Source organism: Pseudomonas parasichuanensis, from assembly GCF_021601385.1.
In the GTDB taxonomy this organism is placed as follows: domain Bacteria; phylum Pseudomonadota; class Gammaproteobacteria; order Pseudomonadales; family Pseudomonadaceae; genus Aquipseudomonas; species Aquipseudomonas parasichuanensis.
In genome coordinates, this window is the sequence record NZ_BQHO01000036.1 from 1 (window position 1) to 55,293 (window position 55,293).

Annotated in this window: 48 protein-coding genes; 16 read left to right on the forward strand and 32 right to left on the reverse strand. The window is 67.6% G+C overall.

Annotated features, from left to right (window positions below):
* Window positions 1-290: anti-sigma factor family protein (locus tag L6D77_RS22795; RefSeq protein WP_373870626.1), on the reverse strand; the 290-nt coding region annotated here is incomplete at its 3' end.
* Complete coding sequence (locus L6D77_RS22800; protein WP_232884034.1) at window positions 287-805, reverse strand: sigma-70 family RNA polymerase sigma factor; 519 nt, start codon at window positions 803-805, stop codon at window positions 287-289. The genes L6D77_RS22800 and L6D77_RS22795, both read right to left, overlap by 4 nt.
* Window positions 806-937: 132 nt before the next feature.
* On the opposite strand from L6D77_RS22800, the gene L6D77_RS22805 reads away from it, so the two are divergent.
* The 5 genes from L6D77_RS22805 to L6D77_RS22825 all read left to right on the forward strand — a co-directional run bounded on the left by L6D77_RS22805 (window position 938) and on the right by L6D77_RS22825 (window position 4,720).
* Entirely contained in the window at window positions 938-1,984 is a 1,047-nt protein-coding gene (locus tag L6D77_RS22805; protein ID WP_232884035.1) for a catalase family peroxidase, read from the forward strand.
* Window positions 1,981-2,514, forward strand: a complete 534-nt coding sequence (locus L6D77_RS22810) for a cytochrome b (RefSeq protein WP_232884036.1) — start codon at window positions 1,981-1,983, stop codon at window positions 2,512-2,514. Before L6D77_RS22805 ends, L6D77_RS22810 begins: the two co-directional genes overlap by 4 nt.
* Window positions 2,515-2,599: 85 nt before the next feature.
* Window positions 2,600-3,805, forward strand: a complete 1,206-nt coding sequence (locus L6D77_RS22815) for an MFS transporter (protein WP_232884037.1) — start codon at window positions 2,600-2,602, stop codon at window positions 3,803-3,805.
* 80 nt (window positions 3,806-3,885) lie between these two features.
* Entirely contained in the window at window positions 3,886-4,431 is a 546-nt protein-coding gene (locus tag L6D77_RS22820; protein ID WP_110995475.1) for a cupin domain-containing protein, read from the forward strand.
* Window positions 4,432-4,438: 7 nt separating this feature from the next.
* Window positions 4,439-4,720 (forward strand): DUF7693 family protein, encoded by a 282-nt coding sequence (locus L6D77_RS22825; RefSeq protein WP_232884038.1) that lies wholly within the window; start codon window positions 4,439-4,441, stop codon window positions 4,718-4,720.
* Here the strand turns inward: L6D77_RS22825 and L6D77_RS22830 are convergent.
* Together L6D77_RS22830 and L6D77_RS22835 are read right to left on the reverse strand one after the other, a co-directional pair.
* Window positions 4,717-5,310, reverse strand: a complete 594-nt coding sequence (locus tag L6D77_RS22830; RefSeq protein WP_232884039.1) for a 2-hydroxychromene-2-carboxylate isomerase — start codon at window positions 5,308-5,310, stop codon at window positions 4,717-4,719. The genes L6D77_RS22825 and L6D77_RS22830 overlap by 4 nt on opposite strands.
* 27 nt (window positions 5,311-5,337) lie before the next feature.
* Window positions 5,338-6,069 (reverse strand): SDR family oxidoreductase, encoded by a 732-nt coding sequence (locus L6D77_RS22835; RefSeq protein ID WP_232884040.1) that lies wholly within the window; start codon window positions 6,067-6,069, stop codon window positions 5,338-5,340.
* Window positions 6,070-6,158: 89 nt separating this feature from the next.
* Here L6D77_RS22835 and L6D77_RS22840 point away from each other — a divergent pair, with 89 nt between their 5' ends.
* The gene (locus L6D77_RS22840) at window positions 6,159-6,722 is read left to right on the forward strand and encodes a TetR/AcrR family transcriptional regulator (protein WP_232884041.1); all 564 of its coding nucleotides are present in this window, start codon (window positions 6,159-6,161) and stop codon (window positions 6,720-6,722) included.
* Window positions 6,709-7,302 (forward strand): eCIS core domain-containing protein, encoded by a 594-nt coding sequence (locus tag L6D77_RS22845; RefSeq protein WP_232884042.1) that lies wholly within the window; start codon window positions 6,709-6,711, stop codon window positions 7,300-7,302. The genes L6D77_RS22840 and L6D77_RS22845 overlap by 14 nt, the downstream gene beginning before the upstream one ends.
* Before the next feature lie 41 nt (window positions 7,303-7,343).
* Here L6D77_RS22845 and L6D77_RS22850 read toward each other — a convergent pair whose 3' ends face one another.
* Entirely contained in the window at window positions 7,344-8,114 is a 771-nt protein-coding gene (locus L6D77_RS22850; protein WP_232884079.1) for a class I SAM-dependent methyltransferase, read from the reverse strand.
* Between the two features lie 155 nt (window positions 8,115-8,269).
* Window positions 8,270-9,244: a GlxA family transcriptional regulator gene (locus L6D77_RS22855; protein ID WP_232884043.1), complete on the reverse strand. Its 975-nt coding sequence runs from the start codon at window positions 9,242-9,244 to the stop codon at window positions 8,270-8,272.
* Window positions 9,245-9,345: 101 nt separating this feature from the next.
* On the opposite strand from L6D77_RS22855, the gene L6D77_RS22860 reads away from it, so the two are divergent.
* The gene (locus L6D77_RS22860) at window positions 9,346-9,957 is read left to right on the forward strand and encodes a LysE family translocator (protein ID WP_232884044.1); all 612 of its coding nucleotides are present in this window, start codon (window positions 9,346-9,348) and stop codon (window positions 9,955-9,957) included.
* 42 nt (window positions 9,958-9,999) lie between these two features.
* Here L6D77_RS22860 and L6D77_RS22865 read toward each other — a convergent pair whose 3' ends face one another.
* The 19 genes from L6D77_RS22865 to gspG form a co-directional block, all read right to left on the reverse strand.
* Window positions 10,000-10,938, reverse strand: a complete 939-nt coding sequence (locus L6D77_RS22865) for a LysR family transcriptional regulator (RefSeq protein WP_232884045.1) — start codon at window positions 10,936-10,938, stop codon at window positions 10,000-10,002.
* Between the two features lie 57 nt (window positions 10,939-10,995).
* The gene (locus L6D77_RS22870; RefSeq protein WP_232884046.1) at window positions 10,996-11,913 is read right to left on the reverse strand and encodes a peptidylprolyl isomerase; all 918 of its coding nucleotides are present in this window, start codon (window positions 11,911-11,913) and stop codon (window positions 10,996-10,998) included.
* A complete protein-coding gene (locus tag L6D77_RS22875) occupies window positions 11,910-12,371 on the reverse strand; it encodes a YbjN domain-containing protein (protein ID WP_232884047.1) in 462 nt (153 codons plus the stop codon). Before L6D77_RS22875 ends, L6D77_RS22870 begins: the two co-directional genes overlap by 4 nt.
* 27 nt (window positions 12,372-12,398) lie before the next feature.
* Window positions 12,399-13,037: a DNA repair protein gene (locus tag L6D77_RS22880; RefSeq protein WP_232884048.1), complete on the reverse strand. Its 639-nt coding sequence runs from the start codon at window positions 13,035-13,037 to the stop codon at window positions 12,399-12,401.
* A 24-nt stretch (window positions 13,038-13,061) separates the two neighbouring features.
* Complete coding sequence (locus L6D77_RS22885; RefSeq protein ID WP_232884049.1) at window positions 13,062-14,744, reverse strand: putative porin; 1,683 nt, start codon at window positions 14,742-14,744, stop codon at window positions 13,062-13,064.
* Window positions 14,745-14,785: 41 nt separating this feature from the next.
* Window positions 14,786-15,457 carry an energy transducer TonB gene (locus L6D77_RS22890; protein ID WP_373870627.1) on the reverse strand — a complete coding sequence of 224 codons (672 nt, stop codon included), beginning with the start codon at window positions 15,455-15,457 and terminating at the stop codon, window positions 14,786-14,788.
* Between the two features lie 8 nt (window positions 15,458-15,465).
* Window positions 15,466-15,891, reverse strand: a complete 426-nt coding sequence (locus tag L6D77_RS22895; RefSeq protein ID WP_232884050.1) for an ExbD/TolR family protein — start codon at window positions 15,889-15,891, stop codon at window positions 15,466-15,468.
* 10 nt (window positions 15,892-15,901) lie between these two features.
* Complete coding sequence (locus L6D77_RS22900; protein WP_232884051.1) at window positions 15,902-17,704, reverse strand: DUF2341 domain-containing protein; 1,803 nt, start codon at window positions 17,702-17,704, stop codon at window positions 15,902-15,904.
* A 30-nt stretch (window positions 17,705-17,734) separates the two neighbouring features.
* A complete protein-coding gene (locus L6D77_RS22905; RefSeq protein ID WP_373870628.1) occupies window positions 17,735-19,327 on the reverse strand; it encodes a ShlB/FhaC/HecB family hemolysin secretion/activation protein in 1,593 nt (530 codons plus the stop codon).
* Between the two features lie 44 nt (window positions 19,328-19,371).
* Window positions 19,372-19,983 carry a transposase gene (locus L6D77_RS27610; RefSeq protein ID WP_373870629.1) on the reverse strand — a complete coding sequence of 204 codons (612 nt, stop codon included), beginning with the start codon at window positions 19,981-19,983 and terminating at the stop codon, window positions 19,372-19,374.
* Between the two features lie 365 nt (window positions 19,984-20,348).
* Window positions 20,349-32,819 (reverse strand): filamentous haemagglutinin family protein, encoded by a 12,471-nt coding sequence (locus tag L6D77_RS22915; RefSeq protein WP_232884052.1) that lies wholly within the window; start codon window positions 32,817-32,819, stop codon window positions 20,349-20,351.
* A 208-nt stretch (window positions 32,820-33,027) separates the two neighbouring features.
* On the reverse strand, window positions 33,028-34,167 hold the full coding sequence (locus tag L6D77_RS22920) for a substrate-binding domain-containing protein (protein WP_232884053.1): 1,140 nt from the start codon (window positions 34,165-34,167) through the stop codon (window positions 33,028-33,030).
* 372 nt (window positions 34,168-34,539) lie between these two features.
* Window positions 34,540-35,742, reverse strand: a complete 1,203-nt coding sequence (gene gspF / locus L6D77_RS22925) for a type II secretion system inner membrane protein GspF (RefSeq protein WP_232884054.1) — start codon at window positions 35,740-35,742, stop codon at window positions 34,540-34,542.
* Window positions 35,742-37,166: a type II secretion system ATPase GspE gene (gspE, locus tag L6D77_RS22930; protein ID WP_232884055.1), complete on the reverse strand. Its 1,425-nt coding sequence runs from the start codon at window positions 37,164-37,166 to the stop codon at window positions 35,742-35,744. The genes gspF and gspE overlap by 1 nt, the downstream gene beginning before the upstream one ends.
* Complete coding sequence (gene gspD, locus L6D77_RS22935; protein ID WP_232884056.1) at window positions 37,163-39,538, reverse strand: type II secretion system secretin GspD; 2,376 nt, start codon at window positions 39,536-39,538, stop codon at window positions 37,163-37,165. The genes gspE and gspD overlap by 4 nt, the downstream gene beginning before the upstream one ends.
* Window positions 39,535-40,059, reverse strand: a complete 525-nt coding sequence (gene gspM, locus L6D77_RS22940; RefSeq protein ID WP_232884057.1) for a type II secretion system protein GspM — start codon at window positions 40,057-40,059, stop codon at window positions 39,535-39,537. The genes gspD and gspM overlap by 4 nt, the downstream gene beginning before the upstream one ends.
* Window positions 40,049-41,011: a type II secretion system protein GspL gene (gene gspL, locus L6D77_RS22945; RefSeq protein WP_232884058.1), complete on the reverse strand. Its 963-nt coding sequence runs from the start codon at window positions 41,009-41,011 to the stop codon at window positions 40,049-40,051. Before gspL ends, gspM begins: the two co-directional genes overlap by 11 nt.
* On the reverse strand, window positions 41,008-41,976 hold the full coding sequence (gspK, locus tag L6D77_RS22950) for a type II secretion system minor pseudopilin GspK (RefSeq protein WP_232884059.1): 969 nt from the start codon (window positions 41,974-41,976) through the stop codon (window positions 41,008-41,010). The genes gspL and gspK overlap by 4 nt, the downstream gene beginning before the upstream one ends.
* Window positions 41,977-41,979: 3 nt before the next feature.
* Window positions 41,980-42,426, reverse strand: a complete 447-nt coding sequence (gene gspG, locus L6D77_RS22955) for a type II secretion system major pseudopilin GspG (protein ID WP_232884060.1) — start codon at window positions 42,424-42,426, stop codon at window positions 41,980-41,982.
* A 148-nt stretch (window positions 42,427-42,574) separates the two neighbouring features.
* Between gspG and gspI the strand changes: the two genes are divergently transcribed.
* The gene (gspI, locus tag L6D77_RS22960) at window positions 42,575-42,961 is read left to right on the forward strand and encodes a type II secretion system minor pseudopilin GspI (RefSeq protein WP_232884061.1); all 387 of its coding nucleotides are present in this window, start codon (window positions 42,575-42,577) and stop codon (window positions 42,959-42,961) included.
* Window positions 42,962-42,963: 2 nt separating this feature from the next.
* On the opposite strand, the gene L6D77_RS22965 is transcribed toward gspI, so the two are convergent.
* A complete protein-coding gene (locus L6D77_RS22965) occupies window positions 42,964-43,395 on the reverse strand; it encodes a general secretion pathway protein GspC (RefSeq protein WP_232884062.1) in 432 nt (143 codons plus the stop codon).
* 118 nt (window positions 43,396-43,513) lie between these two features.
* Here L6D77_RS22965 and L6D77_RS22970 point away from each other — a divergent pair, with 118 nt between their 5' ends.
* Both L6D77_RS22970 and L6D77_RS22975 read left to right on the forward strand, forming a co-directional pair.
* Window positions 43,514-43,957 (forward strand): prepilin-type N-terminal cleavage/methylation domain-containing protein, encoded by a 444-nt coding sequence (locus tag L6D77_RS22970; RefSeq protein ID WP_232884063.1) that lies wholly within the window; start codon window positions 43,514-43,516, stop codon window positions 43,955-43,957.
* Window positions 43,954-44,577 carry a PulJ/GspJ family protein gene (locus tag L6D77_RS22975; protein ID WP_232884064.1) on the forward strand — a complete coding sequence of 208 codons (624 nt, stop codon included), beginning with the start codon at window positions 43,954-43,956 and terminating at the stop codon, window positions 44,575-44,577. Before L6D77_RS22970 ends, L6D77_RS22975 begins: the two co-directional genes overlap by 4 nt.
* A gap of 93 nt (window positions 44,578-44,670) precedes the next feature.
* Here L6D77_RS22975 and L6D77_RS22980 read toward each other — a convergent pair whose 3' ends face one another.
* From L6D77_RS22980 to L6D77_RS22990, 3 genes are read right to left on the reverse strand one after another with little or no spacing between them, the layout of a single operon-like run.
* Window positions 44,671-45,579, reverse strand: coding sequence for a FecR family protein (locus tag L6D77_RS22980; RefSeq protein ID WP_232884065.1), 909 nt, complete (start codon window positions 45,577-45,579; stop codon window positions 44,671-44,673).
* Between the two features lie 40 nt (window positions 45,580-45,619).
* A complete protein-coding gene (locus L6D77_RS22985; protein ID WP_232884066.1) occupies window positions 45,620-46,162 on the reverse strand; it encodes an RNA polymerase sigma factor in 543 nt (180 codons plus the stop codon).
* Window positions 46,159-46,818 carry an STN domain-containing protein gene (locus tag L6D77_RS22990; RefSeq protein WP_232884067.1) on the reverse strand — a complete coding sequence of 220 codons (660 nt, stop codon included), beginning with the start codon at window positions 46,816-46,818 and terminating at the stop codon, window positions 46,159-46,161. The genes L6D77_RS22985 and L6D77_RS22990 overlap by 4 nt, the downstream gene beginning before the upstream one ends.
* Window positions 46,819-46,953: 135 nt before the next feature.
* On the opposite strand from L6D77_RS22990, the gene L6D77_RS22995 reads away from it, so the two are divergent.
* From L6D77_RS22995 to L6D77_RS23015, 5 genes are all read left to right on the forward strand, one after another.
* Entirely contained in the window at window positions 46,954-47,256 is a 303-nt protein-coding gene (locus L6D77_RS22995; RefSeq protein ID WP_232884068.1) for a hypothetical protein, read from the forward strand.
* Window positions 47,257-47,516: 260 nt separating this feature from the next.
* Window positions 47,517-49,016 (forward strand): glycolate oxidase subunit GlcD, encoded by a 1,500-nt coding sequence (glcD, locus tag L6D77_RS23000; protein ID WP_236170173.1) that lies wholly within the window; start codon window positions 47,517-47,519, stop codon window positions 49,014-49,016.
* The gene (gene glcE, locus L6D77_RS23005) at window positions 49,016-50,062 is read left to right on the forward strand and encodes a glycolate oxidase subunit GlcE (protein WP_232884070.1); all 1,047 of its coding nucleotides are present in this window, start codon (window positions 49,016-49,018) and stop codon (window positions 50,060-50,062) included. The genes glcD and glcE overlap by 1 nt, the downstream gene beginning before the upstream one ends.
* Before the next feature lie 9 nt (window positions 50,063-50,071).
* Complete coding sequence (gene glcF / locus L6D77_RS23010; RefSeq protein ID WP_232884071.1) at window positions 50,072-51,301, forward strand: glycolate oxidase subunit GlcF; 1,230 nt, start codon at window positions 50,072-50,074, stop codon at window positions 51,299-51,301.
* Window positions 51,294-51,692 (forward strand): heme-binding protein, encoded by a 399-nt coding sequence (locus L6D77_RS23015; RefSeq protein ID WP_232884072.1) that lies wholly within the window; start codon window positions 51,294-51,296, stop codon window positions 51,690-51,692. The genes glcF and L6D77_RS23015 overlap by 8 nt, the downstream gene beginning before the upstream one ends.
* 24 nt (window positions 51,693-51,716) lie before the next feature.
* Here the strand turns inward: L6D77_RS23015 and L6D77_RS23020 are convergent, their stop codons facing one another.
* Genes L6D77_RS23020 through L6D77_RS23030 form a run of 3 tightly spaced genes read right to left on the reverse strand, consistent with a single transcriptional unit; the run spans window position 51,717 to window position 54,946 of the window.
* Window positions 51,717-53,252 carry a DHA2 family efflux MFS transporter permease subunit gene (locus L6D77_RS23020; RefSeq protein ID WP_232884073.1) on the reverse strand — a complete coding sequence of 512 codons (1,536 nt, stop codon included), beginning with the start codon at window positions 53,250-53,252 and terminating at the stop codon, window positions 51,717-51,719.
* Window positions 53,249-54,442 (reverse strand): HlyD/EmrA/EmrK family protein, encoded by a 1,194-nt coding sequence (locus tag L6D77_RS23025; RefSeq protein ID WP_232884074.1) that lies wholly within the window; start codon window positions 54,440-54,442, stop codon window positions 53,249-53,251. Before L6D77_RS23025 ends, L6D77_RS23020 begins: the two co-directional genes overlap by 4 nt.
* 30 nt (window positions 54,443-54,472) lie before the next feature.
* Window positions 54,473-54,946: a MarR family winged helix-turn-helix transcriptional regulator gene (locus L6D77_RS23030; protein WP_232884075.1), complete on the reverse strand. Its 474-nt coding sequence runs from the start codon at window positions 54,944-54,946 to the stop codon at window positions 54,473-54,475.
* Between the last annotated feature and the right edge of the window lie 347 nt (window positions 54,947-55,293).

Consider the following 55,293-nt stretch of genomic DNA (forward strand, 5'->3'; position numbering starts at 1 on the left):
CCCAACCCCACCGCCAGCACCAGCAACGCCGCCGAGGCCAGCCGCCGCTGCCGACGCTGGCGCAAGCGACGGCGCAGCGGGGCAAGGTCCAGTTCGGGGTCAACAGGCCGCTCGGCAAACCCCGCCAGAGCCGCCCGCAGGCGCCGGGCATCACTGCGCCACGCCTCGATCCGCGCCGCTTCCTGCGGGTTGGCTGCCAGCCAGGCCTCAACCTCCGCCCGGCGCTCTGGCGTCAGGCGCTCGTCGATGTAGGCATGCAGTTCATGCTCGGTGGGGATAAGACGGGTCATTTGAGTCTCCGCAGGGACGTTGGCGCCGGGTTGCCCTCGGTCAATTCACGCAGGGCGGCACGGGCGCGCGACAGGCGCGACATCACCGTGCCAATGGGGATAGCCAGGGTTTCGGCGGCCTCCTTGTAGCTCAAACCTTCGACGCTGACCAGCAACAGCAACGCCCGTTGCTCGGCCGACAGCCGCGCGAACGCCTGCAGGTCGGCCTGGGCCAGCACAATGGCTTCGGTATCGCCGCCCAGCGGTTCCTCGGCCTGGGTGCGGCCGAACCAGGCCAGCCAGCGCGTGTGCAGGCGTTCGCGGCGTTTGCCGTCGAGAAACAGCCGGTAAAGGATGGTGAACAGCCAGGGCCGCAGGCTGTCCATCTCACGCTGCTGGCCGCGCCGGCTGAGGGCGCGCTCGACCGTGGCCTGGACCAGGTCGTCGGCGCTGCCGGCTTCGCGGGTCAGCCACAGGGCGAAGCGGCGCAGCCGCTGCAGCAGTTCGCGCCATTGATGATCATCCAGGTCGTGCATGGTCGGGTTCCAGGCCCCAATGGGCAGTCAGTGTAAGTGGCAGACGGCGCAAGCGAAAATCTATTCCCTGATCGGGAATAAAAGTGCGCACCGCCCGTCGTACCGGCTCATTCACCGCCACCGGACCGCCCCATGAACACACCCCTGCACGGCCCCGCCAAAGCCCTGCGCCTGGCCGCCATCGGCGTCACGCTGGCCGCCCTCGGCGCGGGCTTCGCCTATGCCGCTGGCTGGATCGGCGCCGCCAAGCTCACGCCCCAGCGCATCATCGACACCTTTGAAGCCCAGGCCGGCCATCACCCCGGCTACCGGAAAAACCACGCCAAGGGCCTGTGCGTCAGCGGTTACTTCCAGAGCAGCGGCCAGGCTGCGCCGTTTTCCACGGCCCGGGTGTTCAGCCAACAGAAGGTGCCGGTGATCGGCCGCTTCGCCATCGGCGGCGCCAACCCCTTCGCCCCAGACACCGCAGTACCGGTGCGCAGCCTGGCCATCGAGCTGAGCAGCGATGACGGCCAGGTCTGGCGTACTGGCATGAACAACCCAACGGTGCTGGCGGTCAGCACACCCGAAGCCTTCTATGAACAGGTGCTGGCCGGCACCCCGGATCCGGCCACCGGCAAGCCGGACCCTGCAAAAATGCAGGCATTCTTCGCCGCCCACCCGGAAAGCGCGGCGTTCCGCCAGTGGGCGGCGGGCTACAAGCCCAGCGACAGCTTTGCCAGTACCGCCTACAACAGCATCAACGCCTTCCGCTTGATCGACGCCCACGGCAACAAACACCCGGTGCGCTGGTCGCTGGAGCCACAGACGCCGTTCGCCGCCCTGCCCGCCCAGGTCGATGACAAGCAGTTCCTCCAGCACGACCTCGCCCAGCGCCTGGCACAAGGCCCGTTGCGCTGGACCCTGCGCCTGACCCTGGCCGAGCCCGGCGACCCGGTGGACGACCCCGCCCGCCCCTGGCCCAGCGCGCGGCGCAGCGTCGACGCCGGCACCCTGGTGCTGGAGCAGGTGGACGGCCCCGAACAGGGTGCCTGCCGCGACCTCAACTTCGACCCACTGATCCTGCCCCACGGCATCGAACCGTCCGACGACCCGATCCTCGCCGCCCGCTCGGCGGCCTACTCGGTGTCGTTCAACCGCCGCAGCCATGAAGCCCTGAGTGAAGGAGCCCACCCATGACCCCCGCCGCTTTCCACCCCCTGGCCCGCCTGGTGCACTGGCTGATGGCGGTGCTGATCCTGGCCATGCTGTTCATTGGGGTGAGCATGGTCAGCGACCTGTCCACCCACCATCCCTTGATGGTCGAACTGCACAAGGCCACCGGCCTGGCGCTGCTGGTGCTGGTGATCCTGCGCATCACCCTGCGCCTGAGCCTGCCCCACCCGCCACTGCCGCGCGACCTGCCCGCCCTCCAGCGCCTGGCCGCCGGCGCCTCGCACCTGCTGCTGTACGCCCTGATGCTGGCCATGCCGCTGCTGGGCTGGGCGATGCTTTCGGCAGGCGGCTATCCGCGCCCGCTGCAGTTGCCGGCCATCGCCCCCCACGACCTGCAGCTGTACGCCGGGCTGCGCCAGGCACACGGCTGGGCCGGCTACCTGCTGTTCGCCACCGTGCTGGTGCACCTGGGCGCGGCGCTGATGCATGCCCTGGTGCGCCGCGACGGCGTGTTGCGTAGCATGTGGCCAGGCCCGCTGCGCCGGGGTGAATGAGCACCGGCAACGGCGCGGGGTCGACAGCTGTAAATAATGATTACTAACATCGGCGCTCATTTCGCCGATCTGCCCCGGACTGCCCATGAACGTCGCAAAGGACCCTGCCACCCTCACCCCGGCCAGCACCCTCGACCTGCGCCCGCTGCTGCTGGTCAACATGGCCTGCACCCTGTCGATGATGGCCTTCGTTGCCCTGATCGGCCCGATCGCCCGCCTGCTGGGCATGGCCACCTGGCAGGCCGGCGCGGCGGTCACCGTGGCCGGCGTGGTCTGGGTGCTGCTGGCCCGGCCTTGGGGCCGCGCCGCCGATCGCCTTGGCCGGCGCCGCGTGCTGTTGCTGGGCAGCGCCGGGTTCACCCTGGCCTACTGGCTGCTGTGCCTGTTCATCGACGGTGCTTTGCGCTGGCTGCCCGGCGCCACCCTGGCGTTCATCGGCCTGATGCTGACCCGCGGCCTGATCGGCGCCTTCTATGCGGCGCTGCCCGTCGCCGGCAACGCGCTGATCGCCGACCATGTCGAACCGCAGCGCCGGGCCCGGGCCATGGCCTCGCTGGGCGCTGCCAACGCCGTCGGCCTGGTGCTCGGCCCGGCCCTGGCGGCGCTTCTGTCACGCTACAGCCTGAGCCTGCCGTTCTACGTGCTGTCGGTGCTGCCGGCCACGGCGTTCGTGGTGCTGCTGTTCAAGCTCAAGCCACAGCCACTGCCCCAGCGCCATGCGCCAAGCCCGGTGCGGCTGTCCGACCCACGCCTGCGCCGGCCGCTGCTGGTGGCCTTCAGCGCCATGCTCAGCGTGACCGTGTCGCAGATCACCGTTGGTTTCTTCGCCCTTGACCGCCTGCACCTGGCGTCGGGCGAGGCCGCCCAGGCGGCCGGGGTGGCGCTGACCAGCGTGGGCGTGGCGCTGATGCTGGCGCAGGTGTTGCTGCGCCAGCTCGAATGGCCACCGCTGAAGATGATCCGCGTGGGCGCCAGTGTTTCAGGGCTGGGCTTCGCCGCCGCATCCTTTGCCGTCAGCGCCCCCTGGCTATGGGCGGCGTTCTTCATTGCCGCATTCGGCATGGGCTTCGTCTTCCCGGCCTTCTCGGCCATGGCGGCCAATGCCATGCACGCCTCGGAACAGGGGGCTACCGCCGGTTCCGTCGGCGCCGCACAGGGCATGGGTGCGGTGATCGGGCCCTTGGCCGGCACGCTGGTGTATGCCGTCGATCCGCGCTTGCCGTTCCTGGCCGTGGCCGCCTTGCTGTTGCTGGTCGGGCTATGGCCCACACCGGCCGACAAACGCCACTGATACGCACAGCGCGCAAGGCAGCCAGAGTGTGTTTTAATGCGTCGCCCATTATTTTTTACACCTCTGCAAACAAGGCGGCTATGGACACGGGGACACGACTCAAACTGGTGCGTGAACGCAACAACCTCTCGCAACGGGAACTGGCCCGTCGCAGCGGCCTGACCAACTCGACGATCTCGCAGATCGAACAGAACCGCGTCAGCCCCTCGGTCAGCTCCCTGAAGAAACTGCTCGAAGGCATCCCCATGTCCCTGGCGGAATTTTTCAGTTTCGACGAGCCGGTGCGCGAAGAGCGCTTTGTGTTCCGCGGCGGCGAACAGCCCGACCTGGGCCGCAACGGCCTGCGCATGCTGCTGGTCGGCGCCAGTGTCGAAGGCCGGCAGATGCGCATGCTGCGTGAGCTGTATGCCCCCGGCGCCGACTCCGGCGAGCCGATCGTGCACGCAGAGGGCGAAGAGTGCGGCCTGGTCACCCGCGGCACCATGGAACTGTGGGTCGACGGCCAGGTGAGCATCCTCAACGCTGGCGACGGCTACTACATCCCCACCACCCTCGCCCACAGCTTCAAGAATATCGGCCCGGACGAGGCCGAGATCATCAGCGCCAACACCCCGGCGAACTTCTGATTCCGCGATGGCCCTGGTCAGCAGCCGTGAAGCCTACCAGTGCCTGCGCGACGCCGCCCTTGGCGTTGCGCCGCTGGAGATCATCGCCCGGGCCACAGAGGTGGCCGTGTGCATCGATGGCTGGCGCTTGAGCCTGGCCCTGGACGACGAAGGCCTGGCCCATTGCAGCCAATGCGCAAGCCCCGACGGCCGCCAGGGCAAGCTCGAGGATTGGCACCGTTACGGCACCAACCCCGTCGATCACCTGAGCCTGTGGGAACGCCAGCGCATCGAACAGCTGCTGGCCTAGCGCGCCAAAGCCTCCTCGACGAAGTCCAGGCGATCCTGGCCGAAGAACATCTGCTCACCGACAAAGCAGGTCGGCGCACCAAACACACCGCGTGCCACGGCCTGCCCGGTGGCGTCCTTCAAGGCCTGCTTGACCTCATCCTGCCCGGCCAGCCCCAGCAGCGCCTCGGGGTCAAAACCACCCTCCCTCAGCGTTGCTTCGAGCACTGCAGCATCCGACAGGTTGCGCTGCAGCACCCACATTCCCTCGAACAACACCTTCAACAGCGCCTCGAAACGCTCCGGCGCCCGCAGTTGCGTGCCCATGACCCCGCGCATCAGGTTCAGGGTATTGGCCGGAAACCCAGGCGGCAGCCCAAACGGCACGCCATAGCGATCAGCGAATCGCGCAAGGTCGGTGAACATGTAGCGCCCCTTGGCCGGCACCATCACCGGTGAAGCATTGCCGGTGGCCTGGAACACCCCGCCCAGCAGCATCGGCCGGTACAGCAACTGCGCATCGTGGCGTGCACACAGTGCGGGGAGCTGGGTCCAGGCCAGGTAACTGGCCGGGCTGCCCAGGTCGAAATAGAACTCAACGGTCTTGCTCATTCGGCAGTCCTTTCATGAGGGAGGGGGTTACCAGCGTTCGATCCACGGCCGCAGGTCCAGCTCGAAGGTCCAGGCATCCCGCGGTTGTGCGTGGAGGAACCAGTAGCTGTCGGCGATATGCGCAGGATCGAGGATGCCGTCCTGGTCCTTCAACGCGTATCGCTCTGGGAAGCTGTCACGGATGAAAGCAGTGTCGATGGCGCCATCGACCACCACATGGGCGACATGGATATTCCGTGGGCCCAGCTCCCGCGCCATGCTCTGGGCCAGGGCGCGCAAACCATGCTTGGCCCCGGCGAAGGCCGCGAAACCAGCGGCGCCGCGGGTGCCGGCAGTGGCGCCGGTGAACAGGATCGTGCCCCGCTCGCGCTGGGCCATGCGCCGCGCCACCGCTTGCGCCGTAAGGAAGCCGGCGAAGCAGGCCATCTCCCAGATCTTGAAGTACTTGCGCGGCGTCTCGTCGAGGATGCTGCAAGGCACATTGGCGCCGATATTGAAGACAAACGCCTCGATCGGGCCGATATCGCGCTCGATGGTCTCGACCAGCTCGGCCACCTCCTCTTCCTTGCGCGCATCCGAGCCAAAGCCATGGGCCTGGCCGCCTGCGGCACGAATCTCGTCCAGCAACGGCTGCAGCTTCTCGGCCTGGCGCCGGGTCACGCAGGCGGTGTAGCCCTCGCGGGCGAAGCGCTTGGCGATCTCGCCGCCAGTGGCATCCCCCGCACCGATCACCAGCACGACTTTTTGTTGTTCTGCCATGGACCTCTCCATTGATGAATGATCGTTTAGTAAACGAACGCTATGCTACGATCACGCCACCGTCAAGCCAGCGCAACGAGGTCCTGTGCATGCGCTACTCCACCGAACACAAGCAACAGACCCGCGAGAAACTGCTGGCCAGCAGCGGCGCGCTGGCCAAACGCGGCGGCTTCGCCAGCACCGGCGTGGCCGGGTTGATGAAGGCCATCGGCCTGACCGGCGGCGCGTTCTACAACCACTTCCCGTCCAAGGACGACCTGTTCACCGAGGTGGTCCGCCGCGAGCTGTGCAACAGCCCGCTGGCGCGCCAGGCCAACCGCGGCACCGACCGCGCGCGGCTCAAGCGCCTGCTCGAGCAGTACCTGAGCCTCGCCCACCTGCACAACGCCGAAGGGGGCTGCCCGCTGCCACCACTGGGCGTGGAGATCGCCCGTGCCGAACGCCCGGTGCGCGAGGAGGCCGAGCACTGGCTGGTGGAGCTGCACCGGGCCTGGAGCGACACCCTGCAGGACCCGCAACTGGCCTGGGCGCTGCTCAGCCAGTGCGTCGGCGCGCTGGTGGTCGGGCGTATGCTTGCCAGCGAGCCGGTGCAGGAACAGCTGCTGGAGGCCAGCCGCGCGCTGGTCGGCAAGGTGCTCGATGAAGATCGCTAGTGCCCTGTTCGGTCTACTGCTTGCGCTCCCCGCCTTCGCCCAGCGGAGCTGCCCGAGCGGCGAATACCAGGTGTGCCTGGTGGTATGCTTCTGCGCCCCGCTCGACCCCAACCAGGGCGGCCAGGTGCTGCAGGATGTGGAGCGCATGGCCACCGCCAGCCTGGTGTTCGCCCTGCGCCAGGCCCGCGATGACGCCACCAACAGAGGCACCCAGCCGATCCCGCTGCATATCCGTGCCCAGCTTGAAACCTGGTACGACTTCGCCGTGCTCGACAGCGTGCGCTATCAAGTGGGTGACGAGCAGCAGGTCAGCGCCGCCAATGCCATGCTGCAAAACCCCGATGTAAACGCCGTGACCCTGATCGATACGGTGATCTTCCGCCGCGCAGCCGATGCCGAGGACAACGTGGCGCTGTGGGCCCACGAGCTCAAGCATGTGCAGCAGTACCAGGAGCTGGGGGTAGAGGAATTCGCCCGGCGCTATACCCGCAACTACGAAGATCTCGAGGGCCCGGCCTACGCCATCGAGGCGCAAGTGGCCAAGGCATTGCACGAGCGCAGCGCGGGTGGCGCACGTTGATTCGGTCATGAATGGGGGCTTTTAAGTTGAAACGGTCTGATTCAATCCAGACGGCGACATAAATAAGCGTGGGTCTGATAAGGGAACTCAATGGTCTTGCGCCCGCGCAGAGCCGGATGGGTCTGAATCAAATCCATCAGTTGATCAGCCACCCCCTGCTTCTCTTTGGACGGTAGCGCCGCGATGAAGCTCACTGACAGGAAGCGATCCAGGATGACAGACTTGGCGCTGCCTGAATGGATGTAATCAAAACAGGTCAATTCGGGCTCCGAGAAGTAGCCGCTCTTGAACGGTAGTCGCCAGTCTCCGGTGTGAAAGCGTGGGGTATCGCCTTCGTAGGGAGTGATGATCTTAGTGATGGCAGCCACCCAGTCCACTGACTCATCACGCACATTCCAGATCAGTCCGAGCCGGCCGCCCGGTTTGAGCACTCGGTGAATCTCACCGAGTGCTGTTTCATTCGCGAACCAGTGGAAGGCCTGGGCGCATATGAGCGCCTGCGCCGCTCCAGCCTCGAGGGGAATAGATTCGGCCGTACCCTGCAGAATCTTGGCGTCCGGTAGATGCTTGGCAAACTCGATGCGCATAGCCTTTACCGGCTCGACGGCAATGACATCAATGTCCATTGAATCCAGGAGTCGAGTGAGCTTGCCGGTACCGGCGCCTAAATCAATAACCGTCGATCCGGGGCTGATGGCCAACGCATCCCTGAACCATGTACGTATTTCGCTTGGATAGTCCGGGCGCCCCTGCGTATAGGTACTGGCTTCTGTTGAGAAACCTACCTGAGCAGCCTTATGAACAATTGTCATGTCCAGCGACCCTCTGCGTGAATGAGCGATAAACACATCATGCGGCGTGTTTGGATCATCATCCATATAGGTCGTCACTGTCAGCAATCACACTGCATGTCGTTATCAGGCAAGACGTGATTGCCGGACGCTTATGTAGGAGCGACTCTCATCTGTTAATCCGCAGCCCGACTGCTGCGCAAGGCAGACGCCGTACAACCAAACCGCCGCCGCACGCACTTGCCCAGGTAACTCCCATCCCCCAACCCCACTTCCTCGGCAATCTGCGCCAGGCTGTGGCTGCCATTGACCAGCCGCCAGCGCGCCTGCTGCAAGCGCAGCTCCAGCCACCAGGCCTTGGCGCTCATGCCGTGGCTGGCCTGGAACTGGCGGTCGAGCTGGCGCCGGCTGATGCCCAGCTGCGCCGCCAGTTGCTCGATCGATAACCCCGATGCCAGATGATGGCGCATCAGCGCAGTGGCCCGCTGCACCTGACGCCCGTGCCCCGCCCCTGCTTCCAGTGAGCGCAGGGCATGACGGCTGTCGCGGCTCTCGTCCACCAGCATGTCAGCCAGACCCTTGAGCGCCCGGGCCCGGCCACTGGCGCGGGCGATCAGTTCCACTGCCAGGTCGATGGCTGCAGTGCCTCCCGCGCAGGTGATACGGCTACCGTCCATGCAATACAGCTGTTCGGTCAGCACCTGCACCCTGGGGAATGCCGCACGAAACTCGGCCTCGTGGCGCCAGTGCACCACCACCTTGTGCCCGTCCAGCACACCGCAGGCGGCCAGCAGGAACACCCCATTGTCAACGCCCACCAGCTTCACCCCGGCCTTGGCCGCCTGTTTCAACAGGGCCCGGTAACGCGGGGCAAGCGCAACCGTGGCCCCCGCACTGCGCCCGCCAAACAGCACCAGGTAGTCGTAATCGCGCCAAACCACCTGTTCGACACTGGCTTCGACCTGCACCACCGCGCCACTGCTGGACACCACCGGTGCCGCGTCCAGCCCGAGCACGGTCCAGCTGCAATAGCGCTGGCGGCTGTAGTCCTCGTCGTCGGCGGAGAAGCGCAGCTTGTCGAGGAAGGCACCGAACGGCAGCAGGGCGAACTCCGGCACGGGCAGGATCAGCAGGCGCAAGTCAGGGGTCATGCAGCATGTCCAGGTATTACCGTCAGATGTCCAGATCATACCCCTAAACGCCAGCCACCCTGCCCTACACTGGCGCCCTGCAAACCTATAAGGAATACCCCATGGCACTCGACACCTGGCTCATCTACCTGCTCGCCAGCATCGGCCTGTCGCTGACACCCGGCCCCAACAGCCTGCTGGCGCTGACCCACGGCGCGTTGTATGGCGCACGGCGCACGCTGTTCACCATCGTCGGCGGGGTATTCGGTTTCAGCGCCCTGATCGCCCTGGCCATGTTCGGCCTGAGCGCCCTGCTGCAAGCGTCTGCCTCGGTGCTGACGGTGCTCAAGTGGGTCGGCGGCGCCTACCTGGTGTGGCTGGGCATCCAGCTGTGGCGTACCCCGGCGCTGCACCTGGAACTGAACGCGGGCAACACCCGGCTGGGCAATGCCGGGCTGTTTCGCCAGGGCTTCCTGTCGGCCATGGCCAACCCCAAGGTGCTGCTGTTCTATGGCGCCTTCCTGCCGCAGTTCATCGACCCGCAACGCGGCCTGGCCATGCAGTTCGTGGTGATGGCGGCGACATTCGCCAGCGTGGAGTTCTTCGTCGAGTACCTGCTGGCCCGCCTGGCCTATCGCATCCGGCCTTGGTTGAGCAAGGGTGGAAAAGGTTTCAACCGCTGCTGCGGCGGGCTGTTCGCACTGATTGGCCTGGCATTGCCGCTGGGGCGATGAGGCCAGCACAGCCAGTGAACATCATTGGCACGGGTCGGCCACTCAAAACCAGTCCCGACGCTCGTCGAAGGTAGCCTTGATCGACTCCGCCAGGCGTAACACCAACGGGTCTTTGGCCGATTGCCGGTTGAGCATCAGCCACACCCCCCGCTGCATCGGCTGCGCCACCACCCCTGGCAAGGGCATCAGGCTGCGGTCGCTCTTGGCGGCATAGTGCGGCAGCAGGCCGATGGAGGCACTGCAGCGGATCAGCTGGACGAACATCTCGTAACCCTCCAGCTGCGTGACACCGCCCTCGTGCGCCGCCAACACGCGGTGCCAGGGCTCCAGGGCCGGTACGTGCCGATCGGCCTGCCACTGCAGCAGCATGTAGTCCTGCAGGGCCTGGGCATTGGTTGGCCGATTGGCCTCTCGGCAGTACCGCTTGGCGATGTGCGGCAGGTAATCGAGCACGGCCAGGCGCTGCGCCTGGCCGTCGTCGAACGGCGCTGGCGGCGGTTGCAGGGCATCGTCGCTCAGGCACAGCAACACGTCGGTGTCGCTGCCGGGCTGGCTGACCAGTTCCAGTCGTACCCCCGCCAACTGGCGGATGAAGGTCACCAGGTTGCGCCCGAGAAAATCCCGCAACAGCGGCTCACACACGGCAAGACGCAGCTGGCGGACCGCCGAGGCATCGGCCAGCCGCTCCTGGCGCGCCTCCAGCATGTTTTTCAATTGCCTGCCCTGGCGGGTCAGGACCACGGTGTGGTCGCGGTTGACGAACAGCACCACGCCCAACTGGGTTTCCAGCCGGGCGAGTTTCTTGCGCAGTACCGGGGCCGTCAGGTTGAGGCTGCGGGCCGCCTGCATGAAGCAGCCACAGCGGGCGCTGGCAAGAAAACACGCCAGCATCGTTTCGTCATAGGGTGTCGGCGGCGTCGAGCCGTCGCCATAGGTGAGTCGTTCGATCGGGGAATGCCCCTGCACCTCTAACATCGGCATCCTTGCCTCCTTGTCCGGGCCTGCTCGCGCGGCCCGGCGGTCCTTGTCTGAAAGGTCTCAGTGTGGGTTGTCACCCAGTTGCTGCAGCGCCGCACCATCGATGCTCAGGGTCGCCATGTTGAACAGGCCATCGACATAGGCCTTGGCCGTCTGCTCCTGACGCTGGGCGCGCAACACCTGGCGCAGGCGCGGTGCGACCTCCTCGAGGGTGGCCAGGCGCGGCGCTTGCCGCTCGATCAGCTTGACCACATGGAACCCGGCCTCGCTCTGCACCGGCTCACTGACCGCGCCCACCGCCAAGCCGCGCACCACCTCGCGTACCGCAGGCAACAGCTGGGCCAGCGGCTGCAAACCGGTGTCACCGGCGCCTGCGTCCTGGGATTGTGCCTTGGCCAGGGCGGCGAAGTCGGCATTGGCGGCCTGCGCACGCTTGCTCAGTGCCTGGGCCTGCTTGCGTACCTCCTCGCTGCCGCCGGCAAGGAAAATCTGCTGCAACCGGTAACGCTCCGGCAACTGCAGTTCGGCCTTGCTGGCGTCGTACGCCTGCTGCAACTCCTCGGCCGATGGGTATGCCTCGGGCACCTGGCTGACCGAAGCCAGGTAGTCACGCAGCACGATCTGCTCGGTGGCGGTGCGGGTCTGGCGCACCACCTCCGGGCGCTCGCGCCAGCCCTGGGCCTCGGCCTGCTGATACAGGGCCTTCTCGGCCAGGCGCGAGCGCACCCAGCCCTCCAACGCCTGGCGATCGCCACGCAGCTGATTGGCCGTGGCGTCGGGCAGTTGCGCGAGCATGGCCCGTACTTCCTCGATGCTGACCTGTTGGTCCCCCAGCCGGGCCAGGGCAGTGCCCTGGCTGGCCGCTACCTCAGGCGTACGGCTGGCGGCCACGGGTTCCACCCCGGGGCGCAGTGCCAACCCTACGGCGATGCCCAGCACGGCCAGCGCGCCAGCGCCGGCCCACAGCCGACGATTCAAGACGCGCGCTCCGTTTCAGCCTCGACGGTTTGTGCGGCGTGGCGGCTGAAGTCGCGCAGGTAGGTGATGAATTCCTGCAGCAGGCGGTCCCACAGCTGCAGGTGGTTGAGCAGGTGCCTGGCACTGACGCCGTCGCTGACCAGCACGTCCAGCTCCATCACCAGGAACTCGCCCTGGCGGTACAGGCGGGCGAAGCGCCGCGATGTGCTCCAGTGCTCCACCACGCCCTCGGGCAGTTCCCCCTGGATGCGCAATGCGCAGCTGAAGGTGAAATCGAGGTACTGCCCCTCGCTTGGCGCCGGGTTGCCCAGGCGCACGGCAAAGCCGATGCCTTGGCTGGCGCTGAGCAGTTGCACCAGGCCGTTCTGCTCGCTGCGGTTGACCCGCAGTCCGGCGTCCTGCAGCAGGCTGGTGAGGGTCTCGACGTTCACGCTTTCGATCAGGGCTTGTTCAGTCATGGTCTTGCTCCTTGTGTTGTCGATAAGTCATTGCGTAGCGCGTGCTTGCGCCGCATCGAACTGTGTCTGGTATAGACGATCCCCGAAGGTTTGCGCCATTTCTTCGAACTTGACCCGTGCGCTGCCGGCGAAGGGTTGGCGCATTTTCATCACATCGGCGATGTCGATTTTTTCATAGGCCTGGAGGATTTCCTGGGCCACGCCATACATCTGCTGGTTCTTCTGCGCGCACTGCTGCACCTCGCTGTCACGCGCCCCCAGCTGGCCGGCCAGGGTGGTGCGCTCGGCCTCCTTGGCCCGGGCCATCACCAGCAGCTCGTCATAGGCCTGCTTGTACTTGCCCAACTGCTCGTTGCTGCTGGCCACCAGCGCCTGGGCCTGGCTGTGCAGCGCCTGCTGCTGGCCAGCCAGTTGCTCGGCCTGGCCGCGCGCGCGGGCAAGCTCGGCGGCCAATTGCTTGACCTGGGCCTGGGCCGCATCGCGTTGCTGCTCGGCGCTCTGGCGCGCCGCGCTGGCCTGGGCCTGCTCGCTCTGCAGCGCCTGCAGCTGTTGCGCGGTGCTGCGCAACTGGGCCCGCAAGCGCTCTTCCAGGGTCTGCGCCGAGGCGCTGGCGGCCAGGCACAGGCCGAGCGACAGCAGCAGCGCCCGGTAGGCTCGCTTGTTCATGGTCGGTCTCCTGATCGGCGCCCGTTAGAAGCGCGTGTTGATTTCAAGTTGCAGCACATCGATGTCGAACGGCGCGCCATACACCGCCTCGGAGCTCAGCCAGCGGGCCGTGGCGACGATGTTCTTCTCCAGGCCATAGTTGGCCCCCAGCACGTAGCCCTTGGCGTTGGTGCCGCCGAGGTGGAACGACGAGTCGTTGAAGCCGTCCGGCATGGCATCGGGCTCGATGTAGCGGTAGCCGGCGAACAGGTTCCAGTCGCCGCGCTTGCTCAGCTCCAGGGCGTTGCCCAGGGTGAACTGCAGCAACCAGGCATCGCCACCGCTGTCCAGGTTGCCGTTGCTGTCGCGGTTGTTGGCGAACTGGCCGGCCGAGCGTTTGCGCATGTCACCTTCGTCGTAGGCCAGGTTATGCACGTAGTTGCCGTGGCTGCGCAGCTTGAGGTCGCCCGGCAAGTCGGTGTCCCAGATCAGGTTCAGGTCGAGCAGGTCGAACTCCGAAGCCAGGCCCACGAACTGCGGCTGCGGGGTGTTTTCCGGGTTGGCCGGGTTGAGGCTGATATCGCGCAGCTGGAACAGGGTGTTGCCCTTCTGCATGAAGGTCGGGCGGCTGCCGTCGGTGTCGCAGCCAGGCTCCCCCGCCCATGGCGCACAGGGTGACGACCGTTGCCCGGCGATGTCGTCGAAGCGGTAGTAGGCCAGCGCGCCGGTCAGGCGGTTGCTGTCGTTGAGCTGCCACTTGCTGCCCACCTGCACCCCGTACAACCACTTGTTATCGCTTTCTTCCTTGTCGAAGCCGTTGCTGCTGGAGGTGTCCTGGGTGTACTCCACCGGGAACGCGCCAAGGGTGCCAAACAGGTTCAGGCCGTCGTTCAACGGCTGGTCGAAGATCGCCGCGACGCCGTCGAAGTTCAGGTCGCGCGAGTACAGCATGTCGGTGGACAGGAACGGGTTGGCAATGCGCCCACCGGTCAGGGTCAGGCGCGGGTCGGGTTGCCAGGACAGGTAGCCACGGTCCAGCCACAGGTCTTTCTTGCCAAAGCCACCGCCCAGGGTCTGGGTGGTCGACACCGGGTTGTCGTCGCTGCCGGTGCCGATGCGAATGCCTGCAGTCCAGGTTGGCGACAGCACCGCGGTGAGGCCGAAGCGCGCACGCAGGCGCAGCAGGTTGTCGCGGTCTTCGCGGGTGTTGAGCAACGGCGGCAGGCTGCGGCTGGTGTTGGGGTTGACGTCGTACGGGCCCTTGTCGTTGAGCTTGGCGAAGTCGACGATCTCGTTGCTGTTGCCGTCGGCGTAGTAGCGCGATTCGCTGCGCAGGCGTACATCACCGTCGAAGCTGATGCGCGAGGCCCAGTCCGGGAAGGTATTGGGCGCGGCCCAGTTTTCCTGCTTGGCGGTGCTCATCACCTCGGCCTTGATCTCGTCGCGGATCTGCTCGCGGACAATGGCCGGCACGTACTGCACGCGCACCTCACCGTTGGCTGCCGGCACCGCGGCAACGCTGGCACGGGCCTGCTGGGCCTCGGTCTCGGCCTGCTGGATCAGGGCGTTGGCATGGTCCTGCTTGATCACCCCTTGCTCCACCAGCAGGCGGATCAGGTTGACCGTGGCGTTCTGCGACGGTGCCGGGGCTTGCGCCATGGCCGGGCCGACCGTCGCCAGCAGCGTCAGGCCGATCGCGGCGGTCAGTCGGTTAACTGTGCACATCATGGGTGTACCGCTCCTAAAAGTCTGTCGTGCAGTGGCTGTGTTCATGGTCGGCGCCCGCTCAAGTTGACCCGCAACGGCATCGGCAGGTCGGCGGGCGGGCGTTGCTGCATGGGCGGCGAGCCGAGCAAGGTGGCGACGATCCGCGCATCGTTCTGCGCATTGCCGCTGGAGCGCTGCAGCTCCACGCGGGTGATCTCGCCGATTTCGCTCAGCCACACCTCGGCTTGCAGATTGAAGGTCTGGTTGCGCAGCTCAGGGTCTTCGCGCAGCAGTTTCTGCATGGCGTAGGCCATGAACTGGTTGTAACCGCCGTTGCCCATGCCCCCGCCGCCGCCGGCCATGCCGCCGCCCTTGCCGGCGCCAACGTTGAAGGCGTCGTTGCCAGCCTGCGCATCGCCATCCATCTGCATCGGGTTGGCCATGTCTTCGGCCGGGTTGGGCGGCGCCTCCTCGGCGGGCTTGACCTCTTCGGCCTCGGGCACCGGCTGCGGCTCGACGATCTTCTCCTCCACCGGCTCCGGCTCCTTGGGCGGTTCCGGAGGGGGCGGCGGTGGCGGTGGTGGCAAGGGGATGATCGCCGGGATCTTCGGCGCCTCGCGGCGCACGCCGCTCATGTCGTTGGCCCACTGCCACAGCAGCCAGGCGCCCAGCACGCCAAGCACGGCCAGGCCTGCGATCACCAGCAACCGGCGGCTATCGAATGTCTGCTTCATCGCGCGCCTCAGCCCTGGTTCGGCTTGCCGGTGACCAGCCCGACCTGGGCCAGTTCCAGTCGCCGCAACAGGTCGAGCACCTCGACCACCTTCTGGTACTGCACCCCGGCGTCACCGCGCACGATCAGCGGGAAGTCCGGGTTGCGCGCCTTCTCGCTGCGCAGGCGGTCCTCGAGCTCGGCCAGGGTCACCGGGTAGGCATCGAGGAACACCTGGCCGGCGTCGTTGATCGAGATCGCCTTGGTCTTGGGCTGGGCCAGCGACACCGTGGCGCTGGCCTTGGGCAGTTGCACCTGGATGCCAGACACCTGGGCGGTGGCGGTGAGGATGAACATCACCAGCACCACCATCAGCACATCCACCAGCGGGGTGATGTTGATGCTGTCGACGGCGACATCATCGTCGTCGTCATGGGAAGCGTTCACGGCTGCCATGCTCTGCTCCTCAGGCCGGGACGGTCGGGTTGACGGCGTGGCCCACTCGGCGCGGGCCGGCTTCACTGGCCTCGCCCTGGCCATGCAGCTCGGCCAGGCGGGTAATGAACTCGTCGACGAACACCCGCATGTCGGCGCTGACTTCCTTGTTGCGCGTGACCAGGCGGTTGTAGCCGAACAGCGCCGGGATGGCGACGAACAGGCCCATGGCGGTGGCCAGCAAGGCGGCCGCCATGCCCGGGGCGATGGCGTTGATGTTGACGTCACCGGCCATCGCGGTGCCGAGGAACACCACCATGATCCCCAGCACGGTGCCCAGAAGGCCGATGTAGGGGCCGCCGGCAATGGCATTGGACAAGGTCGAAAGCTTGGCGCCCAGGGCCTGGTTTTCGCGGGTGCGCACGCCGTCCATCGAGCAGCGGATCGCCTCGATGGTGGCCGCCGACACCGTCGAGGTGTCGGCGCCCTGGGCACGACGGGTGCGGATTTCCTTCACCGCCACCTGGTACAGGCGCCACAGCGGCGAGTGCACAAGGCGCTGAGCCAGCGCCTGGTCGTCGGCGAACATCTCAAGGTCGGTGCCAACGTCGCCGAAGGCCTCGCGGAACTCGCCGTTGGCCTGGCTGATGCGGTTGAGGGCGCGGTTCTTGCGCAGCATGATCAGCCACGACTGGAACATCATCAGCACCAGCACGGCGATGATCACCCAGGCATCCACCGGCACGGCCTTGAGCAAAAAGCCCAGGCTGCCGAAACCAAAGCCCGACTGCTCCTCGTCCACGCCATACACCACCAGGCGCGACTCGGCGCCCTGGGTCATCACGTCGCCCTGCAGGGCCTGCACGCTGCGGGCCACGCGGGACAGGCGCAATTCGTCCAGGGCGCCGACGAAGGGTACGAACGCAGGGGCCGCGCCCTCGCCCGCCGGCAGCTCGCCGCCAATCACGATCCCACCGGCGAAGGCCGGCAGGCTGGCGGCCAGGCTGGCCACTTCTCGGCCTTCGAGCAGCACGCTGAGCTTGCCACTGTCGGCGATCAGCGCCAGGTGTTGCCACTGGCCCGGGGCCATGGCCTGGTTGGCCACCGCGCGCTGGCCATCGAGCTCCACGAACGGCACGCCCTGGCCCAGGCCGAGAAGCAGGCGGTGTTCGCCCTCGTGGCGGGCCAGCAACAGCTGTTCGCCCGCCGCCTGGTCCTGGCGCAGCCAGGTGCTGAAGGTCATCGCCGCGCCCGCAGGCCACTGCAACGACGGGTTGGCTGCCAGTTGCAGCGCTTGGCCGGTCAGCTGGATGGCCTGGCCAATCACCCCGTCGATGCTCGCCGTATTGCCCTGCAGGGTGTTGCCGTAGGGGCTGGCATCCCGGACGGCGCCGCCGTCGAAGTGGAACAGCGCGGTGAAGTCGGCGTCGAACACGGGCTGGGCATTGGCCGGCTGGGCCTTGGCGTTGCCGTAGTACATCCACAGGTCCTGGCGTTGGCCGGCCTCGATACGCGGTACGTCCACCCAAATCTGCGCGATGCCCATCAGCGGGTCGAAGCTTTCGATGCGGTGGTTGAGCACGGTCTTGTCATCGGCGGCGACAAAGCGGATATCGGCACCGTTCTCACTGACGCCGTCGAAGCTGAAATTGCCGGTGTGCAGGCGCACCAGCAGCGGCGTGCGGCCCAGCGCCTGGGTCAGCGCCGCGCCCTGCGGGGTGGTGTCCACGGCGATCTGTTTGCGGTACTGCCAGTCGTCCTGCCACCAGGCACTGGCGCTGCCCGGCAGGGCGAAGCCCAGGCAGATGAGCAAGGTCAAGATGAGGCGTTGCATGGAAAGTCTCCAGGATCGATGCCGATCGGGTCAGAAGGTCGCCTGCACGCTGAAGTGCAGGCGCGAGTCGTTTTTCTCGGTGTTGGGGCCATCCTTGAGTGGCAAGCCCCAGTCCAGGCTGCCGGACAACCAGTCATTGAGCGTGGCGCGGGTGCCGATGCCGACGCTGAGCAGGTCGAAACGATCGTGCTGGTCAGGCAGCGGGTCCTTGAGGGTCAGGTGCGCGCCCTCGGTGAACAGGTAGAGGCGCCAGTCGCTGATGGCACTGCTCAGGTAAGGCCCGATCGACGGGGTACGCAGTTCCTGGGAGAACAGCACGCCGTCGTCGCCGGTACGCTCGGCGGCCAGGTAGCCGCGCACCGAGGTGGCACCGCCAGCGGCGAACTGCTCGTTGGACACCAGCGGCCCGGAGGCCAGCTGGAACCCCAGCTTGGAGGCGCTCTGCCAGTTGCCGATCAGGTTGAAGGTGAAGCTGGTGTCGCCCCTGAACGCCAGGAAGCTCGAGTCGGCCTGGTAGCGCTTGTAGTCGAATGCGCGGTCGTCGCTGCCATAGCCGAACAGGCTGCGGGTACCGGCCACCAGGCTCAGGCCCAGGCTCCATTGCGACGCCTCGGTGTAGCGCATGCCGTTGTAGCCCAGGGTGATCGGCGCGTACTTGAGCGGCACGGTGTCGTGCTCGCCACCAAAGCTCAGGCGCTCGTCGAAGTCCTTGAAGTCGATGCCGGCCGACAGCGAATGGGCCCAGTTGCCACTGCCGGGCACCGTGTAGATCGCCGCGATGCCGTAGGAATGGCCCTTGCCCAGCACGTTGCTGCCGCCGACCGTGGCAACGTTGCTGTCGGATTTGAACGCGCTCAGTTGCAGGCTCCAGCGCTCGCTCAAGGGCGCACTGTACGAGCCGGACCAGACTTCGGCGTTGTCCTTGTCCTCGGGGGCGGTGAACCAGGTCAGGGAAATCGCATGGCCCAGTTGCCACAGGTTGTTGTAGCCGACGGTGGCGACCGTGCGCAGCTTCTCGGTGTCGGCGCTGTAGTCGTTGTTCAGGCCCAGGCTCACGCGCCACGGCTGCTGGTCCTCGACCTGCAGGTCGACGTCCATGGTGCCGGGCCGCTGACCTTCGCGCACCAGCGGCATGACCTGGCGGTTGGGCGTGCGGTTGAGTTCGGCGAGCTCGGCCTGCACCTGGGTGAAGTCTGGCACCTGGCCCTCGCTGAGCGCCGGTACCTGCTCGCGGATTTCGACCGGCGAGTAATGCTTGGCGCCCACCACCCGCACCCGGCCGACCTTGGTCTCGCTGACCTGCAGGTAAACGACCCCGCCTTCGACCTTCTGCTCGGGCAGCTCGACGAACACCGACTGGTAGCCCAGCGCCTGGTAACGCTGCTGCAATGCCTCGCGGGCCGCCTCGAGGTCGCTCAGGCTTTTCTGCGGACCCAGGAACGGGTAGACCGCCTCCTCGATGGCCCGGGCATCGAGCACCGTATTGCCACGCACCACATACTCGTTGATATCGACGCGGCGCTCGGCGCCTGCAGTCGACGGGTCGGCCAGCGCGCAGCTGCTGGCCAGTGCCAGCCACCACGCCGCGCGCGCACCGTACCGTTTGAAGAACAAATGCTCCACACCGCCCCCTCGTTCAGGATTGCGTTCGGCCCGCGGGCCGTGATTCACGCTTGATTGTCTGGCGAGCCGCCCGGGCTCGAATGCTTGGCCAGCCAGCTGTGCAGCAGGGCCAGGTTGAGGCTGAATTCCGGCATCTGCGCCAGGGCGCCGTTGCACACCTCGTTGACGATGCGCTGCAGCAGGCGCACCGCCGGCTCGCTGCCCAGCAGCACGCCGAGGTCGTGGCTGAACTGGCCGAACGGCCAGATCCGCGACTTGAGTTCAAGGCCCACGAACCAGCGGAACAGCAGGTTGTAGTTGAGCTGTTCGTGCAGCTGTTTTTCGCTGGGCACCGCGTACAACAGTTGCAGCAACAGCAACTGCATCATGGCTTCGGGGGCGATGTGCATGCCGTGGTCCTCGGCCAGCGCGCCGAGCAGGGCCTGCTCGGCTTGCAACATGCTCTCGACCCGGGGTTTGAGCAGGGCCAGGGAATGGCCGGGCGGGATGCAGCTGTCGACCTCCTTGAGGGCGCTCTGCCAGTCGTCCTGGGAGACGATCCAGACCCAGGGCGCACCGTAGCGGTAGACCGACACCGGGCGCCTGCGCGCCGCCTCGACGATCTTCGCCAGGCGCTGGTCCAGCTCCTGCATGCCCACCTTCGCGTAGCGTTCCATAGTGCCCATTGCTCCACTCCTCTCGGTCCTTGAGCCGCTGCTCAACGACAGCACATTCCCAAGACGGAGATGGCGCATTGCTACCGAACTATTGTCACGAAAGCTTCATGGGGTAAGCAGAATCGGCGACCTACAAACGCCATCGCCAATGAACTTGCGCGTCCACTGTAGGAGCGGCCTTGTGCCGCGAAAGGGCCGCAACGCGGCCCCGGTTTTTTGCGTTACCACATGGACTGCCGGGGCTGCTGTGCAGCCCTTTCGCGGCACAAGGCCGCTCCTACAGAAATGCAACACAAGGCCGTTGCTCCCACAGGTTCGACGCGATCCTGTGGGAGCCGGCTTGCCGGCGATTGGGCCAGGCGCGTTTACATCAGGTTGCCGCGCTCCTCCTCGGTCAGCTGCGCCCTGGCCTGCTCGTCCAGTGTGCCTGCGCCCAGCACCTGCACCGGGCTCTGGCCGTTGTAGCGCGGCGTGACGCTGGCGCCCTTCCTGGCTGGCACCAGGCGCTCGTTGCCATTGCCCACCACCTGCACGGTGATGATCGACGGCTGCCGGTCGCGCGCCGCGGCCTGCTGCTGGCGCGTGGCGTCAGCGGCGGCCTGGGTCGCCGAGTTGGCCGCAGCGCTGGCCGACGTGATCGCACCGGTGTTCACCGAGGCCACCACCGGCACGCCCTTGGCTTCGCCCTGCACCTGGATGTTCGCCGCGTTGACCACCTGCAGGGCGGCGATGTTGACGTTGCCCGACACACGGATCCCGGCCTCGCCGGCATCGATGGTGCCCAGCGGCGCGATCAGGTCGATATCGCCCGGCGGCACCTCCACCACCGGAGCCAGGGTAGCGATACCGGCCCCGGTGCTCGGCACGCTCGGCGACAGGCTGCTGTTGCCCCAGTTGTCGTAGAGCCTGCGCGGCGGCGTGTACAGCACGGTGGTCTTCGAACCGCGGCCGGCGTTGATGTCGCCTTCGGCCGACCAGCCCATGATCGAGCCACCGAAGGTGGTCATGATGCGGCTCTGGCCGAGCAGGATGCTGCCCTTGGCGTACAGCTGGATATCACCGCTGCCCTGGGTGATCACCCCGGCCGAGGACGGCGGTGCCAGGCCTTCGACGCCGAACACCTGCTGCCCGCCCGGGGTCAGCACCTGGATCCCGCCGCCGACCTGGGTGCGAATCCCGGCGCCGCCGAACATGAGGATATCGCCGTCATAACGGATGGCGTTCCCGGCCACATCGCGCTCGGGGAACAGCGCGGCAATCGCGTTGCGCCCGCGCAGGTAACTGCCCTGGCGTACCCCGCCGGCCTGGTTGTACTCGCGCCCGCCTTCGCGCAGCTCGGCGAAGTACACCGCGCGGGCGAACACCCCCTGCTCGGTGGCCGGCAGGCCGGCAAAGCGTTCGCGGGCCTGTTCGGCAGTGCCCTCGAAGCCGTAGCGCTCGGCCAGCCACAGGCGCAACTCCTCGGCGTAGGTCTTGGCCACCTTGCCCGGCTGGCTAGCCAGGCTCGCGCTGCTGTCGGCCAGGTTGGCCGGGTTCAGGTACTGGGCGGCGAAGCGGCTGTAGTCCGGCCCGCTGCTGCCGACCCCGGCCTGCAGCACCAGGCTGGCACCCGGGCGGTTGTCGCCGGTAACGATGGCGCCCAGGCTGGTGATGGCGGCGCGGTCCTCCAGGCGCAGGTTGCGCCCGGCGCTCACGGTCAGGGTGCCGGGGCCGGCGACGTTGAAGCTGCTGAACAGGATGTCGCGCCCGGCCATGACCTGCGAGTGGTCAGTGGCGGCGTTGTGCACGAACAGGTTGCCGGTGGAGGTGACAACGGCGCTGAGCACATCGGACAGGTCGCTGGGCACTTGGGTACGTTCACCCAGTGCCGTGCCGCTGTTGACGATGTCCCGCCCAGCCATCATCCAAACCGGGGCCGCCCCTTCATACCAGAGGGCGCCATTGCGCGCGTTGCCGAAGTCCAGCATCTCGCCGCTGCGCACACCGACCAGGTCGCCGGTGGCGGCATAGATGCGCGCCGGTTGCAATTGACCATAGGCGTTCGCGGCACCGGTACCGGCGAAGGCGAACAGTGGGAACCGCTGTTGTTCCACATTGGCCAGGATGCCATCCGCTCGCTGGTTGGTGACGCTGACGCCGTTGTAAGCACCGATGAATGCAGGATTGAAGGGTGTCGCCAGCGCTGATTGGGCAGCGCCGCTCTGGCTGATCACGTAACCCCCAGCGTAGATCGAGCCCTGGGCCACCAGCTGCAACTCGGCATTGGCCGAGGGTGCCAGCAGCAGTGAGTAGGGTTCGACAGGGCTGTCATATCGCGCACGCTGCGCGTTGGCGAAATTGCCGTAGTAGAGGTTGCCGCTGGCAGCGACCGCTCTGAAGATCGACGGGTAGACGAAACGGCCATCCGTCGGTGAAGTGTCCAGCCCCCTCAACGGCCCTCCATCCTTCACATCCATCACTTGAGTGCTGGGCGTCAGGTCACCCCCCGCCGAGAACAGGTCGATGGCGGTATTGGCCGTCCACAGGCTGAACCAACTGCGACCGCCACCGTCCAGGCCGGCAAACGGGGTGGTGTTGAACGCAGGTACCCGCCCCGGGTCCGCAGCGCCCCCAAGAACCAGATCCCCACGGGTGCTGAGTTGTACTGTCGCATCCCCCGGAATCACGACCAAACCGCCGTAGGCGGACGCCAAGGTGGAGTGGAACGGGTCGTAGGCACGGCTTTCGTGGTCGTCTTGTTGCACACCCATGGCGCCATAAATGCGACTGATGCCGCCCAGCGCCGCCGCCGACACCTGCAGGTTGCCGCGCAGGTTGCTCAGCGTACCTTGCAGGTCATGGGCGGGCGAGCCCAACAACTCGGCTTGGCCAGCATGCCCTGATGCCGCGCGGGTGGGGTTGAGCGCACCGCCTACCTTCAGGTTGAGGTCGCCACCACCCCCCAGTGTCAAGCTACCGTCCGCATTCACACGCCCGGTACTGCCAACGGCCAGCTGCAAACCTTGCGAGCGGGCGCTGTCGCCCCACTGGTCGCGGCCTTCGCTGCTGGTATTGCCCACCACATCGAGCACACCGGCCTGGCCTGCCACCCGTACGTCCAGGTTGCCACCGCCCAGCGTGCCGAAGCCGGTGAAGCCTGCCAGCACCGCATTGCGCTCAAAGTCCACGTAGGTGCCAAAGTTGATCCACCACGCCGTGGCAATCGCCTGATCACCGGTCAGCGCCGTGCCGCTGCCCTGGCGCCACAGCCAATTGCCCATCTGGGCGCTGGGCAGTTGATAGGCCAGCTCGGACGCTTTGTACTCGCGGCTCAGGGCATTACCCTTGAGGTCACCGCCCACCTGCAGCAGCAGGTTACCGCCCTGCTCCGGGTACCAGGCCTGGTACGAGCGATCATCACCCGCCACCAGAGCCCCATAGCCACCAAGCACCTCTGGCAGCACTTGACCGGACGCACCTACGCCACGCGGCAACTGGTAGGCCGCTGGCACCTCGGTTGCCGTACCGGCGGTGTACACACCGAACAAGGTGGTCATGTCCAGGTTGCCCGCAGCGATCAGGTCAAGATCGCCCATGCCGGTGCGCAGTACGCTGAAACGGCTGCTCGCCGTGGGTACCAGGTCATAGTCACCCCCTGCAGGCGCCTTGGCGCACCAGGTGGGGTATTCCTCACAGAGCGTGGGGTAACCAATGGCGTCGAAATCGATCGAGTCGCCGGGGTTACCGGTCCAGCCGAAACCATCGAGCCCCTCCTGCGTCCATACCCACCCACTGGCGGGCGGCGCCTTGGCACACCAGGTCGGGTACTCCTCGCACAGTGAGGGGTAGCCGATGGCGTCAAAATCGATCGGGTCACCCGGGTTGCCCGTCCAACCGAAGCCGTCCAGGCCTTCCTGCGTCCACACCCACCCACTGGAAGCCCCCACGGCTTTCATGCCGATATGGTGATCCGCCAGACGCAGCTGACCGGTGGCTTGCGGATCGGTCAGGCGTGGGTCGGCCGCCGTGGTGTCGGCACCCGCGACCAGGCGCAGGTTCCAGGACTCGGAACCCGCCGGCAGCATGCGTGCCACGGCCCAGTTCTGGCCCTTGCCCTCGGGGCGCAGGGCCACCGAGCCGGCACCGCCCAGCTGGATATCGGTGCGCGGCGGGATGATCGCACCGCGCTGCAGCACCAGGTTCTGCGACAACAGCACCAGGTCGTCGGCACCGAACACCAGTTGGCTGCGTGGCTGGGCCGGCAACGGCACGCCCTTGGGCCAGGTCATGGCTGTGATCGGGGTGTCCACCACCAGTTGGCTGCCGGCGCCCAGCTGCATCCCGGCCGTCAACTGGACTGCGGTTTCCAGGCGGCTGCCCGCGGCCAGGGCCTGGCTACCGTCGGCGTTGTAGACCGGCGCCGCCAGCACCGTGCCGGCTGGCAGGGTGACAGGCTGCGCCAGGGTAGCGCGTACCGGCAGTACCGTGCCGGCGACCATCTGCCGGGCCTGGATCGGTACGTCGTAGTTGAGTACCTGCCCGGCCAGGAAGCCGGTACCGGCATGCAGTTCCACGCCGCCGTTGGGTACTACCACCTGGGCGCCGTAGGCCAGGCGGCCTTCGAGCAGCCGCCAGCCACCGTCGTCCTGGGTGGCCACTGGCGGCGCGAAGCCATCGTTGATGCTGCCCAGCACCTGCACATCGCCGCCGGCGCGCAAGCTGAGGCTGCCCGCCTCGCCAGAGCCGACCACGCCATCACGCAGGGCCACGTTGGGGTTGAGGCTGGCGTAGCGGTACCCCGACAGGTCGAGGTCGCCACTGACCACCAGGTCACCGTCGGTGATCACCTCAAGGCCCGGGCGCAGGTGGAACTGCTCGCGGTAACCCTGGGTCAGGCCAGCCAGCTTGCCATCGCGCAATGCGCTGTTGTGCAACGCCGCGGTCATGAACAGCGTGCTCTGGTCATGGCGGGCGTCCAGGTAGGCCTTGTCCACCTGCACATAGTCCTTGCCACTGACATGGCCATCGGTGCCCAGCGGGGCATCATGGTCGCGGGCCATGGCGAACAGATCGATGCGCTTGGCGCCGACGATCTCCAGGGGGCCGGCGGCATCGATGGCGATATCGCCGTAGGTTGGGTCGTCGGCACGCAGGCGCGGTGCATACAAGGCCAGGGTGCCGCGCTCGACGCCATCGTGCTGGCCCGCGCCAGTGCCACGCAGCGCATCGGTGCCATGGCGCAGGTCGATGCGCGCGCCCGAGGCCAGGGTCAGTTGCCCGGCACCGGAATTGAGCTCGACCGTGGCCCGGTTGGGGCTGTCGATGATCTTGCCGTAGCTGTCCACCCGCAGGACCCGGCCATGGGCATCGAGCAGGGCGCCACTGGCCAGGGTCAGGCCCTTGTTGGCCGCCAGGCGGATACTGCCGACCCGCTCGCCGCTGGCATCGATCAGGCCGGTAACCTGCAAGTGGCCATTGTCCAACGACACTTGCACATCGTTGGCCCGCAGGCCGTCGCCGATGCTCAGGTCGCCCTGCTTGAACTGGAAGCGCCGGCTGCCCAGCAGGCCGCCGTCGTTGAGGGTCTGGTTGAGGGTGGCGAAGGCCTGGCTAAGGTCGCCGCCCCCCAGGCGCAGGGCGCGCAGGTTGATCCCGGCGCCCGCGTAGGGCACCAGAGTGCCGCCCGCGTCGTAGTGGCCGGAGCTGCTGCCGAGGATGCGCCCCAGCAGGTCCACCTGGCCCGCCGCAGCGTCCAGCGCCACCACCTCCAGGCTGCCGCCCCGGTTGTGCTCGGCGTGCAGGTCGATGACCGAGCCCGCCGCCTGCAGCACATTGCCCTGCCGGCTACGCAGGATCACATCGCCGCCCCAGCTGTACTTGGCCAGGTCGTTGAGCGTGACCTTGCGCCCGGCCAGGTCCAGTTGCGCGCCGCTACCCAGCAGCAGGTCGCCCTGGCTGTCGAGAGTGAGCTTGCCGCTGGGCAGCGCGACCCGGGTGTCCAGGGTGATCGATGGCGCACTGAAGGACCACTCGGCGCCCAGCGCATCGGCCTTCAAGCTTACTGGCGCTACGGCCTGGCCAGGGCTGCCGAGCAACTGCAGGCGACCACCGGCGCGCACCTGGTTGACCGCGCCGGCCTCGCCGGTCAGCAGCGGCGCCTGGATCAGCAGGTTGCCGCCACTGTAGCGGTAGCCTTCGCCGGTGACGTATTCGCCCTGCTGCTGGTACACCGCCAGGCTGCCACGGTGGTTGGCGGTGACCCGCTCGCTGGCCAACAGCTCGACGCCGGCAAAGCCTAGCGCCAGGCGGCCGAACGCCAGCTGGCTGCTGGGCTGCGATTGCGGCCCATACCCCAGTTCGATGCGCTCGGCCTGCAACTGCAACCGGCCGCTGCCAGTGCCAGCGCCATGGGCCAGCAGCGCGGGGGCCGCTTGGGTAGCGCCACTCCAGATCAGGTTGCCGGTGCGGATGCTGGCAACATCGTCGGCGCTACCCAGGCCGTAGATCGCCGGTGTGCCCAGCACCAGGTTGGCCATGCGCGACTTGCCTGTCACCGGGTCGAGGGTGTCCAGATTGCTGCTGCCAAAGAAGTTGATGCTGTCGCGTACCGTGAAGGTCAGGTTTTCCAGGGCCGGGGCACCACGCTGGGTATCGCCCTGCAGCAGGCGGTCGAGGACTTGCTGGTTGAGCGTCAGGCCGCTGGGCAGATACCCCGCCGCTGCCGCATCGGCGAGCTGCTGCGCGCTGCCCACGTTGATGGCGCCAACGGCCAGGGTCAGGTTGCGGGTGCCGAAGCGCACCTGATCGTCGAGGGCGAAACGGTTGGTGGTGGCCGCCGCGATGGTGCCTTCGGAATACAGCTCGGTTTGCCCGCTGCACTGGCTCAGGCAGCCACCGATAACGATTCGGCCAGGGCCTCGTACCTCGGTGGACGGCGTGGGCGCCAAGACATCCACCCAGCCGTTGGAGACGATCAGTACGCTGTTGCTCTGGGGGTTGTAGAGGTAGCCGTCGGTACTGTCGTAGGCTGGCTTGCCTTGTTTCAAGGTGTCGATGCGCGCGCCCTGCTCCACGGTGATGCCACCGTCGCTATACCCTGTTGCAAGGATTACCTCGCCCGCTTGCAGTTGGGCTCCGCTGCCCAGGACGATGTTACGGCCGCTGGCATTGAGCAACAGCTGGTTGCCCCCCTGCCCATAGATCCGTCGCCCCGCCGTACCGATGCGCAAGCTGGTGGCCTGCAGCCGATTGAGGTGCTGCGCCGAGATCGCAGTCTGAGTCGTTGTCAGGGAGGTCGGCGGCTGTTCACCGTGAATCAGCAGGGTATCCGGGAACAGCACACTGACGATGCTGCCCTGGCCTTGGCCTTGCGCCTTGTTCAACAGCAGGCCATCCATGCTGAAGGTCGGCCGGTCGGTCTTGTTGTAGCCCAGGTCGAGGGTCAGGCCCTTGGCGTCGATCGGCAAGGCGGCGCGGGGGATGCCCAGGCGCGCGGCGTCGTCGACCAGGAACTGGCTGAAGCTGGTTTCGTTGTACTGCGCATAACGGCGCAGGTTGTCGGCGCTGCTGAGTACCAGTTGCTGGGCGAGCGCATCGACCACCTGGGTGCCGGCTATCGAGCGCTTGCCGGTCAGGCTCCAGGAGCCGTTGCGCAAGGCCATTGCCGTGCTGCGCGAGGCCCCGGCGCTGGCCAGGCCGTTGAGCTCGACCCGGTAGGCGCCCGGCAGCAAGGCGTAGCTGGCCGGCATCAGGGTGTAGGTACCCGCCGGCAACCCCGGCACGCCGGCATCCAGGGTGATGCGCTGGCCCACCAGCGGCTGGCTGCCGCCCTCGCCGTCCAGCAGCGGCGGCGCCACGCTGGGCTGCGCACCGGGCACGATGGCGTACACCGGATTGCTCGACAGGGTCGGCAGGGTGAAGCTGCCGTCCGGGTTGTTCTGCACCAGCGGGTGGTAGCGCGCGTCGGTTGAGCCACCACGGCCGGAAACAAAGCCGGCACCCTGCACCTGGCCACCGCCCGAAAGGTCGATGACCGCACCCTCGGCCACGGCGATACTGCCGCCTCCCAGAGTGACGTTGAGCCAGCCGTTGGGCGGCGAATCGCTCAACACGCTGTCGCTCAGCGCCTTGCCGTTGGCGGTATACACCAACCCGTCCACGGTACCGCCATAGGGCATCTGCAACCCGGCGGCGCTGATCGAGGTCAGGCTGCCGGGGTGCAGGGTCACTTCGCGAGTGTTGGCATTGCCCAGGATCAGGCCGCCCAAGGGGGCGCGCAGCACACCGCGCTGGTCGATGGTCTCGGCCAGCAGGCTGAGGTTGCCGAACAGCGAATACGGTTGCTGCGGCGTTGCCGAGGTGGTGCGCGTCAGCTCGATGTGCTTGGCCTGCAGCACTGCCACGGCGTTGGTACCGGGGTAGATTTGCGCGGCACCCAAGGTAAGTTCATCGGGCGCGGTCAACCGAGTGTCGGTACCACCAATATGCTTGAGCAGGCGCAGGTCGCCGCTGCTGTTGAGCTCTACAGTGGAGAACCCACGGCGGTCTTGTGCGCCAATGCCGACGCCCGAGGTGCCGACCTTGAGCGAGTTGCGCAGCTCGATCAACCCGCCATCGACCCGCAACAACGCCTGATCATCCCGGTTCGACAAGGTCAACCCAAGCTCATTGTTGGTGGCGCCCGGAGCCGGCGTCGGCAGCGGTGTATAGCCCGACAGGCGAACCTGCGCGGCAGCCAGGTTGACCTGGCTGGCAGCGTCCGCCCCCTCTGCCAACGCCAGCGCACCAGCGTAGAGGCTGAGGCTGCCTGCCAGGTTGAGCGTCAGGCTGTCGGTGAAGCTGATGACCCCACGGCTGAACAGGGTCACGTCATCGAATGCCCCCTGGCGGATCTGCTCGACGCTCAGATGCCCGTGCCCGTACACCAGGTCACCCGCCTGGTTGGCGAAGGTTTCCGGCAACGCGCCAATGCGCAGTTCACGCTGGCGATTGGCCGCGGCATTGGCGTCATTCAGCAATGCAGTGGCACTTTCCAGGGCCACGGTCAGGCTGCCAGCTGCCGCACCGGCACCGCCGGACGCCGCGCGCAGGTTGCCATCCAGGTAAAGCCCGTTGTCGGAGGCCAGGCTGATGCTGCCACCCGCGCTGGCCAGCTGGGTGGCCCCGACGCCGGGTACATCGACACTGATCTGGCTGCCAGAGGCGTCCAACCGCGCACCCGCCTCCACCACCACGAACAGGTCGGGGGCTATGGCGCCGCCCTTCTGCGGATCGAAACCGCTGCCGATGACGATGCTGCCGCCCTGGCGTACCTGGCCATAACGGGCGCCCAGGGCGTCGACGAAGGTCACCCCGCGGGCCGACACATCCAGGTTGGCCGTGCTACCAAGGCGAATGGCGCGCTGGTGCGGCAGGTCGTTGCTGGCACTGGTCAGCTCATTGTTCAGCGGCACACGCTCGGCGAGAGTGATCTGCCCGCCATGGGCGATAAGGCTGCCGTCGACCTGCATGCCGCCGGGGCTGCGCAAGGTGATCGCCTGGCCATCGTCGACCACGATGCGGCTGTCGCGCCCCACTTCCAGCTTGCGCGACGGCAACTCGTCGGCACGCTCCTGGCCTGTGCCGGCCTGCAGCAGCAGGCTGGCGCCCTGGCGCTGGCTCAGCACACCGGCGGCGGGGTCTTCCAGGTACTGCGGCGGGGTCCACAGCGCCAGTGCCTGGTCAGCACTGCCCGCGTCACCGCGCAGGCGATAGACCGGCCGGCCCACCACCACCTGGGCTCCTTCGGCGACCGTCAACGTGCGGGTGCCAGTCACCTCGTAGCGGGCGAAGCCTTTGTCGAAGAAGTCATCGCCCAGGCTCAGGCTGGCCGTGGCCGACGGCGCACCGATGCTCACCTGGTCGCCGCGCAGGGTCAGCGTTCCGGCGCCACTGCTGCCGTAGCCGTGCAACTCGCCGCCCAGGCTCAGGGTGCCGCCCGCCGTGCCGCTCAGGCCTATGCTGGCCAGGCTGATGCTGCCGCCCGCGCCGCCGCGCCAGGTGCCCTGGGGCAGTTGCGCCGCGCCGGCATCGACGCGCAACAGGCTGCCTTCACCCAGGCGGATATCGCCGCTGCCGTGCAGCACCAGGCTGCCACCGTCGAGCCAGGGCGAAACCTGGGCGGCATTGGCGTTGGCGCCGTCCTGGCGGCGGCCGCCGGCATCCACCCGCACCCCGGCGGCCACGATCAGCTCGGCCGCCCGCGCGGTGTTGCCCACCGCCAGGGTTGGCGAGCCCGCCTGCAGGTTGCCCAGGGTCATGCGGCCGCCATGGCTGGTCAGGTCGGCGTTGATGTTCACACGTGGCGCCAGCAGGCTCAGGCCGGCGCCATCGACCAAGGTCAGCGCCTGATCGACCTGGATGCCCTCATAGGCGGCCAGGTGCAGGCCGCCCAACGCGTACCCCTGCAAGCGCTCGACGTCGAGCAGCAACACGCCTTCCCGTTCCGGTGCCACCGCAGCGTCCAGCGCCATGCCGGCTTCACCCGCGGCCTGCCGGCCGATCACCACCTGCTTGAGGTTGCCGGCGGTGGCGGTCAGGGTGCTGCCGCTGGCCGTCGGCACGTAGTAGCCGGCGATCAGTTGTGCGCCACGGGCCTGGCTGCCCTGGGCCTGGCGGTAGCCATCCAGGCCAGCCTGGGGCGCCTTGAGTTGCTGGTTGCCCTGGAAGGTTTCGCCGAGGATCTCGCCGCCCAACTGCGCGTTGGCGGTGCCCACCACCAGCCGCCCGGCGTCACGCCCGACGGTGTAGCCGTTGGCCAGGCGTTCGCGCGGCGCGATCAACGGGTTGTAGAAATACGCGGTCTGGCCCCAGCGCTCGCTGTGCTGCTCATAGCCCTGGTAAACGCCTTGGTACAACAGGTCGCCGGGCGCGCGGTTGATATCGTACAAACGCCCATCGCTGCCCCTGAGCCAGGTCATCTTGAGCTGGCCTGACTGCACGTCCAGGGTGCCGCCAGACAGGTTGATCAGCGAGCCAGCCTCGCTGACCAGGTCGCCGCCGCTGAAGTCGACCGTGCCACCCTGGGCCAGCCACTCACCCAGGCTATGGCTGCGAGTGCCCAGGTAGCCACCGACCTCGAGCAGGCCGCCAGCGGTGTACCAACGCTCGCCTTCGTAACCGTTGACACCGGTCGCCACCTTCACCAGCTCGCGGATATCGAGCCAGGCGTCAATGCTTTTCAGCGCGCTGCCATCGCGGTTGCCAGCGGCATCGCGCAGCTCGTTGCCCTGGATATTGACCTTGATGTTGTTGCTGTCCATCGCCAGTTGCACGCCGACCGCACCGGCCACATCCACCACCGCGCCGTCGCGCAGCAGGCTGCGCTGGCCGGCGCTGACCGCCACCTGGCCGCCGGTGGCCAGGGTCAGCGAGCCTGGCTGGAACTCCACCGTGCCGCCACTGACGATCTCCACCCGCGACAGGCTGCGGTCGTCGGCCGCACCGCTGAGGTTGTCGAACACGCCGGTGCGTTGGTTGACCTGCCCGCCCATGTCCTTGCGCAGGGCATCGCGCTGGCTGTCCAGGGCACTGCCGGCCTCGGCATCGATGACGATGGCCGTGGTGCTGCCCTGGGCCAGGGTCACGCTGCCCTTGCCATCGCTGGCGGCGTTGAGCAGGTGCACGGTGCCACGGTTGTCCACCGAGCTGCTGGCCACCGCCACCCCGGCCTGCTCCACCCGGTGCCCGGTCAGGGTGATATCGCCCTGGCCGGCCTGGATCAGCCCGCTGTTGCGGGCAAGGCCCGCGGCGCTGCCGGGTTTTAGCGTGGTGGCCACTTCATTGCCACGGGTGGTGGAATACAGGTTGCCCGCGGTGCTGACACCCTTGCGGATATAGAAACTGTCGCCGGCGGCCAGGGTGGCCTGGCCCTTGTGGTTGATCAGGGTGCCGGCGTTTTCCACCTCGCTGCCCAGCAGCAAGGTGTAGCCGCCGCCCTGGGTGGAGCTGGCCGGCGCCTTGCTCTGCAGCACCGCGCCCTGCTGCACCAGCACCTTGCCGGCGGCGTCGGTGACGGTCGGCAGGCTGCCGGCGCTGTCGACGTACAGGCCGCCATCGCGGAACTGCGCATCGCTGATGGTCGCCGCCGCCGCTACCAGGTTGCGCACGTTGACCTGGCTGCTGCCGCTGAACACGATGCCGTTCTGGTTGACGATCATCACCGTGCCGTCGGCCTTGATCGTGCCCTGGATCTGGCTCGGCGCCACGCTGTTGCCCACCCGGTTGAGCAACGCCCAGTCGGCGTTCTGCTGGAAGTTCAACTGGGTGTCGCGACCCACGTTGAAGGTTTCCCAGTTGAGGATGGCCTTGTCGGCGGTCTGGCGGATCGACACCTGGGTGGTGCCGCCCTGCTGGGTCTGCTGTGGGCCGTCGGCATTGACGAACAGCGGCTTGCCATTGGCATCGAGCAGCGGGTTGAGGCCGTTGCCGCCCAGGCCGTTGTGGATGGTCTGCGGCGCCGCCAATGCCGCCGCCCTGCCCGCCGCCTGGGCCGCCTGCTGGGCGGCGATGGCAGTGACGGTGTTGTTGAGGTTGTGCAGCGAGCGTTGCAACTGCGCATTGGCCCGTTGCTGCTGGGCCAGCGGCGGCGGCAACCCCGGCAGCTGCACCGCGCCACCCTGCCCGCCTGCGCCACTGGCCACCGGCGCGCTGCCCTTGGCCGCAAACCACGCCGAACTGAAGGCCTGGGGCGCTGCTTGCACGCCACTCGCCAGCACCATCAGGGCGATTATCTGGGCCAGGGGCTTGAGCCGTGGCAGCGCGAGGTCACCTTGGCGTGGGGTACGAGGTCGGGGCGAAGCAGCGGTGCCGAGACGCATTGCTATAAGTCCTTTTTCTGGCCAAACGCGAAGAGAAGAACGCATGGCGCGGGCGCACATGCTGGCTTTACGACATAGGCGGTTGCAGGCGCTGCGGACCGAACCTTTGTCATGCAAAGTTCATCCGCGCTCAACGGCGCTGAAACGCAAAAGTCGGTAACGGCGCGAGCCGTTACCGACGAGGTGTAGCAACAGCGTGAAGGGTTGCTTACAGCGGACGACCTTGGGCGTTGCAGACGCTGGTGTTGTTCACGCCCAGTGCACCGGACTGGTTGCCGAACTGCAGGCGCACGGCGTTTTTCCAGGCATTGTTCAGCGGGATCAGCTTCATGGCGGTGATGGCGGCATCGTTGTTGGCGGTCAGGCCGTAGTGGCGGCCGATGAAGTCACGGATGCTGCTGCCGTCGGTGGCGTCCTGGTAGCACTGACCGAAGATCAGGTTGGTGTAGGCAACCATGGAGTAGCCGCTGGTTGGGTTAGGCAGAACCGGCGCCCATTTGGTGGGGTCGGCACGGTCGGCAGCGGTGGCTGGCGGGTTGACCGACGACAGCGCGGTAACCACGTTGCCAACGGTTGGCAGCAGGCCGTTGACGCGAGCGACCTTGGCATTGTTGGTGGCATCCACGTCCTCTGGGCCAACGTAGCCGATACCGCCTTCGGTGCTGTTGGCGGCAGTGGCCATGGCCGAGCTGCTGGCAACGGCGGTGAAGGTGGCGGGCTCGGCACCCACCTGGGCGGTGGTGAAGGTGCTGCTGACGCCGAACTGAGTCGGGCAGATGCTGTTCAGGTGGCGCGAAAGGATTTCCGAGGTGCCGCTGCTGCCGCTGCGGTAGAACACCTTGATATCGGTGGCTGGGTAGTTGGCGTTGATCTGGTTCCACTTGGTGACCGAACCCGCGAAGATCGAGCACAGCTGGGCGCTGGTCAGGTTCAGGTCGGTCACGGCGTTGCCGTCAGTGCCGGTCAGCTTGTACGGCACGGTGACCGAGGTAGCGGCCGACGGGATCTGGATCAGCGGGCCCCACTTGTTGGCCGCGTCGTTGCCGGCGCTGTTGTGAGCGGTGTTATAGGTGCTCAGTTCGGCGGCGGACAGTACCGAGTCGCTACCGGCGAAGTCGACGGTCACACCCGACTTGTTGATGTCGGCGGCCACGTTGCCGAGGAAGGCCGATTTGCCCTTGCCGCTGCCAACACCGGTGTAGGTGTCGAAGCCAGCACCCAGGACGCCTGGGGTGGTGTACAGGCCTTGCGGCAGCGTGGCGCCGCCACCCACGACCGCTGCCATCGATTGAGCCGAAGCCAGTGCGGCAACAGCCATGGAGGCTGCGATCATAGTGCGCTTGAACATGAAGAATCTCCTTTCATCGTGTCGTTACGTTGAGTGTCAACCACCTGTGCATGACGCCCGGGCGCCGGGCCAACCCTTGATCCAGAGGGCTTGGCGTCCGGTCCGCGAGATAGAAGTTCGCAGGTTGGGGTGACAGGGAAGGGAAAAAATCTCGGGAGGTTGGCAGGTAAATTCATCGGGTGTCAGGGTGCTTGAAAACGCCGAAAACCTGATTTTTGTGGCAGCGGGCTTGCCCCGCGATCAGGCCATCGCAAGGCGAGCCTGCTGCCACGTTAGATTGGCCAGCTATCGGGATATGTCTGCAAGGTGACCCGAACCCCCGAACTCAACCGACTTTGCACTCGGGAGCCTTGGCCCCGGGCAAAAAAAATTTCACTGCACCAGCTGGTTGATCTCGATGATCGGCAGCAGCACGGCCATGACAATCACCAATACCACCGCGCCCATCACCACGATCATCAGTGGCTCGAGCAGCGCGGTCATGCCCATGGCCCGGCGCTCGATGTCCTTGGCCAGGCTCTGGGCGGCGCGGTCGAGCATCGGTGGCAGGTTGCCGGTCTTCTCGCCGCTGGCGATCAGGTGGATCAACAGCGGCGGGAAGGCTTTTTCCGCCGCCAGCGCCGTGGCCAGGCCAACCCCTTCGCGCACCCGCGCGGTGGCCTGTTCGACGGCACGGTCCAGGCAGTCGTTGCCCAGGGTCTGGCGCGCCGCCTCCAGCGCCCGTAGCAACGGCACCCCGGCGCTGCCGAGGATCGCCAGGGTGGAGGCAAAGCGCGCGGTGTTCAGGCCCAGCACGAAACGGCCGAACAACGGCAGGCGCAGGATGCGCCGATGCCAGGCCAGGCGCGCCGCCGGCTTGCGCAGGTACAGGCGCCAGCCCCACAGGCCTGTTGCCAGCCCGGCGAAGCACAACGCCCCCCAGGCGCGCACGAAATCGCTGGCATTGAGCATGGCCAGGGTCAGCCCCGGCAGGTCCTGGCGCGCCTGGGTGAAGGCGCTGACCACCTGCGGCACCACATAGCTGAGCAGGAAGATGACGATGCCGATCGACACCAGGCCGACCACGCCGGGGTAGATGAACGCGGTGAGGATCTTGCCGCGCAGGGTGTTGCGGTCCTCGATGTAGTCGGCCAGGCGCTCCATCACCTGGGCCAGGTCACCGGACTCCTCCCCCGCCGCCACCAACGCCCGGTAGATCTCGGGGAAGTCCCGGGGCCGCTCGGCCAGGGCTTCGGCCAGGCGCATGCCGCTGCGCACGTCGGTGCGCACGGCGCCGAGCACCTGGGCAATGTGCTTGCGCTCGGCCTGCTCCAGGGTCGCGCCCAGGGCCGCTTCCAGCGGCAGGCCAGCGGCCAGCAGGCTGGCCAGCTGGCGGGTCAGCCAGGCCAGGTCGCCGTCGCTGAGCTTGGCGCCGAACAGGCCACCGGCCGCTGCCGGGCGCTGCAGTTCGACGCGCAGGGCCACCAGGCCCATGCCGCGCAGCTGCTGCATCACCGCGGCGGGGCTGTCGCCTTCGAGCACGCCGCTGGCCAGGCGGCCCTGGGCGTCGGCGGCTTCGTAGTGGTAGCGGTTCATCAGGCGTCCCGGGTGACACGAAGGATTTCTTCGCGGCAGGTACTGCCGCTGTCGATCCAGCGCTGGCCGTCCTCGCGCATGCTCAGCATGCCCGCCAACCGCGCCTGGGCGCGCAGCGCCTGTTCGTCGGCGCCCTGGTGGATCAGGCTGCGGATGGCATCGTCCAGGCAGAACAGCTCATGGATGCCGGTACGCCCGCTGTAGCCGCTGTGGTTGCAGGCCGCGCAGCCGACCGGGCGGTACTGCCCCGGCAACGCCGGGTCGGGCTGGCGGCAGTGCACGCACAAACGCCGCACCAGGCGCTGGGCCAGCACCCCCAGCAGCGCCGAGGCCAGCAGGAACGGCTCGACGCCCATGTCGATCAGGCGGTTGACCGCCGACACTGCGTCGTTGGTGTGCAGCGTGGCCAGCACCAGGTGCCCGGTGAGCGAGGCCTGCACGGCGATCTGCGCGGTTTCCAGGTCGCGGATCTCGCCGATCATGATCACGTCCGGGTCCTGGCGCAGGATCGCCCGCAGGGCCACGGCGAAGGTCATGTCGATGCGTGCGTTGACCTGGATCTGGCTGATGCCGGCCAGGTCGTACTCCACCGGGTCTTCGACGGTGAGGATATTGCTGACGCTGGCATCCAGCCGGGCCAGGGCGGCATACAGGCTGGTGGTCTTGCCGCTGCCGGTGGGGCCGGTGACCAGCACGATGCCGTGGGGCTGGCGGATCAGGCCGTCGAGGCGCGCCAGCAGCGCCGGGGCCATGCCCAGGGTTTCCAGCTGCAGGCGCCCGGCCTGTTTGTCCAACAGGCGCATCACCACCCGTTCGCCATGCCCGGTGGGCACGGTGGAGACGCGGATATCGATCGGCCGCCCGGCCACCCGCAAGGCGATGCGGCCGTCCTGGGGCAGGCGCTTTTCGGCGATGTCGAGCTGGGCCATGATCTTGATCCGCGACACCAGCGCCGCGTGCAGGCCCTTGCGTGGCGAGACCACGTCGCGCAGGGTGCCGTCGACCCGGTAGCGCACCACCGAATGGTGCTCGAACGGCTCGATGTGGATATCGCTGGCCTCATCGCTCGCCGCCTGGGTCAGCAAGGCGTTGATCATACGGATCACCGGCGCGCCGTCCTGGGTGTCGAGCAGGTCGGTGACCTCGGGCATGTCCTGCATCAGGCGGTCGAGGTCGACCTCGTTTTCTGCAGCACCCACCACCGCGGCGGCACTGCCGGTGTCGGCGTAGGCACTGGTGAGCAGGCGCTCGAAGGCGTCTTCGTTCAGTTGCGCATGGGCCTGCTCGCCGAACTGGCGGCGCACTTCGGCCAGGGCCCAGGCCGGGGTCGCGGTGCTGCTGTGCAGCAGCACCCCGTCTGCACCTGGCTCGGCCAGCAGCACCAGGCGCTGGGCTCGCGCCCAGGCATACGGCAGGCGGCTCACCGCGCCACCCCGCCCTCGTTGCCGGGCTCCGCGCGGGCCGCCGCGCGCGGCGTGGCAGCGGGGATGCCCTGCTCGACCGGCGGCAGCAGCGGCATGTCCATGTCCGGCACCGCCCAGTTGCGCTCAGGCTTGAGCTGGCCCTGGGCACGGCGGATGAAGTCGTAGCGGTTCAGGGTGATGCCACGCCCCACCGCGGCATCGCGGATGATGTAGGGGCGCAGGAACACCATCAGGTTGGTCTTGTTGCTTTGGCGCCGCTCGTAGCGAAACAGCGCGCCCACCCCCGGCAGGCTGGACAGCCACGGGATGCCTTCGTTGCTCTGGCTGTAGCCATCCTGCAGCAGGCCACCCAGCACCATGATCTGCCCGTCGTCGAGCAGGATGCTGGTGTCGATGGCGCGCTTGTTGGTGACCGTGCCGGCGGCGCTGGAGGCGCGTTGGTCGACGCTGCTGACTTCCTGGTAGATGTCCAGTTTGACCGTGCCACCCTCGGAGATCTGCGGCCGCACATTCAGCTTCAGGCCCACCTCTTCGCGCTGGATGGTCTGGAACGGGTTGTTGCTGTTGCCGCCGCCGTCGGTGACGTACTGGCCGCTGACGAAGGGGATGGTCTGGCCGACGAAGATACTCGCCGCCTCGTTGTCCAGGGTCAGCAGGTTGGGCGTCGACAGCACGTTGCTGCCGCCCTTGCTGTTGAGCGCCCGGGCCAGCACCTTGAGGTCGAGCACCTCGCCCACCCCGGGGATTTTCACGGTGCCGTCGACCAGGCCCACGCTCAGCCCCTGTGGCAGGGCGTCGAGGCTGGTCTTGGCCCCGCTCACCAGGCCCGAGCCGCCCAGGTTGGCGCCACCGAACACACCATTGCCGCCGAGGTTGCCGGCCTGCCACTGGATGCCGAATTCGTTGGCCAGGTCTTCGCCCACCTCGACGATCAAGCTCTCGATCACCACCTGGGCGCGGCGCTGGTCGAGCAGGTCGATGACCTCGCGCAGGTTGCGGTACAGCGGGTCGGGCGCGGAAATCAGCAAGGTGTTGGTGGTGGCGTCGGCCTGCAAGGTCACGCCACCGGCGGCGAACGCAGTGCCTTCGTCGTTGCCCGCCTTGCCGTTGCCATAGCCGTTGCCTTGGCTGGCGCCCAGCGCCTGGTTTTGGCTGGCCGAGCTGCTGTTGCCGGCCGAGCGCGGGGTCTGGTTGGTGGCATTGAGGTTGCCGTTGGCGCCGTTGCTGTTGCCGCCCAACATGCCACCGCCGCTCAGCATTGCCCGCGCCTGGTCGCCCTGGCCGCTGTCGCTTTCACCGGTGAGCAGGCCGCGCAAGGTCTGGGCCAGCTTGCCGGCCTGGGCGTTGCGCAGGTACACCACATGCAGGTTGCTGGGGTTGTTCTGTTCGTTGTCGAGTTTGTAGATCAGTTCGCGGGCCAATTGAGTGCGTTCGGGGCTGCCGGCGCGAATGATCACGCTGTTGGAGCGCGGGTCGCCGATCACGCTGATCTTCTGCGTCGGGTCGCTGCCCTGGCTGTCGAGCAGTTCGCCGACCATGGCCGCGATATCGCTGGCGATGCCGTTCTGGATCGGCACCACGTCGGTGTCGATGGCGCTGGGCACATCGATGCTGTCGAGCAGTTGCGCCACACGGTCGAGGTTCTCCGCGTAGTCGGTGACCACCACCGTGTTGTTGCCGGGGTAGGCGGTGATCGGGTTGTTGGCGGCCACCAACGGGCGCAGCACCGGGATCAGGTTGACCGCGTTCTCGTAACGCAGGCGGAAGGTGCGGGTGAGCATGCCATTGCCGGCATCGCGGTCGGCCGGGTTGATCGCCCCACCGAGCTGCTTGGCATCGGCCTCGGGCACCACCTGGCTGACCCCGCCGACGTCGACCACGCTGAAGCCCTGCATGCGCAGCGCCGCCAGCAGCATGCCGTAGGCGCGCCGGGCCGGGACTTCGCCCTCGGTGACCAGGGTGAGCTGGCCCTTGACCCTGGGGTCGACCAGGAACTGGCGCCCCGTGGCGCGCGCCAGCGCCCGCACCACGGCCTGGATATCGGCGTCGACGAAGTTCAGCTGCACCGGTTGCTCGCCCAGGGCGGGGTTGCTGGCCGGATTTGCGGCGCTGCTGTGGGGCGTGGCACGGGTGGCCTGGCGCCGCGGTGGCGTGCGTTCATGCTTGGCCTGGGCCTGCAGTCGTTGCCGCTCCAGAGCAGTGTCGCCTGCGGGCACGGTGGCCAACGGGCGGCCCAGCTCGCTGCTGGCCATGGTTGCAGGTGGGTAGGCCTGCTGCTGGCTGCAGGCGCCGAGCGCCAGTGCCAGCGCCACGGCCAGCGGCGCGCGCGTCAGGCCCCGGCGCGACGCCGTGGGCAGTACTGTGCGGGTCATGGGGAATCCTTAGCGCCGAGCGCGTGGTGCAATCGAAAAGTGCCGGAAAGGGTTGCCGGGGCCTCGGGGCTGCTCAGCGGGTCGCGCTGCAATTGCGCTTCGGCCACGCTCAGGCCCTGCCTGGCCGGGCCCTGGAGCATCCAGGCCAAGGCCGTGTCGGCGGGGGCCTGGTGCCAGGTCAGCTGCCAGCCGTCCGGGACTTGCTGCAGCTGCACGTAGGTGTGCAGCTGCGCATGCTCAAGGCTCTGCTGCAGCGCCAACGGGCCTTCGCTGGCAGTCACGGCACGTGGCACCTGGGCCAACAGTTCGTCCAGGGCGCGGGCCTGGCTGCGCAACTTGGACGTTTCGGCCTGCCAGTGGGCAATACGCACCAGCGGCGGCTCGATGAACAGCAGCCACAGCAGGGTGACGGCCAGTACCGCCGCCACCAGGCCCAAGGCGCGCCGTTCGCGGGGGGCCAGGGCGCGCCAGGCACCAAGGCCTTGTGCACGCCATTGCCTGAGCGACTGGTCAATGCGCATCCGCCACCTCCTGGCCCACAGGCTGGGCCAGGGCACGCAGCGTCCAGCGCTGGCCACTGGCCTGGGCCTCGACGCCCTGGCCGCCCAGCGCGGCCTGCCAGCTATCGGCGGGCGTGGGCTGGGCGTCTTCGGCCAGCTCCAACACCAGGCTGTCGGCGTTGTAGTCAATGCGTTGCACCGCCCCGGCCAGGAACGGCATGGCCGCCCCCGCCGCCTGGGCCAGGTGTTCGAAGCCAATGCCTTGACCCGCCTGGCTGGCAGCGGCCTGCAGTTGCTGGCGCACCTGCTGCAGGGGGTTGATGATTGTCGGTAGCTGGGGAAAAGCGTGACGCACCTGGGCCTGCATCTGCTGGCGCAACTGCTGACCTTCGGCGGCCAACTGGCCGGCCACAAGGTTCAGGCCCAGCACCCAGACGAACACGGCGGCAGCTACGCAGGCCATCGCGCGCCCCCAGCCCTGGGCGCTGGCCTGGCCGTTGCGCAAGCCGCCCTGCAGCCCGCAACTTGGCAGCGTGACGGCCTCTGCCCCGGCCTCGGGCCACGGATGCACCGCCCGCCAGCGCAAACCAGCCTGCTGCGACCAGGCGCCGAAGCTGTGCAGCGCCGGCAGGCCGACCCAGGCCACCTCGACCTCGCCGTCGGCTGCCCGTGGGCCGTGGGCGATATGCAGGTGTGCGCTGTCGCCCAGCACCAGGCCCTGGGCTGCGCACCGCACCGCATCACCGAGCCGCGCCGCCGGCAACGGCGGCAGCTGGATGCAGGTATGCACTGCGTCCTGGGGGTCGAGCAAGGCGATCAGCACCCGGCCTTTACCCAGTTTCGCCAGCTCAGCCGCAGGCGCCGCCCCACGCGCCTCGACCAGGCCTGCGCGGTCGAGCAGCAGGTAGTCGAGGGTTGCGCTTTGCCCAAGCGCCTGCAACGGCGGCACTGTCACCCGCAGTTGCCCGCTCATGCGCCCACCCGCGACCAGATCACCCGTGGCAAGCCGGTCTCGCCCACGTGCAGCAGCGCCTCGAGCCTTACCGCGCGGGCCATGGGCAAGGTCTGCCCCTGCAGGCGGAACCAGTCGCTGGTGATGCCGACTTCGACGCTTTCCAGCACCAGGTGCGGCATGTGCAGGCGGTTGACGAAATCGCCACGGTTGACGAACCAGTGCCCGCCATCGCGCTCGGCCACCAGGCCATGGGCCTTCTGCAGGCTCAGGCCGGGCACCTGGGCGGCGAGCACTTCGGCGGCGGCGGTGTTGCCGTTGACCCAGGTGTTGGCCGGCAACACGGTCACGAAGGGCAGCAGGCGCTGCAGGCTGGCGGCGTCCATGCCTGGCACCTCGGCCAGCTGGCGCACCTCGCGCAGCATCGGCAAGCGCGGCGGCAGCACCCGGGCCTCGGCGCCGGGCGAGGTGTCGCGGCCACTGTCGAACGCCTGCGAGCCGGGCTGTGCCTGGCTGCGCCGTGGGTAGCCGTCGATCACCCGCGCAATCACGGCCCCCGCCAATGCCGGGCGCAGTTCGAGCAGCTCGAACAGGCGTTGCAGGCTGGCCTGGGCACGGGGGTCGGGTTGGTCCTCATAGACCAGGTTGCGCAGGTTGAACTTGCCTTGCTCGTCCTCCAGCACGCCCTGGAACTGGCCGCCACGGGTGCCCACCGGTAGCCCGCCGATCGGCTGCGCCCAGCGCTGGCCGCGGCGCACCAGCGGGTCGGCCTTGCGCTGGTCGGCCAGCAGGAAACGGCTCCAGTCCAGCCCAGCCTGCAGCACCGCGGCACCTTCGGCGCGGCGTTGCTGGTTTTCCAGCTGGCGGGTGAACAGGCTTTGCTGGCTGAGCATGCTGCCGGCCAGTACCGCCACCAGCGCTGCGATCAGCAACGCACTGACGATTGCCATGCCGCGCTGGCGCGGCCGTGCAATGACCCGGCGCATGCTTCAGAGCTGCCAGGAGCCGATATCGGCGTTGACGCCGTCGCCATCGGCCTGGCCGTCGGCACCCAGGGTGAACACGTCGACTTCGCCATTGGCGCCTGGGTTCAGGTACTGGTAAGGCTTGCCCCACGGGTCGTTGGGCAGGCGTTCCAGGTAGCTGCGCCAGGTGCCCGGCTTGGCCTGGGCGGGCTTTTCCACCAGCACCTTGAGGCCGTCGTTCTGGGTCGGGTAGCTGCCATGGTCGAGGCGGTACAGCTTGAGCGCCTGCATCAGCCCGGCGATGTCCTGGCGGGCGGCGGTGGCCCGTGCCTGGTCGGGGCGGTCGAGCACCTTGGGCACCACCATGGCGGCCAAAATCCCGAGGATCACCACCACGACCATGATCTCGATCAGGGTGAAGCCCCCTTGGCGAGCGTGGCGTACAGGCAGCGGCGGGCGGGCGATCTGCATCTCGGCATTCCTTGCGTGAGTTCGATTCGGCGCCGATGATGGCAAAGGGATATGTCAGGGGTATTGAAAATCCTCGGGTGTTCGCTTCGCCAGACCGTCACGACCGCCAGGCAGCATGGGCGCTTGCCCTGCCCGCCCGAGGACTTGCATGCGCGCGCGTCGACAACGTGGTTTCACCCTGATCGAAGTGCTGGTGGCGCTGGCCATCGTCGCCGTGGCCATGGCCGCCGCGGTGCGTGTGGCCGGCCTGATGACCCAGGGTAACGGGCTGCTGCGCGATCGCTCGCTGGCGTTGCTGGCGGCGCAGAATCGGCTGGCCGAGCTGCGCCTGGGCAGCCCGCTGCAGGCAGGTCTGCAGCGCTTTGCCTGCGACCAGGGGCGCCTGCGCCTGCGTTGCGAGCAAACCGTTGGCAACGGCCCGCGCGACGGGTTGTGGCGGGTGCAGGTTCAGGTGTTCGACAGCAGCCGGGATGTACCGGCGCTGGCCAACCTGGAAAGCTGGATTGCGCCGCTGCGCAAGGGGCAGCCGCTTTAAGCTCAAGGCTGGGTAAGCGGCGCCAGTTCCGGCGTTCCCGCCAGGCGGGCGATCGCTACCTGACTGTGCACGCCGCCCTGCAGCAGGGTCAGGCCCTGCCCGTCGATGGCAACCACCGACACCCCGCGCGCCAAGGTTTCACCCACCCGCACCGCCCGCGACGGCGCACCATTGACCGAGAGGATCGCCACCGGCCCGCGCCCGGTGTCGAGCACGCCGCTGACACTGACCTCGATCTGCGCCGGGCGGTTGGCAAACCATTGTGCCGCCGCTGGCGCGGCCACGGCCTGGGCTGTGACTGGCGCCGCCGGCAACACCTGCTCGGCCGGCGCCAGCAGACGCGAGGCCCAGAACGCGGCCCCCAGCAGGGCGCCGAGCACACCGGCGAGCTGAACGATGGAAGGCAATGCCGGCGGCTTGAGCGCTAATGCCATGGACGGATCTCCCTGTAGTCCCAGGCCCGAGCATAAACCGCAGAGTTCACGCTTTTATTTCACACAGCGATCATCTTTACCCGGCACGCTGGGCACACCTGCAGGAGTTCACGTGCACATGGACCGTTTTTCTCGTCAAACCGGCTTTACCCTGATCGAACTGATGGTGGTGCTGGTGATCGTCGGCATCGCCAGCGCCGCCATCAGCCTGAGCATCCGCCCCGACCCGGGCAAGGCCCTGCGCGCCGATGCCGAGCGCCTGGCCCAGGTGCTGCAGGTCGCCCACAGCGAAGTACTGGCCGACGGGCGCAGCCTGTACTGGCAGGCCGACCGCGACGGCTATCGTTTCGTGCGCGAAGGCGAGGTGCTGCACGACGATGGCCCGCTGCGCCCGTGGCGTTGGCAGGCCGCACCGGTCAGCGTGCAGGGGCTTTCCCGGCGCGGGTTGCCGATCAGCGCCGAGTGGCTGGGCGAACCGCTGCGCCTGGTGCTGGCCAGCGGCGCGTTGCGTATCGACGTGCTGCGCGATGCCGCGGGCCAGGTGGAGGTACGCCAGCCATGAAGCGCCGACAAGCGAGCGGTTTTACCCTGATCGAAGTGATGGTGGCGATCCTCTTGATGGCGATCGTCAGCCTGGTGGCCTGGCGTGGGCTGGACAGCGTCAGCCGCGCCGACCAGCACCTGAGCAGCAGCACCGCGCAGACCCGGGCGTTGATGCGCGTGCTGGGCCAACTGGAACGGGACCTGGCGTTGCGCGCGACCACCGAGCTGAGCGAGCCGCCGCTGCCGGGCAGCGAACCGGCGCCGGACAAACCGCTGCCGGCCATGAGCCTCAAGCATGACGCGCGCACGGGGGCGCAGCTGGAGGTGATTCGCACCGGTGCCGATGGCAGTGGCTTGCAGCGTGTGCGCTGGTGGCATGAGGGCGGCACGCTGTACCGCGCCAGTGGTGCGGTGCGCTCGCGTTTTCCGCTGCCCGCGCCCAAGGGGCGGGTGGCGGTGCTCGAACAGGTCAGTGAATTTGAAATGCGCTATTGGGCACCGGGCAAGAGCTGGCGACAGCTGGAGGGGCAGCGCGAGGATGATCCACGCGGGCTGGAGCTGAGCCTGGTTCATCAGGGGCCGCTGGGGGCGGAGCGTTATCGGCAGGTGCTGGGGCCGTTTGAAGGGGGGCCGCGCTAGGTGGGCACTGGGGTTTTGCCAGGGGATCGAGGGAGGCTGCCAGGTGCTTGGCGGTGTTTTTGCAGCGCTCTTGAGATCGAGCGCCGCCCCACCTCAACTGATCAAGATCACCCCACCCGGCAACTCGGTACAGCGCGCGCCATAGGCATCGCGGATCAGCCCAGCCACCCCCGGCAACTGCGCCAGGGTAAAGCGCGCCTGCACCTTGCGCCGGCCAAGGCTCGGATTGAGCAGCACCAGCATGCCCGGCCGGTAGCGGTTGATTTCGTCGATCACCCGCGCCAGGGGCGCATCATGGAACACCAGCAACTGCTCACGCCAGGCCATCACCTCAAGGGCGTCGAACGCTTGCGGCTGGCCGACCTGATTCGGGTCGTACACCAGCTGCTTGCCGCTGTCGAGCAGTTGGCTGCGCCCCCGCCACTGCAGGCGTACCTGCCCGGCCAGGCAGCTCAGGCATACGCGGTCGCCCTCCTGACGCAGGTTGAACCAGGCCAGTTGCGCGCTGAGCAACGCCCCACCGGCCTGGACCTGCATCGGCGCGCTGGCCTTGACCTGCAACTCGCCTTCCAGCAGGTGCAGCCCGCTCTCGCCCTGCACGCTGACGCGGGTCTGGGTATTGAGTTCCAGGTCGATGCCCTGGGCCAGCTGCACATGGCGTTGCTCACCAACTGCCGTCTGCAGGTCGGCGCTGGGGCCACCCAGCAGGCCGCCACCACGCACGAGCACCCACGCGGCCGAGGCGGCGATGGCGCCACCGAGCAAGGCCCGTCGGCGAAAGCTGCGCAGCGGCACCACCTGGCTGGCCTGAAGCGCGGCGGGCTCGAGTTGCCGCCACAGGCGGCAGACAGCCTCGAACGCCTCGGCATGTTCCGGGCTCTGCGCACACCAGGCGCGCAAGGCGCGCCCGTCGGCCACGGTGGCGCGCCCGGAGGTCAACAGCAACAACCAGTCCTGGGCCTGGCTGTGCAGGCTGGAATCGGGCAAAGGATGGGGTGTCATGGTGTCGACGGCCTGCCGTGAAGTTTCTGCTGTGTATTGATCAAGACGGTTTTCCCGCACCGGGACCGAACCGCTGGATGACTTTTCTTTGCAGACGGTTGGCACAGTGGGTCAGCGCGGCCTTCAGTTCCTTCTCGACCATGCGCGTGGAAATGCCGAAACGCTCGGCGATTTCCAGGTGCGGCGACTCCTCCAGGCGTGCGGCGATGAAGATCCGCCGGCGCCGGCTGGGCAGCTCGTAGAGTGCCCCCAGCAGCGACTGCAACTCCTTCTGCCCGCCGACGATGCGCGCCGGGTCCTGGTCCTCGCTGACCTGCAGCAGCGCTTCGATCTCGCCACCGGTGAGCAGCCGCGCGTCGGCCTGACGGCGGTCGGCGGCGATGTTCAGCGCCATGCGGTACAGGTAGGCGTCGGGCTTTTGCACCTGCGGCGCGCTGTCCATGCGGTCGACGCGCAGGTAGGTTTCGTGCAGCACGTCGCAGGCCAGGTCGTCGGAGCCCAGCCGCCGCTTGAGGCGCAGCTTGAGCGCGTCGTACGAGTCCAGGAACAGCCTGGCCAAGGCGGTATCGCGTGGTTTGTTCATACCGCCGAAGCTCCTTGCGTGGTCATACAATCGCTATCCATTGTCGATGTGCCCGGACGCAAGAGCAGCGTTACCGGCTGGGCCAGCGCCCCCGGCGGCTGCCGGGCCAGGCGCAGCGCCCGCAGCGCTTCAATCAGCGCCGTGTCGCGCGGCAGTTCACCGGTGCTGGCCAGCAACCGCGTCTGCACCACCCGCCCCTGCATGTCGATCCACAGCTGCAAGGCCGCGCGGTAGCCGCCCGGGCGGGTCAACGGCGAACGGCACAAGGCATGTTCCACCGCCTGCTGGATGGCCAGTGCGTAGCTGCCGGCCGCCGGTGCAGCCACCGGTTGCCTGCCTGGCTGACGCGGTGGCAGGCGCATGGGCTGCACGGTGAACGCTTGCGCCGAACTGTAGTGCGCCTGCAGGCCAGTCCCTTCGAGCAGCCGCCGCAGCCCATCACGGGCGGTGAAACGGCCTTGCAACGGCATCGACCGTCGCCCCACGGTCAACTCGCGGTCGACCAGCACCGCCATCGTGCTTTGCCGACCGAAGGCATGCAGCGCCTGGTCCAGCGGTTGCGCCGGGACATCGAAGTCGATCAGGCTGGCCGCTTGCGCCCAACTGGCTACCGCGCAAACGAGCAGCACGACGAGGCAGGCAAGGCTCTGGCGCAACCCGGCGTCTCCGCGAAAAACGTCATCCTCGCCGCTGAACATGAATCTGGTATGACAGCCTATGGCCATCAAAGCTTCACCCCCGGTGTGGCCCCGCGAAGCTAGACTGCAGGCTCATCGCCCAGGAGAACGCCCATGAAACCACTGCCGCTGCTGATCGCTGCGCTGCTGCTGGCAGGTACCGCCCAGGCCGAGGACAAGGCCTGCGTCGATGTGCAGGTCGGCCAGGCCCGTGCGCTGGCCTATGACTGCCTGACCCGTCAGTTGCAGAACAGCAACGCCAACAAGGCCGCCGAGCTGAACCGCCAGGCACAGCAGTTCGACGTGACGCGCCAGCCGCCCAATCGGTTGGGGGTGTTCAACCAGTCGGCGACCAGCGTGCGCATGGGCAATACGTTTGGTACATCGGCGCAGCCCCAGCGACCGGCGACGCCTTGAAGGGGTTGTGCGCCTGACTTGAGACAGGGTTGGGCTGGCAGGTGCATGGCGAGAGATGTGCAGCGCTCTTGAGATCGAGCGCCGCAAAACTTCGGCAAGCACCTGGCCGCCCTTACCCTATTCCACGGCATACCCCTCACCCCTCCCCCCTGACTACACTAGGACCAGCCGCCAAGCCACTCGACTGCGCCCCCAGGGCGCGCAGTCTGGTGGCGTGAATGCTTTATCGGACAACAACAAGACTCCGCCGAGTGAGCCGCATGAACATCCTTTACGACGAGCACATCGATGGACCGTTGCCGGTCGTGGACAAACCCGCGTTGCTGCAAGCCCTGCACGACGCCCTGCCCGACCTTGAGATCCTCCACCGCAGCGAAGACCTCAAACCCTACGAATGCGACGGCCTGTCAGCCTACCGCACGGTGCCGCTGCTGGTAGTGCTGCCCGAGCGCCTGGAGCAGGTGCAGGCCCTGCTGCGACTCTGCCACCAACGCGGCGTACCCGTGGTGGCACGCGGCGCCGGCACCGGGCTATCCGGCGGCGCGCTGCCGCTGAGCCAGGGCATCCTGCTGGTGATGGCGCGCTTCAACCGCATCCTTGAAGTCAACCCGCAGGGGCGTTTCGCCCGGGTCCAGCCCGGGGTGCGCAACCTGGCGATCTCCCAGGCGGCGGCACCGTTCGGGCTGTACTACGCACCCGACCCGTCTTCGCAGATCGCCTGCACCATTGGTGGCAATGTCGCCGAAAATGCTGGCGGCGTGCATTGCCTGAAGTACGGCCTGACCGTGCACAACCTGCTCAAGGTGGACATCCTCACGATCGAGGGCGAGCACCTGGTGCTGGGCAGCGATGCCCTCGACAGCCCGGGCTTCGACCTGCTGGCATTGTTCACCGGCTCCGAAGGCATGCTCGGCATCGTCACCGAGGTAACCGTCAAGCTGCTGCCCAAACCCCAGGTGGCACGGGTGCTGCTGGCCAGCTTCGACACGGTCGAAGGCGCCGGCCGCGCGGTGGCCGACATCATCGCCGCCGGCATCATCCCCGGGGGCCTGGAGATGATGGACAACCTGGCGATCCGCGCCGCCGAGGACTTCATCCACGCCGGCTACCCGGTGGACGCAGCGGCGATCCTGTTGTGCGAGCTCGATGGCGTGGAAGCCGATGTGCAGGACGACTGCGCGCGGGTCGACGCCCTGCTGCGCCAGGCCGGCGCCAATGACGTGCGCCTGGCCTGCGACGAGGCCGAGCGCGTGCGCTTCTGGGCCGGGCGCAAGAACGCCTTCCCGGCGGTGGGGCGCATTTCGCCGGACTACTACTGCATGGACGGCACCATCCCCCGCCGTGAACTGCCGCGGGTGCTCAAGGGCATCAGCGAATTGTCCGCGCAGTACGGCCTGCGGGTGGCCAACGTGTTCCACGCCGGCGATGGCAACATGCACCCGCTGATCCTGTTCGACGCCAACCTGCCGGGCGAGCTGGAACGGGCCGAAGCCATCGGTGGCAGGATCCTCGAACTGTGCGTGGCAGTGGGCGGCAGCATCACCGGCGAACACGGGGTGGGCCGCGAGAAGATCAACCAGATGTGCGCCCAGTTCAACAGCGACGAGATCACCCTGTTCCATGGAGTGAAGGCCGCCTTCGACCCGCAGGGCCTGCTCAACCCCGGCAAGAACATCCCCACCCTGCACCGCTGCGCCGAATTCGGCGCGCTGCACGTGCACCACGGCCAACTGCCCTTCCCCGACCTGGAGCGCTTCTGATGGGCTGCGACATCAGCCAGGACCTGCTGGAGCAGGTCAATCAGGCACTGAACCTGGGCACACCGCTGCGCATCCAGGGCGGCAACAGCAAGGCCATGCTCGGGCGCCCGGTGGCCGGCGAGATCGTCGACACCTGGGGCCACCACGGCATCGTCAGCTACGACCCAACCGAGCTGGTCATCACCGCCCGCGCCGGCACACCGCTGGTGGAAATCGAAGCCGCACTGCACCAGGCCGGGCAGATGCTGCCCTGCGAGCCACCGCACCTGGGGCCAGGGGCCACGCTCGGCGGCATGGTCGCGGCGGGGCTGTCCGGGCCACGGCGGCCCTGGGCCGGGGCGGTGCGCGACTATGTACTGGGCACGCGGCTGATCACCGGCCACGGCAAGCTGCTGCGCTTTGGCGGCGAGGTGATGAAGAACGTCGCCGGCTACGATGTGTCGCGCTTGATGGCCGGCAGCTTCGGCTGCCTGGGGCTGCTCACCGAAGTGTCGCTGAAGGTACTGCCCCGGCCACGCCAATGCCTGAGCCTGTGTTTGCCGATGGACAGCCGCCAGGCCTTGGCCGCACTGGCAGAGTGGGGCCAGCAGTCGCTGCCGATCAGTGCCGCCTGCCATGACGGTGAAGCGCTCTACCTGCGCCTGGAGGGTGGCGAAGGCTCGGTGCGTTCGGCCCGCGAGCGGTTGGGTGGCGACACCGTGGACAACCGGGTGTGGAGCGACCTGCGTGAACAGCGCCTGCCGTTCTTCGACGCCCCGGCGCCGCTGTGGCGCTTGTCGCTGCCCAACAACAGCCCCTGGCTCGACTTGCCGGGGCGGCAATTGATCGACTGGGGCGGCGCGCAACGCTGGCTCACGTCCACTGCACCGGCGCAAGCGATTCGTGAGCAGTTGGCCAGGGTCGGCGGCCATGCCACCGCCTATACGCCCGGCGATGACAGCACAGCACCGCTGCCGGCGGCACTGATGCGCTACCACCAGGCACTGAAACGGCAACTCGACCCCCAGGGTATCTTCAACCCTGGCCGCCTTTACCCGGACCTGTGAGGCCACGCCATGCAAACCCACCTGAGCGATGCCGCCAAGCAACTGCCCCGCGGTGAAGAGGCCGAAAGCATCCTGCGTTCCTGCGTGCACTGCGGCTTCTGCACGGCCACCTGTCCCACCTACCAACTGCTTGGCGACGAGCTGGACGGACCGCGCGGGCGCATCTACCTGATCAAGCAGGTGCTCGAAGGCGAGCCGGTGACCGCCAGCACCCAGCTGCACCTGGACCGCTGCCTGAGCTGCCGCAATTGCGAGAGCACCTGCCCCTCGGGGGTCAAGTACCACGACCTGCTGGACATCGGCCGCGCCGTGGTCGAACAACAGGTGCCGCGCCCGCTGGGCCAGCGTCTGCTGCGCGCAGGCCTGCGCGCCGTGGTGCCGAACCCGGCCGCGTTCAAGGCCCTGGCCAAGGTCGGCAAAACCCTCAGGCCGCTGCTGCCGAACGGCCTCAAGGCCAAGTTGCCTGCCCATGCGCACGACGCCGGCCGGCGCCCGGCACCCCGCCACCCACGCCGCATACTGCTGCTCGAAGGCTGCGTGCAGCAGGCACTGTCGCCCAACACCAACGCCGCCGCCGCGCGCCTGCTGGACCGCCTCGGCATCAGCGTCGAGCCGGCCCGTGAGGCCGGCTGCTGCGGCGCCGTGGACTATCACCTGGATGCCCAGGCGCAAGGCCTGCAACGCGCCCGGCACAACATCGACGCCTGGTGGCCGGCCATCGAAGCCGGCGCCGAAGCCATCGTGCAGACCGCCAGCGGCTGCGGCGCCTTCGTGCGCGACTATGGCCAGCTGCTCAAGGACGATGCGCGCTACGCCGCCAAGGCTGCCCGGGTCAGCGCCCTGGCCCGCGACCTGGTGCAGTTGCTGCAGGGCGAGCCGTTGGAGCAGCTGGGGCTGTGCACCGAACAGCGCCTGGCCTTCCATTGCCCCTGCACCCTGCAGCACGCGCTAAAACTCGGCGGCGCCGTGGAAAGCCTGCTGACCCGCCTGGGTTTCCACCTCACCCGCGTGCCCGACGGTCACCTTTGCTGTGGCTCGGCGGGCACTTATTCCCTGACCCAGCCTGCGCTGTCGCGCCAGCTGCGCGACAACCGCCTGGCGGCCCTGGAAAGCGGAAAACCTGCGATCATCGCCACCGCCAATATCGGTTGCCAGCTCCACCTCGACGGCGCTGGCCGCACGCCGGTACGGCACTGGATCGAAATTGTCGATGACGCCCTGGAGGCACCCCATGCATAGCAAACCCGTACTCGACCAGGCGGACGTCGCCCGGCTGCTCGCCGCCGCCCGCCAGCACGCCCAGGCCCAGCAGTGGCCGGTGACCATCGCCGTGGTCGACGACGGCGGCCACCCGCTGGCCCTGGAGCGCCTGGACGGCTGCGCCCCGGCCAGTGCCTACATCGCCATGGAGAAGGCCCGCACCGCAGCACTGGGCCGCCGGGAATCCCGCGACTACGAGCAGATGGTCAATGACGGGCGCACCGCTTTCGTCACCGCGCCGCTGCTCACCAGCCTGGAAGGTGGTGTGCCGCTGCGGGTGGAGGGCCAGGTGGTCGGTGCGATCGGTGTGTCGGGCGTCAAGTCGGGGCAGGATGCCGAGGTGGCCAAGGCCGGGGCGCAGGCGCTGTAACGCCGCCACCCCAGCCTTGCCGGCTCAATGCCCTGCCGACGCCGGGCCGGCCTTGGCCGTGAACGGTGGCTTGGCCAGCCACACCAGCAGGATCAAGCCGGCGAACACCCAGGTCAGCAGGGTGAAGTAGTCCACCGTCGACATCATGTAGGCCTGGCCGTTGAGCATCTGCTCCAGCTGCGCATAGCTCTGCGGGTTGGCCCCGCCCAGCTGGTCGAGGGCGTGGCGGGTGGCCGGGTCGAAGGTACTGAGGTTTTCGCTCAGGTAGGCATGGTGCTGGTCGGCGCGGCGGATCCAGATCCAGGTCGTCAGCGAGGCGGCGAAACTGCCGCCCAGGGTACGCAGGAAGGTGGCCAGGCCCGAGCCATCGGCGATCTGGTGCGGCGGCAGGTCCGACAGCAGGATGCTCAGGGTGGGCATGAAGAACAGCGCCACGCCGATGCCCATGAACAGCTGCACCAGGGCGATATGGGTGAAGTCCACTTCGTTGGTGAAACCGGCGCGCATGTAGCAGCTGGTGCCGATGGCCAGGAAGGCGATGCCGGCCAGCAGGCGCAGGTCGAAGCGGTGCGCGTACTTGCCCACGAACGGCGACATGAGCACCGGCAGCAGGCCGATCGGCGCCACTGCCAGGCCCGCCCAGGTGGCGGTATAGCCCATCTGCGTCTGCAGCCACTGCGGCAGGATCAGGTTGATGCCGAAGAAGGCCGAGTAGCCGCCCACCAGCACGACGGTGCCGATGCGGAAATTGCGGTGCACGAACAACCGCAGGTTGACCACCGGGTGACGGTCGGTGAGTTCCCAGATGATGAAGACCGCCAGGAACACCACCGATATCAGCGTGCCGATGACGATGAACGAGGACTCGAACCAGTCCAGGTCGTTGCCCTTGTCCAGCACCACCTGCAAGGCGCCGACGCCGACGATCAGGGTCAACAAACCGATGTAGTCCATCGGCTGGCGGCTGGTGACCACCGGCCGCGTGCGCATCTGCTGGCGCACCACGGCGGCGGCAAACAGGCCGATCGGGATGTTGATGAAGAAGATCCAGGGCCAGCTGTAGCTGTCGGTGATCCAGCCGCCGAGTATCGGCCCGGCTATCGGCGCCACCACCGTGACCATCGCCAGCAGCGCCAGGGCCATCCCCCGCTTCGCCGGAGGGTACACAGCGATCAGCAAGGTCTGGGTCATGGGATACAGCGGGCCGGCGACCACGCCCTGCAACACGCGAAAACCGACCAGTTCGGGCATCGACTGGGCGACGCCGCAGAGGAACGAGGCCAGCACGAACAGCAAGGTGGCCCAGATGAACAGCTTGACCTCACCGAAACGGCGGCTCAGCCAGCCGGTGAGCGGCAAGGCGATGGCGTTGCTCACCGCGAACGAGGTGATCACCCAGGTGCCTTGCTCATAGCTGACGCCGAGGTTGCCGGAGATGGTCGGCAACGCCACGTTGGCGATGGTGGTGTCGAGCACCTGCATGAAGGTCGCCAGCGACAGGCCGATGGTGGTCAGCAGCAGGCTCGGCGGGGTGAACTGCGCGGGGGCCGCCTGGCTCATCGCTGCGCCGTCTTGCCGCTGGCGCTGTTGTCGTGGATCAGCCGGGCGATCAGGTTGTCGGCCTCGACCAGCTGGCGGTCATACACCTGGGTGCTGTAGCTGGCCTGCTGCGGTGGCTGCTGGGCCAAGGCCGGGCCGCTCTGGTCGTGCAGGTCGACTTCGGCGACGGTGGACAGGCCGATGCGCAGCGGATGGTCTTTCAGTTGCTCGGGGTTCAGGTGGATGCGCACCGGCACCCGCTGGACGATCTTGATCCAGTTGCCGGTGGCGTTCTGCGCCGGCAGCAGGGCGAAGGCGCTGCCGGTACCGGCGCCCAGGCTGTCGACGGTGCCGCTGTATTTCACTTCGCTGCCATACAGGTCGGCGGTGATCTGCACCGGCTGGCCGATGCGCATGTCGCGCAGCTGGGTTTCTTTGAAGTTGGCGTCGATCCACACCTGGTCCAGCGGGATCACCGCCATGGTCGCGGTACCGGGCTGCAGGCGCTGGCCCAGTTGCACGGTGCGCTTGGCCACGTAGCCGGTGACCGGCGCCACCAGGATGGTACGGGCGTGGTCGAGGTAGGCCTGGCGCAGGTCGGCGGCGGCGGCCATCACTTCCGGGTGCGACGAAACCACGGTGTCGTCGATCAGCGCGGTGCTGGTGTTGAGCTGCTGGCGCGCGCTGTTGACGGCGGCCTCGGCGACGGCCAGGTCGTCACGGGCGTGGGCGATCTCTTCCTGGGCGATGGCGCCGCTGTCGGCCAGCACCTTGCGCCGGTTGTAGTTCTGCTGGGCCTTCTGCAGCTCGGCCTGGCGGGTGGCCACTTGCGCCTTGAGCGCATCGACGTTGCTGTACAGCCCGCGCACCTGGCGCACGCTGCGCGCCAGCTTGGCCTCGGCGGACTGCAGGGCGACCTCGCTGTCGGCCGGGTCGAATTGCAGCAGTACTTGCCCGGCCTGCACCAGGTCGCCGTCATCGGCGCCAATGCTGGTGACGGTGCCGCTGACCAGGGGGGTGATTTGCACGACGTTGCCGCTGACGTAGGCGTCGTCGGTGCTTTCGTGCCAGCGCCCGAACAGGCTGTACCAGGCCCAGGTGGCGGCCCCGGCGAGGATCAGTAGCAGCAGCAGACCCAGCAGCCAGGCCTTGCGTTTACGCGTGTTGTCGGGCGCGGCAGCTGGGGTGGAGGTGTCAGCGGGAGTGGCCATGACAATACCTTGGAGAATGCGTGACAGGGATCAACGATCGCCGAAGCGGCGGATCGTCAGGGGGTCGCCGGCGCTGAGCAGGACTTTCGCGAGCAGGCTTTCGAGGGTTTTCAGCTCGTCAGGCTGCAGCACGCCGACCAGTTCGTTCATCGCTGCCGCGCCAACCTGGGGCAGGCGGTCGGCCAGGCTTTGGCCCTCGGCGCTGAGTGCCAGGCGCACCTGGCGGCGGTCTTCGGGGCAGCGGTTGCGCAGGATCAGGCCTTTCTGTTCGAGGCGGTCGAGCATGCGGGTCATCGAGCCGCTGTCCAGGCCCAGGTAGCGGCACAGCTCGGCTGGGGTGTCGACCTGGTACTGGGTGACGATGATCAGCACCTTGAACTGTGCGGCGGTGACGCCGTGGGCCTCCAGGTGCCAGTCGAGGATGCGGTCCTTGAGGATGGCGGCGCGGCCGAGCAGCATGCCGATGGCGCAGGTTTGGAAGTTTTCCGGGGTGAAATGGGGCATCGGGGCTTGCTCGGGTAATTGTGTGTAAATATTACTGCCTAGGCAGGGAATGTCAAAGCATTGATTAGGGTGCTAAGTACAATTTCATTTTGAGGGGTTCGGGTTCGGGTTCGGGTTCGGGTTCGTGTTCGGGTTCGGGTTCGGGTTCGGGTTCGGGGCTTAGTGTGTTTGTTTTTGTAGATGTATTCGCATTCGGCGGCGATGGCGACTTTTAGTCACCTTTCCGCCCTTACGGCGGGTTACTTTGGTCGTGGCCAAAGTAACCAAAGCCGTTCGCTCCCATCATACGGCCCCTGCGCTGCGCTCCGGGGTCCCCTCGACTCCGGCGCCTTCCGGGCCCGCGCGGC

Bases quoted from the DNA above. Each gene is read 5' to 3' on its own strand.
- L6D77_RS22800 (WP_232884034.1), bottom strand. From the start codon at position 805: ATGCACGACCTGGATGATCATCAATGGCGCGAACTGCTGCAGCGGCTG.
- L6D77_RS22805 (WP_232884035.1), top strand. From the start codon at position 938: ATGAACACACCCCTGCACGGCCCCGCCAAAGCCCTGCGCCTGGCCGCC.
- L6D77_RS22810 (WP_232884036.1), top strand. From the start codon at position 1,981: ATGACCCCCGCCGCTTTCCACCCCCTGGCCCGCCTGGTGCACTGGCTG.
- L6D77_RS22815 (WP_232884037.1), top strand. From the start codon at position 2,600: ATGAACGTCGCAAAGGACCCTGCCACCCTCACCCCGGCCAGCACCCTC.
- L6D77_RS22820 (WP_110995475.1), top strand. From the start codon at position 3,886: ATGGACACGGGGACACGACTCAAACTGGTGCGTGAACGCAACAACCTC.
- L6D77_RS22825 (WP_232884038.1), top strand. From the start codon at position 4,439: ATGGCCCTGGTCAGCAGCCGTGAAGCCTACCAGTGCCTGCGCGACGCC.
- L6D77_RS22830 (WP_232884039.1), bottom strand. From the start codon at position 5,310: ATGAGCAAGACCGTTGAGTTCTATTTCGACCTGGGCAGCCCGGCCAGT.
- L6D77_RS22835 (WP_232884040.1), bottom strand. From the start codon at position 6,069: ATGGCAGAACAACAAAAAGTCGTGCTGGTGATCGGTGCGGGGGATGCC.
- L6D77_RS22840 (WP_232884041.1), top strand. From the start codon at position 6,159: ATGCGCTACTCCACCGAACACAAGCAACAGACCCGCGAGAAACTGCTG.
- L6D77_RS22845 (WP_232884042.1), top strand. From the start codon at position 6,709: ATGAAGATCGCTAGTGCCCTGTTCGGTCTACTGCTTGCGCTCCCCGCC.
- L6D77_RS22850 (WP_232884079.1), bottom strand. From the start codon at position 8,114: ATGACAATTGTTCATAAGGCTGCTCAGGTAGGTTTCTCAACAGAAGCC.
- L6D77_RS22855 (WP_232884043.1), bottom strand. From the start codon at position 9,244: ATGACCCCTGACTTGCGCCTGCTGATCCTGCCCGTGCCGGAGTTCGCC.
- L6D77_RS22860 (WP_232884044.1), top strand. From the start codon at position 9,346: ATGGCACTCGACACCTGGCTCATCTACCTGCTCGCCAGCATCGGCCTG.
- L6D77_RS22865 (WP_232884045.1), bottom strand. From the start codon at position 10,938: ATGCCGATGTTAGAGGTGCAGGGGCATTCCCCGATCGAACGACTCACC.
- L6D77_RS22875 (WP_232884047.1), bottom strand. From the start codon at position 12,371: ATGACTGAACAAGCCCTGATCGAAAGCGTGAACGTCGAGACCCTCACC.
- L6D77_RS22880 (WP_232884048.1), bottom strand. From the start codon at position 13,037: ATGAACAAGCGAGCCTACCGGGCGCTGCTGCTGTCGCTCGGCCTGTGC.
- L6D77_RS22885 (WP_232884049.1), bottom strand. From the start codon at position 14,744: ATGATGTGCACAGTTAACCGACTGACCGCCGCGATCGGCCTGACGCTG.
- L6D77_RS22890 (WP_373870627.1), bottom strand. From the start codon at position 15,457: ATGAAGCAGACATTCGATAGCCGCCGGTTGCTGGTGATCGCAGGCCTG.
- L6D77_RS22895 (WP_232884050.1), bottom strand. From the start codon at position 15,891: ATGGCAGCCGTGAACGCTTCCCATGACGACGACGATGATGTCGCCGTC.
- L6D77_RS22900 (WP_232884051.1), bottom strand. From the start codon at position 17,704: ATGCAACGCCTCATCTTGACCTTGCTCATCTGCCTGGGCTTCGCCCTG.
- L6D77_RS27610 (WP_373870629.1), bottom strand. From the start codon at position 19,983: ATGGAACGCTACGCGAAGGTGGGCATGCAGGAGCTGGACCAGCGCCTG.
- L6D77_RS22915 (WP_232884052.1), bottom strand. From the start codon at position 32,819: ATGCGTCTCGGCACCGCTGCTTCGCCCCGACCTCGTACCCCACGCCAA.
- L6D77_RS22920 (WP_232884053.1), bottom strand. From the start codon at position 34,167: ATGTTCAAGCGCACTATGATCGCAGCCTCCATGGCTGTTGCCGCACTG.
- gspF (WP_232884054.1), bottom strand. From the start codon at position 35,742: ATGAACCGCTACCACTACGAAGCCGCCGACGCCCAGGGCCGCCTGGCC.
- gspD (WP_232884056.1), bottom strand. From the start codon at position 39,538: ATGACCCGCACAGTACTGCCCACGGCGTCGCGCCGGGGCCTGACGCGC.
- gspM (WP_232884057.1), bottom strand. From the start codon at position 40,059: ATGCGCATTGACCAGTCGCTCAGGCAATGGCGTGCACAAGGCCTTGGT.
- gspL (WP_232884058.1), bottom strand. From the start codon at position 41,011: ATGAGCGGGCAACTGCGGGTGACAGTGCCGCCGTTGCAGGCGCTTGGG.
- gspK (WP_232884059.1), bottom strand. From the start codon at position 41,976: ATGCGCCGGGTCATTGCACGGCCGCGCCAGCGCGGCATGGCAATCGTC.
- gspG (WP_232884060.1), bottom strand. From the start codon at position 42,426: ATGCAGATCGCCCGCCCGCCGCTGCCTGTACGCCACGCTCGCCAAGGG.
- gspI (WP_232884061.1), top strand. From the start codon at position 42,575: ATGCGCGCGCGTCGACAACGTGGTTTCACCCTGATCGAAGTGCTGGTG.
- L6D77_RS22965 (WP_232884062.1), bottom strand. From the start codon at position 43,395: ATGGCATTAGCGCTCAAGCCGCCGGCATTGCCTTCCATCGTTCAGCTC.
- L6D77_RS22970 (WP_232884063.1), top strand. From the start codon at position 43,514: ATGGACCGTTTTTCTCGTCAAACCGGCTTTACCCTGATCGAACTGATG.
- L6D77_RS22975 (WP_232884064.1), top strand. From the start codon at position 43,954: ATGAAGCGCCGACAAGCGAGCGGTTTTACCCTGATCGAAGTGATGGTG.
- L6D77_RS22980 (WP_232884065.1), bottom strand. From the start codon at position 45,579: ATGACACCCCATCCTTTGCCCGATTCCAGCCTGCACAGCCAGGCCCAG.
- L6D77_RS22985 (WP_232884066.1), bottom strand. From the start codon at position 46,162: ATGAACAAACCACGCGATACCGCCTTGGCCAGGCTGTTCCTGGACTCG.
- L6D77_RS22995 (WP_232884068.1), top strand. From the start codon at position 46,954: ATGAAACCACTGCCGCTGCTGATCGCTGCGCTGCTGCTGGCAGGTACC.
- glcD (WP_236170173.1), top strand. From the start codon at position 47,517: ATGAACATCCTTTACGACGAGCACATCGATGGACCGTTGCCGGTCGTG.
- glcE (WP_232884070.1), top strand. From the start codon at position 49,016: ATGGGCTGCGACATCAGCCAGGACCTGCTGGAGCAGGTCAATCAGGCA.
- glcF (WP_232884071.1), top strand. From the start codon at position 50,072: ATGCAAACCCACCTGAGCGATGCCGCCAAGCAACTGCCCCGCGGTGAA.
- L6D77_RS23015 (WP_232884072.1), top strand. From the start codon at position 51,294: ATGCATAGCAAACCCGTACTCGACCAGGCGGACGTCGCCCGGCTGCTC.
- L6D77_RS23020 (WP_232884073.1), bottom strand. From the start codon at position 53,252: ATGAGCCAGGCGGCCCCCGCGCAGTTCACCCCGCCGAGCCTGCTGCTG.
- L6D77_RS23025 (WP_232884074.1), bottom strand. From the start codon at position 54,442: ATGGCCACTCCCGCTGACACCTCCACCCCAGCTGCCGCGCCCGACAAC.
- L6D77_RS23030 (WP_232884075.1), bottom strand. From the start codon at position 54,946: ATGCCCCATTTCACCCCGGAAAACTTCCAAACCTGCGCCATCGGCATG.